The sequence below is a fragment of the Afipia sp. GW821-FHT04G03 genome (genome assembly GCF_059419985.1).
The window spans coordinates 112,032-167,989 of record NZ_JBWKSV010000001.1; the positions used below are offsets into that span (position 1 = coordinate 112,032).

55 protein-coding genes and 1 tRNA gene (2 of these 56 cut by a window edge) are annotated in these 55,958 nt (G+C 61.0%); 37 read left to right on the forward strand and 19 right to left on the reverse strand.

What is annotated here, in order from left to right; translation table 11 throughout:
* Together AC07UB_RS00570 and AC07UB_RS00575 are read left to right on the forward strand one after the other, a co-directional pair.
* Positions 1 to 1,375, forward strand: the 3' portion of a protein-coding gene (locus tag AC07UB_RS00570) for a sodium-translocating pyrophosphatase (RefSeq protein WP_492789616.1). The gene continues 749 nt to the left of window position 1, outside the view; the window shows 1,375 of its 2,124 coding nt (coding positions 750-2,124); its start codon lies off the left edge, out of view; it ends in the stop codon at positions 1,373 to 1,375.
* Positions 1,376 to 1,562: 187 nt separating this feature from the next.
* A complete protein-coding gene (locus tag AC07UB_RS00575) occupies positions 1,563 to 1,715 on the forward strand; it encodes a hypothetical protein (protein WP_492789615.1) in 153 nt (50 codons plus the stop codon).
* 76 nt (positions 1,716 to 1,791) lie between these two features.
* Here the strand turns inward: AC07UB_RS00575 and AC07UB_RS00580 are convergent, their stop codons facing one another.
* On the reverse strand, positions 1,792 to 2,793 hold the full coding sequence (locus tag AC07UB_RS00580) for a Bug family tripartite tricarboxylate transporter substrate binding protein (RefSeq protein ID WP_494652547.1): 1,002 nt from the start codon (positions 2,791 to 2,793) through the stop codon (positions 1,792 to 1,794).
* 135 nt (positions 2,794 to 2,928) lie between these two features.
* The gene (locus AC07UB_RS00585) at positions 2,929 to 3,399 is read right to left on the reverse strand and encodes an outer membrane protein assembly factor BamE (protein WP_492789611.1); all 471 of its coding nucleotides are present in this window, start codon (positions 3,397 to 3,399) and stop codon (positions 2,929 to 2,931) included.
* 151 nt (positions 3,400 to 3,550) lie between these two features.
* On the opposite strand from AC07UB_RS00585, the gene AC07UB_RS00590 reads away from it, so the two are divergent.
* The 9 genes from AC07UB_RS00590 (at position 3,551) to AC07UB_RS00630 (ending at position 9,375) form a co-directional block, all read left to right on the forward strand.
* Positions 3,551 to 4,105: a ubiquinol-cytochrome C chaperone family protein gene (locus tag AC07UB_RS00590; protein ID WP_494652545.1), complete on the forward strand. Its 555-nt coding sequence runs from the start codon at positions 3,551 to 3,553 to the stop codon at positions 4,103 to 4,105.
* Positions 4,102 to 4,701: a YceD family protein gene (locus AC07UB_RS00595; protein ID WP_494652543.1), complete on the forward strand. Its 600-nt coding sequence runs from the start codon at positions 4,102 to 4,104 to the stop codon at positions 4,699 to 4,701. Before AC07UB_RS00590 ends, AC07UB_RS00595 begins: the two co-directional genes overlap by 4 nt.
* A 199-nt stretch (positions 4,702 to 4,900) precedes the next feature.
* On the forward strand, positions 4,901 to 5,962 hold the full coding sequence (plsX, locus tag AC07UB_RS00600; RefSeq protein WP_492792636.1) for a phosphate acyltransferase PlsX: 1,062 nt from the start codon (positions 4,901 to 4,903) through the stop codon (positions 5,960 to 5,962).
* The gene (locus tag AC07UB_RS00605; protein WP_492789605.1) at positions 5,959 to 6,936 is read left to right on the forward strand and encodes a beta-ketoacyl-ACP synthase III; all 978 of its coding nucleotides are present in this window, start codon (positions 5,959 to 5,961) and stop codon (positions 6,934 to 6,936) included. The genes plsX and AC07UB_RS00605 overlap by 4 nt, the downstream gene beginning before the upstream one ends.
* 132 nt (positions 6,937 to 7,068) lie before the next feature.
* Positions 7,069 to 7,404, forward strand: a complete 336-nt coding sequence (locus AC07UB_RS00610) for an integration host factor subunit alpha (protein ID WP_492792635.1) — start codon at positions 7,069 to 7,071, stop codon at positions 7,402 to 7,404.
* Between the two features lie 38 nt (positions 7,405 to 7,442).
* Complete coding sequence (locus AC07UB_RS00615) at positions 7,443 to 8,099, forward strand: MerR family transcriptional regulator (protein WP_492789604.1); 657 nt, start codon at positions 7,443 to 7,445, stop codon at positions 8,097 to 8,099.
* Positions 8,100 to 8,297: 198 nt separating this feature from the next.
* The gene (locus AC07UB_RS00620) at positions 8,298 to 8,537 is read left to right on the forward strand and encodes a hypothetical protein (protein ID WP_492789603.1); all 240 of its coding nucleotides are present in this window, start codon (positions 8,298 to 8,300) and stop codon (positions 8,535 to 8,537) included.
* Positions 8,538 to 8,726: 189 nt separating this feature from the next.
* Positions 8,727 to 8,804: transfer RNA gene (locus tag AC07UB_RS00625), tRNA-Pro, on the forward strand.
* A 286-nt stretch (positions 8,805 to 9,090) separates the two neighbouring features.
* Entirely contained in the window at positions 9,091 to 9,375 is a 285-nt protein-coding gene (locus AC07UB_RS00630) for a hypothetical protein (RefSeq protein WP_492789601.1), read from the forward strand.
* Between the two features lie 26 nt (positions 9,376 to 9,401).
* Here the strand turns inward: AC07UB_RS00630 and AC07UB_RS00635 are convergent, their stop codons facing one another.
* Positions 9,402 to 10,481 carry a D-TA family PLP-dependent enzyme gene (locus AC07UB_RS00635; RefSeq protein ID WP_492789599.1) on the reverse strand — a complete coding sequence of 360 codons (1,080 nt, stop codon included), beginning with the start codon at positions 10,479 to 10,481 and terminating at the stop codon, positions 9,402 to 9,404.
* Between the two features lie 306 nt (positions 10,482 to 10,787).
* Here AC07UB_RS00635 and AC07UB_RS00640 point away from each other — a divergent pair, with 306 nt between their 5' ends.
* The 3 genes from AC07UB_RS00640 to gmd all read left to right on the forward strand — a co-directional run bounded on the left by AC07UB_RS00640 (position 10,788) and on the right by gmd (position 13,813).
* Positions 10,788 to 11,285 (forward strand): hypothetical protein, encoded by a 498-nt coding sequence (locus tag AC07UB_RS00640; protein WP_492792633.1) that lies wholly within the window; start codon positions 10,788 to 10,790, stop codon positions 11,283 to 11,285.
* Positions 11,286 to 11,525: 240 nt separating this feature from the next.
* Positions 11,526 to 12,680, forward strand: coding sequence for an LPS export ABC transporter permease LptF (gene lptF, locus AC07UB_RS00645; RefSeq protein ID WP_492789597.1), 1,155 nt, complete (start codon positions 11,526 to 11,528; stop codon positions 12,678 to 12,680).
* A 50-nt stretch (positions 12,681 to 12,730) separates the two neighbouring features.
* On the forward strand, positions 12,731 to 13,813 hold the full coding sequence (gene gmd, locus AC07UB_RS00650) for a GDP-mannose 4,6-dehydratase (protein WP_492789595.1): 1,083 nt from the start codon (positions 12,731 to 12,733) through the stop codon (positions 13,811 to 13,813).
* 29 nt (positions 13,814 to 13,842) lie between these two features.
* Here the strand turns inward: gmd and AC07UB_RS00655 are convergent, their stop codons facing one another.
* Positions 13,843 to 14,376 (reverse strand): winged helix-turn-helix transcriptional regulator, encoded by a 534-nt coding sequence (locus tag AC07UB_RS00655; RefSeq protein WP_492789594.1) that lies wholly within the window; start codon positions 14,374 to 14,376, stop codon positions 13,843 to 13,845.
* A gap of 245 nt (positions 14,377 to 14,621) precedes the next feature.
* On the opposite strand from AC07UB_RS00655, the gene AC07UB_RS00660 reads away from it, so the two are divergent.
* Positions 14,622 to 15,260 (forward strand): 2-hydroxychromene-2-carboxylate isomerase, encoded by a 639-nt coding sequence (locus AC07UB_RS00660; protein ID WP_492789592.1) that lies wholly within the window; start codon positions 14,622 to 14,624, stop codon positions 15,258 to 15,260.
* 71 nt (positions 15,261 to 15,331) lie between these two features.
* Complete coding sequence (locus AC07UB_RS00665) at positions 15,332 to 16,531, forward strand: CaiB/BaiF CoA transferase family protein (RefSeq protein WP_492789590.1); 1,200 nt, start codon at positions 15,332 to 15,334, stop codon at positions 16,529 to 16,531.
* 52 nt (positions 16,532 to 16,583) lie between these two features.
* On the opposite strand, the gene AC07UB_RS00670 is transcribed toward AC07UB_RS00665, so the two are convergent.
* Together AC07UB_RS00670 and AC07UB_RS00675 are read right to left on the reverse strand one after the other, a co-directional pair.
* Positions 16,584 to 17,261 carry a glutathione S-transferase family protein gene (locus tag AC07UB_RS00670; RefSeq protein WP_492789588.1) on the reverse strand — a complete coding sequence of 226 codons (678 nt, stop codon included), beginning with the start codon at positions 17,259 to 17,261 and terminating at the stop codon, positions 16,584 to 16,586.
* Between the two features lies 1 nt (position 17,262).
* Positions 17,263 to 18,006, reverse strand: coding sequence for an SDR family NAD(P)-dependent oxidoreductase (locus tag AC07UB_RS00675; protein ID WP_494652537.1), 744 nt, complete (start codon positions 18,004 to 18,006; stop codon positions 17,263 to 17,265).
* A gap of 231 nt (positions 18,007 to 18,237) precedes the next feature.
* Between AC07UB_RS00675 and AC07UB_RS00680 the strand changes: the two genes are divergently transcribed.
* The 5 genes from AC07UB_RS00680 (at position 18,238) to AC07UB_RS00700 (ending at position 23,898) form a co-directional block, all read left to right on the forward strand.
* Positions 18,238 to 19,794 carry a class I adenylate-forming enzyme family protein gene (locus AC07UB_RS00680; RefSeq protein WP_492789584.1) on the forward strand — a complete coding sequence of 519 codons (1,557 nt, stop codon included), beginning with the start codon at positions 18,238 to 18,240 and terminating at the stop codon, positions 19,792 to 19,794.
* A 66-nt stretch (positions 19,795 to 19,860) separates the two neighbouring features.
* Complete coding sequence (locus AC07UB_RS00685; protein WP_492789582.1) at positions 19,861 to 20,604, forward strand: SDR family oxidoreductase; 744 nt, start codon at positions 19,861 to 19,863, stop codon at positions 20,602 to 20,604.
* Between the two features lie 12 nt (positions 20,605 to 20,616).
* Positions 20,617 to 21,798, forward strand: a complete 1,182-nt coding sequence (locus AC07UB_RS00690) for an acyl-CoA dehydrogenase family protein (protein WP_494652534.1) — start codon at positions 20,617 to 20,619, stop codon at positions 21,796 to 21,798.
* Between the two features lie 21 nt (positions 21,799 to 21,819).
* Entirely contained in the window at positions 21,820 to 22,950 is a 1,131-nt protein-coding gene (locus AC07UB_RS00695; RefSeq protein ID WP_494652532.1) for an acyl-CoA dehydrogenase family protein, read from the forward strand.
* Between the two features lie 198 nt (positions 22,951 to 23,148).
* Complete coding sequence (locus AC07UB_RS00700; protein WP_494652530.1) at positions 23,149 to 23,898, forward strand: hypothetical protein; 750 nt, start codon at positions 23,149 to 23,151, stop codon at positions 23,896 to 23,898.
* Between the two features lie 83 nt (positions 23,899 to 23,981).
* Here the strand turns inward: AC07UB_RS00700 and AC07UB_RS00705 are convergent, their stop codons facing one another.
* The 5 genes from AC07UB_RS00705 to AC07UB_RS00725 form a co-directional block, all read right to left on the reverse strand.
* The gene (locus AC07UB_RS00705; protein WP_492789574.1) at positions 23,982 to 24,710 is read right to left on the reverse strand and encodes a DUF1236 domain-containing protein; all 729 of its coding nucleotides are present in this window, start codon (positions 24,708 to 24,710) and stop codon (positions 23,982 to 23,984) included.
* Between the two features lie 128 nt (positions 24,711 to 24,838).
* Positions 24,839 to 26,101 (reverse strand): O-antigen ligase family protein, encoded by a 1,263-nt coding sequence (locus AC07UB_RS00710; protein ID WP_492789572.1) that lies wholly within the window; start codon positions 26,099 to 26,101, stop codon positions 24,839 to 24,841.
* A gap of 94 nt (positions 26,102 to 26,195) precedes the next feature.
* Positions 26,196 to 27,746 (reverse strand): undecaprenyl-phosphate glucose phosphotransferase, encoded by a 1,551-nt coding sequence (locus tag AC07UB_RS00715; protein WP_494652527.1) that lies wholly within the window; start codon positions 27,744 to 27,746, stop codon positions 26,196 to 26,198.
* Between the two features lie 114 nt (positions 27,747 to 27,860).
* Entirely contained in the window at positions 27,861 to 28,994 is a 1,134-nt protein-coding gene (locus tag AC07UB_RS00720) for a glycosyltransferase family 4 protein (RefSeq protein WP_492789569.1), read from the reverse strand.
* 2 nt (positions 28,995 to 28,996) lie between these two features.
* Entirely contained in the window at positions 28,997 to 29,653 is a 657-nt protein-coding gene (locus tag AC07UB_RS00725) for a polysaccharide biosynthesis/export family protein (RefSeq protein WP_492789567.1), read from the reverse strand.
* Between the two features lie 197 nt (positions 29,654 to 29,850).
* Here AC07UB_RS00725 and AC07UB_RS00730 point away from each other — a divergent pair, with 197 nt between their 5' ends.
* Positions 29,851 to 32,028 (forward strand): GumC family protein, encoded by a 2,178-nt coding sequence (locus AC07UB_RS00730; protein ID WP_492789564.1) that lies wholly within the window; start codon positions 29,851 to 29,853, stop codon positions 32,026 to 32,028.
* A 3-nt stretch (positions 32,029 to 32,031) separates the two neighbouring features.
* On the opposite strand, the gene AC07UB_RS00735 is transcribed toward AC07UB_RS00730, so the two are convergent.
* Positions 32,032 to 33,246 carry a GNAT family N-acetyltransferase gene (locus tag AC07UB_RS00735; RefSeq protein ID WP_492789562.1) on the reverse strand — a complete coding sequence of 405 codons (1,215 nt, stop codon included), beginning with the start codon at positions 33,244 to 33,246 and terminating at the stop codon, positions 32,032 to 32,034.
* Positions 33,247 to 33,435: 189 nt separating this feature from the next.
* Between AC07UB_RS00735 and AC07UB_RS00740 the strand changes: the two genes are divergently transcribed.
* Positions 33,436 to 34,440: a polysaccharide deacetylase family protein gene (locus AC07UB_RS00740; protein WP_492792632.1), complete on the forward strand. Its 1,005-nt coding sequence runs from the start codon at positions 33,436 to 33,438 to the stop codon at positions 34,438 to 34,440.
* Here AC07UB_RS00740 and AC07UB_RS00745 read toward each other — a convergent pair.
* Positions 34,431 to 34,643, reverse strand: coding sequence for a DUF2842 domain-containing protein (locus AC07UB_RS00745; protein WP_492789560.1), 213 nt, complete (start codon positions 34,641 to 34,643; stop codon positions 34,431 to 34,433). The genes AC07UB_RS00740 and AC07UB_RS00745 overlap by 10 nt on opposite strands.
* Positions 34,644 to 34,741: 98 nt before the next feature.
* On the opposite strand from AC07UB_RS00745, the gene AC07UB_RS00750 reads away from it, so the two are divergent.
* Both AC07UB_RS00750 and AC07UB_RS00755 read left to right on the forward strand, forming a co-directional pair.
* Positions 34,742 to 35,839, forward strand: coding sequence for a COX15/CtaA family protein (locus AC07UB_RS00750; protein WP_492789558.1), 1,098 nt, complete (start codon positions 34,742 to 34,744; stop codon positions 35,837 to 35,839).
* A 162-nt stretch (positions 35,840 to 36,001) separates the two neighbouring features.
* Entirely contained in the window at positions 36,002 to 36,823 is an 822-nt protein-coding gene (locus AC07UB_RS00755) for an FTR1 family iron permease (protein WP_492789556.1), read from the forward strand.
* Positions 36,824 to 36,909: 86 nt separating this feature from the next.
* Here AC07UB_RS00755 and AC07UB_RS00760 read toward each other — a convergent pair whose 3' ends face one another.
* The 3 genes from AC07UB_RS00760 to AC07UB_RS00770 form a co-directional block, all read right to left on the reverse strand.
* Complete coding sequence (locus AC07UB_RS00760) at positions 36,910 to 38,190, reverse strand: O-acetylhomoserine aminocarboxypropyltransferase (protein WP_492789554.1); 1,281 nt, start codon at positions 38,188 to 38,190, stop codon at positions 36,910 to 36,912.
* 157 nt (positions 38,191 to 38,347) lie between these two features.
* On the reverse strand, positions 38,348 to 38,932 hold the full coding sequence (locus AC07UB_RS00765; RefSeq protein ID WP_492789552.1) for a CoA-binding protein: 585 nt from the start codon (positions 38,930 to 38,932) through the stop codon (positions 38,348 to 38,350).
* 31 nt (positions 38,933 to 38,963) lie between these two features.
* Entirely contained in the window at positions 38,964 to 39,791 is an 828-nt protein-coding gene (locus AC07UB_RS00770; protein WP_494652522.1) for an enoyl-CoA hydratase, read from the reverse strand.
* 115 nt (positions 39,792 to 39,906) lie between these two features.
* On the opposite strand from AC07UB_RS00770, the gene AC07UB_RS00775 reads away from it, so the two are divergent.
* From AC07UB_RS00775 to AC07UB_RS00800, 6 genes are all read left to right on the forward strand, one after another.
* Positions 39,907 to 40,338 (forward strand): PaaI family thioesterase, encoded by a 432-nt coding sequence (locus AC07UB_RS00775; RefSeq protein WP_492789547.1) that lies wholly within the window; start codon positions 39,907 to 39,909, stop codon positions 40,336 to 40,338.
* A gap of 149 nt (positions 40,339 to 40,487) precedes the next feature.
* On the forward strand, positions 40,488 to 40,952 hold the full coding sequence (gene rplM, locus AC07UB_RS00780) for a 50S ribosomal protein L13 (protein ID WP_492789546.1): 465 nt from the start codon (positions 40,488 to 40,490) through the stop codon (positions 40,950 to 40,952).
* Complete coding sequence (rpsI, locus tag AC07UB_RS00785; protein ID WP_492789543.1) at positions 40,952 to 41,428, forward strand: 30S ribosomal protein S9; 477 nt, start codon at positions 40,952 to 40,954, stop codon at positions 41,426 to 41,428. The genes rplM and rpsI overlap by 1 nt, the downstream gene beginning before the upstream one ends.
* Positions 41,429 to 41,642: 214 nt before the next feature.
* Complete coding sequence (locus AC07UB_RS00790; protein WP_494652519.1) at positions 41,643 to 42,902, forward strand: GGDEF domain-containing protein; 1,260 nt, start codon at positions 41,643 to 41,645, stop codon at positions 42,900 to 42,902.
* A 45-nt stretch (positions 42,903 to 42,947) separates the two neighbouring features.
* Complete coding sequence (locus AC07UB_RS00795) at positions 42,948 to 43,181, forward strand: hypothetical protein (RefSeq protein WP_494652517.1); 234 nt, start codon at positions 42,948 to 42,950, stop codon at positions 43,179 to 43,181.
* A gap of 143 nt (positions 43,182 to 43,324) precedes the next feature.
* Positions 43,325 to 43,621: an antibiotic biosynthesis monooxygenase family protein gene (locus tag AC07UB_RS00800; protein WP_492789537.1), complete on the forward strand. Its 297-nt coding sequence runs from the start codon at positions 43,325 to 43,327 to the stop codon at positions 43,619 to 43,621.
* A 50-nt stretch (positions 43,622 to 43,671) separates the two neighbouring features.
* Here the strand turns inward: AC07UB_RS00800 and AC07UB_RS00805 are convergent, their stop codons facing one another.
* Positions 43,672 to 44,823, reverse strand: a complete 1,152-nt coding sequence (locus AC07UB_RS00805; RefSeq protein WP_492789535.1) for an AI-2E family transporter — start codon at positions 44,821 to 44,823, stop codon at positions 43,672 to 43,674.
* Positions 44,824 to 45,621: 798 nt separating this feature from the next.
* A complete protein-coding gene (locus tag AC07UB_RS00810; RefSeq protein ID WP_492789533.1) occupies positions 45,622 to 47,997 on the reverse strand; it encodes a xanthine dehydrogenase family protein molybdopterin-binding subunit in 2,376 nt (791 codons plus the stop codon).
* 218 nt (positions 47,998 to 48,215) lie between these two features.
* Here AC07UB_RS00810 and AC07UB_RS00815 point away from each other — a divergent pair, with 218 nt between their 5' ends.
* The 3 genes from AC07UB_RS00815 (at position 48,216) to AC07UB_RS00825 (ending at position 51,218) form a co-directional block, all read left to right on the forward strand.
* Complete coding sequence (locus tag AC07UB_RS00815) at positions 48,216 to 49,289, forward strand: Ppx/GppA phosphatase family protein (protein ID WP_492789531.1); 1,074 nt, start codon at positions 48,216 to 48,218, stop codon at positions 49,287 to 49,289.
* Positions 49,290 to 49,376: 87 nt separating this feature from the next.
* The gene (locus AC07UB_RS00820) at positions 49,377 to 50,066 is read left to right on the forward strand and encodes an RlmE family RNA methyltransferase (RefSeq protein WP_494652514.1); all 690 of its coding nucleotides are present in this window, start codon (positions 49,377 to 49,379) and stop codon (positions 50,064 to 50,066) included.
* A gap of 72 nt (positions 50,067 to 50,138) precedes the next feature.
* Positions 50,139 to 51,218: an acyltransferase family protein gene (locus AC07UB_RS00825; protein ID WP_494652512.1), complete on the forward strand. Its 1,080-nt coding sequence runs from the start codon at positions 50,139 to 50,141 to the stop codon at positions 51,216 to 51,218.
* 6 nt (positions 51,219 to 51,224) lie between these two features.
* Here AC07UB_RS00825 and AC07UB_RS00830 read toward each other — a convergent pair whose 3' ends face one another.
* On the reverse strand, positions 51,225 to 52,688 hold the full coding sequence (locus AC07UB_RS00830) for a DHA2 family efflux MFS transporter permease subunit (RefSeq protein ID WP_494652510.1): 1,464 nt from the start codon (positions 52,686 to 52,688) through the stop codon (positions 51,225 to 51,227).
* Positions 52,689 to 53,020: 332 nt separating this feature from the next.
* Between AC07UB_RS00830 and guaB the strand changes: the two genes are divergently transcribed.
* The 3 genes from guaB to curA form a co-directional block, all read left to right on the forward strand.
* Positions 53,021 to 54,520: an IMP dehydrogenase gene (gene guaB, locus AC07UB_RS00835; RefSeq protein ID WP_494652508.1), complete on the forward strand. Its 1,500-nt coding sequence runs from the start codon at positions 53,021 to 53,023 to the stop codon at positions 54,518 to 54,520.
* 186 nt (positions 54,521 to 54,706) lie between these two features.
* Positions 54,707 to 55,330 (forward strand): hypothetical protein, encoded by a 624-nt coding sequence (locus tag AC07UB_RS00840; protein WP_494652506.1) that lies wholly within the window; start codon positions 54,707 to 54,709, stop codon positions 55,328 to 55,330.
* A 141-nt stretch (positions 55,331 to 55,471) separates the two neighbouring features.
* A protein-coding gene (curA, locus tag AC07UB_RS00845; RefSeq protein ID WP_494652504.1) for an NADPH-dependent curcumin/dihydrocurcumin reductase crosses the window boundary here: on the forward strand, positions 55,472 to 55,958 show its 5' portion. It continues 548 nt past the right edge of the window; 487 of the gene's 1,035 nt are visible here — the first part of the coding sequence; its start codon is at positions 55,472 to 55,474; its stop codon lies beyond the right edge, outside the window.

Consider the following 55,958-nt stretch of genomic DNA (forward strand, 5'->3'; position numbering starts at 1 on the left):
CGCCGGTGCGCCAGCGCTTCTGCCCAACATGATGATCCTGCCGCTCGCCATCGGCGGCATCTGCATCCTGACCTCGATTGTCGGCACCTTCTTCGTGAAGCTGGGCGCCAGCCAGTCGATCATGGGCGCGCTGTACAAGGGCCTGATCGCCACCGGCGTGTTGTCGCTGTTCGGCGTTGCGTTCGTCATCCATCAGCTGATCGGCTTCGGTCCGCTCGCGGGCGTGAAGTACACCGGCCTCGCACTGTTCGAGTGCGGTGTCGTTGGTCTCGTGGTGACGGGTCTCATCATCTGGATCACCGAGTACTACACCGGCACGGATTATCGTCCGGTGAAGTCCATCGCGGCATCTTCGGTGACGGGCCACGGCACCAACGTGATCCAGGGTCTCGCGATCTCGATGGAATCGACCGCCGGTCCGGCGCTCGTCATCATCGCGGGCATCCTCGTCACCTACAGCCTCGCGGGCCTGTTCGGTATCGCGATTGCGACCACCACGATGCTGGCTCTGGCTGGCATGATTGTCGCACTCGACGCCTTCGGCCCCGTCACCGACAATGCCGGCGGCATTGCCGAAATGGCTGGTCTTCCGAAGGAAGTTCGCAAGGCGACCGACGCGCTCGACGCGGTCGGCAACACCACGAAGGCCGTCACCAAGGGCTACGCCATCGGTTCGGCCGGTCTCGGCGCACTGGTGCTGTTCGCGGCTTACAATGAAGACCTCAAGTTCTTCATCGCCAATGCCGCGAAGTATCCGTACTTCCAGGGTGTCATTCCTGACTTCTCGCTGAACAACCCTTACGTCGTGGTCGGCCTGCTGTTCGGCGGCCTGCTGCCGTACCTGTTCGGCGCGATGGGCATGACGGCTGTCGGCCGTGCTGCCGGCGCAATCGTCGAAGAGGTGCGCCGTCAGTTCCGCGAAAAGCCGGGCATCATGAAGGGCACGGATAAGCCTGACTACGGTAAGGCCGTCGATCTTCTGACCAAGGCCGCGATCAAGGAAATGATCATTCCGTCGCTGCTGCCGGTGCTGTCACCGGTCGTTGTCTACTTCGCGATCTATGCGATCGCGGGCGGCGGTGCGGCCGGCAAGTCCGCGGCGTTCTCGGCGGTCGGCGCGATGCTGCTCGGCGTGATCGTCACCGGCCTGTTCGTCGCGATCTCGATGACCTCGGGTGGTGGCGCATGGGACAACGCTAAGAAGTACATCGAGGACGGCCATCACGGTGGCAAGGGTTCGGACGCTCACAAGGCGGCCGTGACCGGCGACACCGTCGGCGACCCGTACAAGGATACGGCGGGCCCCGCCGTGAACCCGATGATCAAGATCACCAATATTGTGGCGCTGCTGTTGCTCGCGATCCTGGCTCACTGATCTTCAAGTTGAATCAATAACGAAGCCCCGCGACGTAAGTCGCGGGGCTTTTTCTTTGCGCGGATGCAACGCGCGATTGTTGCCATTTGATGACAGATCGAAGGGTTTTCCCCGCGATAATTTTCAGGTTGTCCGGAAACTCTCGGCTGGTTCCGCGTTATCTCTCGTTCACCAAGGGAGCGAGATCATGGCAGCGGATGACGGCGACCCGTTCGAGCAGGGGAAGCTCGCGCGATTCAATAACGAGCCGCACGAAAATCCCTATCCAAAAGACACCGAACAGCATCAGCGCTGGGAGGCGGGTTACAGATTTGTCGAGCAGGGACTGATGTCGGTCTGATCTGCTCATATCGAACGGAAAACGGCCGCCCAGATCGGGCGGCCGTTTTTGTTTTCACAAGCCCGCCCGCGTGACGTCAGTTGACGTCCATCTTGAGGCCTTCCTTGTTGATGATGCCGGCAAATTTCTTGATTTCGTCATTGATGAAGGTCGTGAACTGCTCGGGCGAACCATAGTCTGGCACGGCGCCCATCGCGTCGATGTTCCTCTTGATGTCAGCGCGTGCCAGCATGTTCTTGATCTCGTTGTTGTAGGCATCGAGCGCGGGGCGCGGCACGCCAGCTTGCAGGAACATTCCAAACCAGGACGACACGTCGAAGTTGGCGAGTTCCGGCGCACTCTCACGCATGGTCGGGATATTCGGCGCCTTGAAGCTGCGTTCCGGCGTCGTTACGGCCAATGCGATGAGCTTCTTTTCTTCGGTTTGCGGCAAGGATGGATAGAGGTTGTCGAACAGGATCGACACATCGCCCCCGAGCGCTCCGGTGAGCGCGGGTCCAGCACCGCGGAAGGGGATGTGCGTCATCTTCAGCCCGGTCAATTGCAGGAACCAGACAGCCGTCAGATGCGGGCTTTGTCCCACGCCCGACGTGCCGTAGTTCAATTTATCCGGGTTGGCCTTGAGATAGGCGATCAATTCCGGAATCGACTTGATGCCGCTCGACGGATGCGCCGACACGATATTGGGAATCCGGATCGCGTTGCTGACTGGCTGAAGCTGCTCGGGTTTGTAGGGTAGCGAGCGGAAGATGCTGAAGGCCACCGCGTTCGGTCCAGGGTTGCCGACTAGAATGGTGTTCCCGTCAGGCTTCTGCTGCGCGAAATACGCGGTGCCTATGGTGCCACCGCCGCCGGATTTGTTTTCGACGACGGCCGAGATTCCCCATGACTGCTGAAGATGCTGTGCAAGGTAGCGTCCGATCACGTCGGTGCTGCCGCCGGGCGCTGCCGGCACGATGATGCGGACCGTATCGGTGGGACGCCAGTCGGCGGCCTTCGCTGAGCGTGGCCATAGCGGACTTGTGGACAGTGCAGCGGCGCCGGACAGCACGGTACGGCGGGACAGTAAGCGCTTCATCGGTATCCTCCCAGCGATCATCTCTTTGCGAGATATTGTTGGGATGGAGCGTAGCGGGCGCGACCGTTGCGTCAAGCAAGAGCGATTTCGCGCAGCGAAATGTCCGTGGGCGCGATCAGTGGCTGACGCCTGAGATCAGCGCGGGCTGAGCAGCTTGAAGAGCGGCGTGAGGTAGCTCATTTCCTGACCGCTGGTCGGTGTCGTGCGGCTGATGAAGTCGAAGATCTTGCCGTCCTGCAATCCGTAGTTGGCGACACGCTGCACCGTGCGGTTCTTATCGAAGTAGATCGCGATCACGCGCTGGTCGATGACTTCTTGATGCATGAACGCGACTTTGCGTTCGGAGCGCTGGGAAATGTAGTAGAACACCTCGCCGCTCAAGGTCGCGACGGTAGACGGCGTTCCCATCACGATCAGGACCTGGTCCTGGCTCGCGCCGATGGGAATTTGCTCCAACGCGCCCGGGGGCAGGATATAGCCCTTCTGGAACTGTTCGCCGGTGCAGGCGGTCAAAGCGGCGCAAACAAGCGCGGTGGCTGCAACCACGCGCAAGCGGGTCGCGAACCGTCGCGCAAGATGAAGACCGGGCTGTCTGGAAACAGTCATCTCTTGTCGGGCCTTCCTCTTGCCTCTTGCATCAGCCGTAGCGTTGACGTACCGGGCGGGACTTCCAAATCTCAAAGACTTCCGATTTCAAATACACCGGGAGCCTTTCGGACGATCAGATATCGTCCCCGGCTTCGATGTGGAACCGAAAATGCTCTGGCCGTTCAATCGTTTCAGGAACCCCACCGCCCCGCGCGGCACCATTGAAGCCATCTATGGCATGATCGTGGCGCAAGCGCGAGAACCGGCATTTTACAGCGGCTTCCACGTGCGCGACACGGTTAATGGCCGATTCGACATGGTGATCCTGCATTTGTGGCTGGTGCTGCGCCGGCTGAAGTCCGTGGCAGGGGGAGATCGCCTGTCGCAGGCGCTTTTTGACCATTTCTGCCAGGATATGGATGACAACCTTCGCGAAATGGGAGTCGGCGACCTGACCGTGCCGAAACGTATGCAGGCGTTCGGTGAGGCGTTTTATGGCCGCTCGGCCGCCTACGATCTAGCCTTCGAGACCGGCGATGAGGAACTGGCGCTGGCACTCTCGCGCAACGTCTTCAACGGAGAACTCCCGGAGAGCGCGCGGGCGCTTGCGGCCTATGTGCGTGATGCCGCCGCTAGCCTAGCGGCATTGGACGATACGGCCCTTCGCGCGGGATCGCGGACTTTCCCCAAGCCTCTGGCTGTGCTTCAGCAGGCGGCAACATGAGCAAGATGGGCCAAATGCCGGACAGCGATCTTCCCTGGAGCTTTCCAATCGTGGTCGCTCAGGTCCCGGAGGCTGGGCTGCATCAGGTTCTGGAAGCCAGCGCCGCGCAGCGAGACCGGATCGCGGCGGCTGCCGGCGTGAATGCCGTGCTGCAGGCCACGGCCACCTTCGCGGTCGTGCCTGAGGTGGGCGGCCGGATGAATGTCACCGGCAAGATCCGTGCGCGCGTTGAACAGACCTGCGTCGTGACGCTGGATCCCGTCGAGAATGATCTCGACGAGACCATCGCGGCGGTGTTCGCACCGGCGGCGCAAATTCCAGCCAGCCCGAAATCCGTTCAGAAGGAGGAGGGCGACGAGGCCGAGATCCCGGATCTGCCCGAGCCAATCCTCAACGGCATCATCGACCTTGGCCAACTCGCCACGGAATACCTGATTTTAGGAATTGATCCCTATCCGAGAAAGCCGGGCATCGCGTTTGCCCCGCCCGAAATACCGGAAGACCCGGATGAGCACCCGTTTGCCGCCCTCAAGGCGCTCAAGGCCGGTCTGGATGAGCCTCAGGGGTCCAAAGACAAGAAACCCAAGGGAAAGTAACATCGCGCGCCGGGAACGCCTGACCGAACCCTTGGCTTCGGTCAAGCCGTTGTATCGCACCACAAAAACGCTATTGTCGCAGCTCGGCGAGGTCGCGCTGTCTTTGGCGAATACCTTCGCCTAATGCTGTCAGAACGATGGCTTTCAGCTCGCGGCCAGTCGCTTCGAGGCCGCAACGATCAGGTTTCCGGGACGCTTTATGCCGCAAAAGGTTCGGATCGCGCTTGACGCCATGGGCGGCGATTTCGGTGCATCGGTCATTGTTCCGGGCGCGGCTCTCGCGCTCAGGCGGCACACCGACGTTGAATTTCTGCTCTTTGGCGACAGCGCCCTGATTGGAGCGCAACTGGACGCACATCCGGCGCTGAAGGCCGTCTCTCGGGTCATTCATGCGGATATTGCGATCAGCATGGACGAGAAGCCGAGCCAGGCGCTGCGCCGCGGCCGCAAGTCGTCGTCCATGTGGCTGGCCATCGACGCCGTGAAGAAGGGTGAGGCTGACGTCGCTGTTTCCGCCGGCAATACCGGCGCGCTGATGGCGATGGCGCGGCTGAACTTGCGGATGATGTCCGGTATCGACCGCCCCGCGATCGCGGCAGTGTGGCCGACGGTGCGTGGCGAGTCCGTGGTGCTTGATGTCGGCGCCTCGATCGGCGGCGACGCGCGCCATCTCGCCTCGCTTGCCATTATGGGCAGCGCCATGGCGCGGGTGCTGTTCGATCTCGAGCGACCGACGGTGGGTCTGCTCAACATCGGCGTCGAGGAAGTGAAGGGCGTCGAGGAAGTTCGCGGTGCCGCGGAATTGCTCCGGGCCATGAACCTGCCGCAGCTCGACTTCATCGGATTCGTCGAGGGCGACGGGATCGGCAAGGGCGCCGCCGACGTCATCGTGACCGAAGGGTTCAGCGGCAACATCGCTCTGAAGACCGCTGAGGGAACCGCGCGGCAGATCGCGGAATATCTGCGCAGCGCGATGAGCCGGACCTGGCGCTCCAAGCTCGGGTACATTTTCGCACGCGGCGCTTTCAATGCGCTGCGGGACAAGATGGATCCCCGCAAGGTCAACGGCGGCGTCTTTCTCGGGCTTAACGGCGTGGTCATCAAGAGCCATGGCGGCACCGATGCTGAGGGCTTTGCTTCGGCGGTTGATGTTGGCTATGACATGGTTCGCTACGATCTCCTGCCCAAGATCAATCAAACACTCAATCGCGACGGCCACGCTCTTTCGATTGTGCCGAACGCGCAGGAGGCTGTCTCGTGACTGTGATGCGTTCGATTGTGCTCGGTTACGGCGCTTATCTGCCGGAGCGCATTCTGACCAATGCCGAACTGGCGAAGATGGTTGATACCTCGGACGAATGGATCGTTCAGCGTACCGGCATCAAACAACGCCACATCGCAGCGGAGGGCGAGTTCACCTCGCATCTCGGGCTCAAGGCGGCTCAGGCGGCCATTGCCAATGCAGGGATCGACGCGCAGTCGATCGACCTTATTGTCCTGGCGACCTCAACGCCGGACAACACCTTTCCCGCCAGCGCTGTCGCCATCCAGAACGGTCTCGGCATCAACCACGGTGCTGCGTTCGATCTCCAGGCGGTGTGCTCCGGGTTTATCTTTGCACTGGCGACGGCCGACAACTTCCTCAAGAGCGGTGCGTTCAAGCGGGCTCTCGTGATCGGCGCTGAGACCTTTTCGCGCATTCTGGACTGGAACGACCGCGGAACATGCGTTCTCTTTGGGGACGGCGCGGGTGCGGTGGTTCTCGAGGCCCAGCCGCAGGCCGGCACATCCAAGGATCGCGGCATTCTCACGACGCACCTGCGTTCCGACGGCCGGCACAAGGACAAGCTGTTCGTCGACGGCGGTCCCTCCAGCACCCAGACCGTGGGTCATCTGCGGATGGAAGGGCGTGAAGTGTTCAAACATGCTGTCGGCATGATCACCGATGTCATCGTCGATGCGTTCCAGGCGACGGGTACGACGGCGGACGACATCGACTGGCTGGTTCCACATCAAGCCAACAAGCGCATCATCGATGCGTCGGCGAAGAAGCTCCATATTGCGCCGCAGAAGGTGGTGCTGACCGTCGATCGCCATGGAAACACCTCCGCAGCGTCGATTCCCTTGGCGCTCGCGGCGGCGGCCGATGACGGACGCATCAAGAAGAACGATCTTCTCATGCTGGAAGCGATGGGCGGCGGCTTCACGTGGGGATCAGCGCTCTTGCGGTGGTAGGTAATTTGCTAAAGTCTAATGATATTTGAAAACACTTTCATGCGGTTGCATCGATGAGCAAGGTTGACCCTCGGTCGCTAAGCTCATAATTTCAGAACACAATATTTTTCGCCGTGGGCGGGGCAGGCGATGATGACCGGAACCGGGAAGACAGTCACACGTGTCGATCTGTGCGAAGCAGTCTACCAAAAGGTAGGACTCTCGCGCACGGAGTCGTCCGCGTTCGTTGAACTTGTACTGAAGGAGATCACCGATTGCCTGGAGAAGGGTGAGACGGTGAAGCTATCGTCGTTCGGCTCCTTCATGGTGCGCAAGAAGGGACAGCGTATCGGTCGCAATCCCAAGACCGGAACGGAGGTGCCGATTTCTCCGCGCCGCGTTATGGTGTTCAAGCCGTCAGCGATTCTCAAGCAGCGTATCAACGGTAACAGCAATGGCAGCGGCGCCCCGGCGGGCGCGGACGACTGATCATTGAGTACGGCGGCGTTCAAACGGGGGGCCTGCACTTGGACAAGGCGCCGGACGCATTTCGGACGATCAGCGAAGTCGCTGATGACCTTGATGTGCCGCAGCACGTCCTGAGGTTCTGGGAAACACGCTTCAGTCAGATCAAGCCGATGAAGCGGAGCGGGGGGCGCCGCTATTACCGCCCTGACGACGTCAATCTCCTGCGCGGAATTCGCCGGCTGCTCTACGGCGAAGGTTACACCATTCGCGGCGTGCAGCGCATTTTGCGCGAGCATGGAATCAAGTCGGTACAGGGTCTCACCGATGTATCGGCGGATCATGCCTCCGCGCTTTTCGACGAACCGTCGTTTGGAGCCGAGAAGGACGACCGCACATCGGATCGGGTCGATGTCGAGAGCGACAACGACGATGACTTCGCTGACGATGAAGCCGCGGCTGCGCGCGACGATGATTATGCCTCTCCGTTATCGCTGCGTGAGCTGGGCCCGCCGCTGGTGGACTCAACTCCGCCGAAAGCTGTTGTGCCGAAGCCCGTGCAACCGGGGCCAGCGAACGGACTGTCCGGCGCCGAGGCCTATGCTCCTCCAAGTGTCCGCAAAAGCACGAAACCAACAGACCGGGGCAAACTTCAGGCCGCGCTGGACGACCTCATCGGAGCGCGAGCGCTGATCGATCAAGCGCTGAAGGACAATTGACGGAGCCATACGCACACCCGCGAAGGACTGGCTCCCGCGATAGCATCATACGCAGAATCGATTTCGCGCCGATGAATCGGCCCTCGCAACGATTCCTCTCGTCCCTCCCTGAATAATCATTCAGGAAACTAATCTCCCTCGGACCGGAACAAGCGTCACCGGAGGGCATTGAGGTTGCGCACATTAGAGGAGGATAAAATGCGCAAACTTGTAATCGCTCTCGCGGCTATTTCCGCTTTAGGTTTTGCTATTCCGGTTTCCACGACTCAGGCTGAAGCGCAAACCATCGTTATTAAAAAGGGCGGTGGTCACCATCACGGCGGCTGGCGCCGGTCTCACAACCGCGCTGACAGAGTCGTCATCGTGAAGAAGCGCGGTCATGGCCATTATCATCACGGCCGCGGCCATGGTTACGGCCATCGTAATCACATGCATTAATTGCCCGCTGCACTTTGGAAAGGCTCCCTTGGGGGAGCCTTTCTTTCTTCTAGCCGGCGTGAGCAAATCCTCGCGCCGCGCGGCCTGTACAGCCGCGTTCGGGCGCAATCCGGAGCGACAATCGCGAGTCTGTCCTTCTTGCGCAGCGGCTTGAACGAGGCTACAGCATCGGTGCCTCTTGGCACGGTTCGGAGCGTAGCGCAGCCCGGTTAGCGCACTAGTCTGGGGGACTAGGGGTCGGAGGTTCAAATCCTCTCGCTCCGACCAAATTATCAATAAAATCAATTATTTACATTGTCTCGATGTGTGATCCATCTTGGGATATCCGCCATCGCCAGACAATGCCACCCGGCAACCAAGCGGACAGCTTCGTGCTGATTGCATCCCGTGCGATCCGCCCAGCGGTGCCGCCTGCATTTCAGGACCCGCAACCCGCGTGTGTTGCTTGCCGAATGCGGTCCCGACCAATCTCTCATTCAGTCACACAGTGTCCTGCTTATTCGCGGCGTGACCGGCGAATGATCTAGAATTCCTGCGATTCGCAGGAGCCGCCATGAACGAGACTTTGATTTCCGCCTGTCAGATGTTCCTCATTCCCGCGACGATTTTGTTCGCCGCTGTAGGCGTCGCCAACAGTCCAGGTTTGAAACTGCTGGTTTGCTTCCTGGGTGTGGCGACGACCGGGCTGTGGATTTATCGCGTGTGGTATTGGGTGAGTTTGTCGTTGATGGACCGCCGCACGGCATTGGGGTTGGCGGGTCTCTACGGGCTCGCGTGGATTTTCACGTTCCTGATTCAGCTCAAGAACATGTTCTCGCCCGGATACAATCGGCGCTGAGCTTTGCTGCGAGGTTTCTCTGAAAACTATCGCAGCTTGCCGCGCGCCGCGATTGGCAGGATGCCGACGATCTCATCGCCGCGCACCATTACCGCTTCGTCCGACATGTTCACCACAACGCACACATGGTTGGGCACGATGCGAACGACATCGCCGACCGCCGGCCGGGTGTTGCTCTTCGTGAGGTCGAGAAAGCCATGTTCCTCGGCGAACCGCGCGATCTTCGCTTCCGGGTGTTCGAGGATCAGTCCGTAGCCGTCGAGCCCGCCGGTGTCAGCGGTCAGTGTCTTTGAACCTGCGTCGAGGATGCCGCGATCGGGCGCCGCGCGGCTGACCACGGTGGAATAAACGTGCAGGGCGCAGTCGTCCCACGATGCGACTCCGGCGGCGACCTGCATCCGGTCGTTGTAAATATATGTTCCGGGCCGGTGCTCGGTCGCGCCCTTCAGTTTTCCGACATTCTTGAGGTTGGGCGATCCGCCGGTCGAGACGATGGCGGGATCGAGTCCGATCTGCCGAAGGCCTGTCAGCGTTTCATCGTAAAATCGCTGCGCATCGCCCCAGCCGGTCTCTGTTGGATACATCAGCAGCCCTGCGAACGTGAGACCCGGCGCGTCGTCGATCTGGCGCGCGAGCGCGATGGCTTCCGCGGGTGTTTCAACACCGGCACGCTTGCGGCCCGTATCGCACTCGATCACGACCGGCAGCGCACGGCCCGCTGCTGCCGCTGCCACCGGCAATCCCGAAATGACGACGGGATTATCCGCGGCAACTGTGATGCTGGTGTTTGCCAGCAGGCCCCCTAGACGGGCCATCTTTTCATCGCCGATCAGATTGTAGCTGATGAGAATGTCGTCGATGCCGGCCGCCGCCATCACCTCGGCTTCACCCAGCTTCTGACAGGTGATGCCTTTTGCGCCGGCCTTGATCTGGAGCTGTGCGAGGAGCGGGCTCTTGTGTGTCTTGATATGCGGCCGGTTGGCGACGCCGGCTGCATCGCAGATTGCCTGAACGCGGGCGATGTTGCGTTCGACGCGATCCATGTCGATGACGAGCGCAGGGGTGCCGAATTCTCGGCTGATTTTTGCGGCGAGTGGGCTCGTCAAGGAGGCTTCCTCGTTTGACGGCATGGAGAGCCGGGCATTTGTCCAGCCTCCTGCCGATGATTCCGGCTAGCATTCGCCCAAGCATTGAAGGCGGCTGTCCACTGCAATACGGCAACTTTCGGGCTTTGCGAAGGACGGAGTCGGATTCACAAGCGTTTGATTGTGAGGCGGAAACCTTGCCGTTTCAAAATTCGTCCTTATTCGAGACAGATGATCGGGAACCGTTACCGCTTCAGCAAGGTTAGCAGGCGGATCCGGGATTCAGCCGGTTTATCTCTCGATGGGGCATGTCAGATGCGAGGTATGATGTTTTCGTTTGAATCGATCGGACGGTATACGGCTGTTGCCGCTATTTTTGGATTGTCACTCGTCGCGGGCGGCGCTCTCGCCCAGTCCGCTCAGCCATTTGCCGGAATGGCGGGCGTCTGGTCGGGGAAGGGCAATATCTCGCTGGAAGGAGGGGCGCGTGAAGCGATCCGCTGCAAGGCGACGTATGCTGTCAGACAGGACGGTAACGCCCTTCAACAGACGCTGCGCTGTGCCAGCGATAGCTACAAGATCGAGCTGACCAGCAATGTCGTCTCGAACGACGGCAAGCTGACGGGGACCTGGAGTGAGGCGACGCGCAACGTCAGCGGCGACGTTAGGGGCTCGACGGCCGGCGGCCGGTTTCAGGTGGTCGTCAGTGCCGGTACTTTCTCCGCGGACCTGGTTCTGAACACGCGCGGCAACTCCCAGTCGGTCGTGATCCGTTCCGAAGGGGGCGAGTTCAAGGGCGCCAACATCACGCTGACACGTAGCTGAAAATCCAACTCAAGGGCGGGCACCATTCGGGTGCCTGCGGCGGGACAGGCGGCAGGTTTGGCCGGCGGACGGTGTCGACCGCCCTGATCTTGCCGCCGCAATCGGCTGCCGCCTCGCGGTGACGGGGATTTTCCTCCCGGTCCGATGCAATTTTAGATGAAGACAGCAGGAAATATGCGATATAGCTCAAGATGATAACTGCAATCGGCCCGCCTCCTGCGGGCCGTCGCCGGAAGCCATATGAGCGCTATCGACCGCTACATTGTCCGAACAACGTTGATGGCGTTCCTGCTGGTCCTCGTCTCGCTGACAGGGGTCATATGGATTACGCAGGCGTTGCGCGGCATCGATTTGATGACGGGGCAGGGTCAGTCGATCCTGGTTTTCCTTGGCGTCACGGGTCTGGCAATTCCGCTGCTCGCCATGATTATTGCGCCACTCGCGCTGCTGATCGCGGTGATGCACACGCTCAACCGGCTCGCGACCGATTCAGAAATCATCGTGATGAACGCGGCGGGCCTGTCACCGGGCAGGTTTCTACGGCCGTTCATGATCGCGACTTGCATCGTGAGTTTGCTGGTCGCCTTTCTTTCGATCTATCTCGCGCCGGAATGCCTGCGCGCGCTGAGGAAGTGGCAGACCGAAATCGGCGCGGACGTGCTGACAAACATCCTGCGCCCCGGTGAATTCCAGAAACTGGGTCCGCTGACCATCCGCATTCAGGGCCGGCAGCCAGGTGGGCTTCTCGTCGGAATTTTCATCGACGATCAGCGCAACCCGGCGGAGCGGATCAATATTCTCGCAGACCGCGGCACGGTTCAGAAAAACGAGCGAGGCTCTTTTCTGATTTTGCAGGAAGGCAATCTGCAGCGCTTTGAAACCGGCAAGCGTGACCCGGCGCTGGTCGCCTTCAACAGCTATGCGTTCGATCTTTCCCAATTTTCCAATGTCGTTCAGAGCGTGACATACGGCCCTCGCGAGCGATCGATGGGAGACCTGATCTCACCACCGGAGGACGATCCGGTATTCAAGCGAGTGCCGGGCGAATTCCGCAGCGAACTGCATGACCGGATTTTTGCGCCGATCTATCCCTTTGTTTTTGTCCTGATGGCGTTTGCCATTCTCGGCGCGCCGCGTACCACGCGGCAGAACCGGAATTTCGCCATTGCCCTTCTCGTCGTCGGCATTCTGGTGGTGCGCATCGCCGGATTTGGTCTCTCGACGACATCGAACTCGCAGCCTGTCGCGGTCCTGGTTCAATATCTCATGCTGGCGGCGGTGGGGGCGGGAAGCCTCTGGCTCATTCTGCGGGGCGTGATTATCGATGCGCCCGCCAATCTACTTGCGCCAGTTAACGCGTTATTCAATCGTGCGGCGGCGCTACGGCCGCGATAAACAATCTTTAATCTGTTATTTCCAATATTTTGAAGCGCCTTGGAGTGAACGTGCCTACCGAAACATCAGACAACAAGGTTGCCCTCATTACCGGCGTGACCGGACAGGACGGAGCCTATCTCGCCGAATATCTGCTGGGAAAGGGATATACGGTCCATGGCGTCAAGCGGCGCTCCTCATCGTTCAACACCGCTCGCGTCGATCATCTCTACGAAGATCCACATGTCGAGAATGTCCGCTTCCTGCTGCACTACGGCGACATGACTGACTCGACGAATCTCATTCGTCTCATGCAGCAAATTCGCCCGACCGAAATTTACAATCTCGCCGCACAAAGCCATGTGGCCGTGAGCTTCGAGAGCCCGGAATACACGGCCAACGCCGACGCAATCGGCGTGCTTCGGTTGCTGGAGGCAATCCGCATTCTCGGATTAGAAAAGATAACCCGCTTCTATCAGGCATCGACGTCCGAGCTCTACGGGCTGGTTCAAGAGGTTCCTCAGAAGGAAACGACGCCGTTCTATCCGCGCTCGCCGTATGGCGTTGCCAAGCTTTATGGCTACTGGATCACGGTGAATTATCGCGAGGCCTACGGGATGCACGCCTCGAACGGCATCCTGTTCAATCATGAAAGTCCGATCCGTGGTGAGACGTTCGTCACGCGGAAAATTACGCGCAGTATCGCACGCATTGAAGTCGGACTCGAGGAAACGCTCTATCTCGGCAATCTCGACGCCAAACGCGATTGGGGCCACGCGCGGGATTACGTTGAGGGCATGTGGAAGATCGTGCAGGCCGATGCGCCGGATGATTATGTTTTGGCTACCGGCGAAACACGTTCGGTTCGCGAATTCGTGGAGGTCGCGCTTTCCGAGGTTGGTCGCAAGATCGATTGGCGCGGTGAGGGCGTCGATGAAGTCGGGATCGATCCCAAAACCGGCAAGATCGTGGTGCGCGTCGATCCGACGTACTTCCGTCCGACCGAAGTCGATCTCCTCATTGGCGATGCAACGAAGGCTCGTGAAAAACTGGGCTGGACGCCGACGGTCGGCTTTTCACAACTCGTGAAGGAAATGGTTCAGAGTGATCTCGCCATTGCCAGGCGCGAAGCCGCCGATGGACGCAGGACCTGACCTGATCGCCTGACCTGACCAAGCTACGATCAGGCGGCGCGACCGGCCGCCTTGCTCTTGGCTGATTTTGCTTTCGCGGTTTTGGCCGGCTTTTGAATCTCGACGACCTTCGGCCGGGCGCCCGGACCGGGGTGGACGTGGACTTCTTTCGCCAGCAGCGGTTCGTTGCATTCCGAGCAGATCATCACCGGGTTAAAGTGCTTGCCGCACTTCTGGTGTTCGTGGAGCAGGGGCCGGCCGCGCTCGTCCACCATGTGAATGTCGCCCCAGTGAACGATGGCCATCATGATCGGGTAGAGATCGAGGCCCTTCTGGGTCAGGATATACTCGTGCCGCTTCGGGGACTCCTGATAGGGCACGCGGCGCAGCACGCCGAGGCGAACCATCTTCTTGAGACGTTCGGCCAGCAGATGGCGGGTGATGCCGAGGGCCGACTGGAAGGCTTCAAACCGGCGGGTCCGCAGGAAGCATTCGCGCAGGATCAGCAGGCTCCAGCGGTCGCCAATCACGCCGATGGTGCGGGCCATGGAGCATGGCTCCTCTTCAAGTTCATCCCATCTCATGGTCAGTCTCCGATTCGTCCACAGCGCGGTTCTCAAATCATATTCATAGCCTGCTGCAGCCCCATTCTAAATAGGCACTGAGTTGGACAAAAGTCCTAATTCTCGCCAGTTTGGATCAAAATCGCATACAGAGCCGTCAGAATTGACAGTTCGATTTTAGAACTCTATGAATGACCTATCGCCCGGACAAGGGTGGCCGGTCTAAAAGCACGCTGTATAGCGAGCGTCAGAGGAGGAGAACTGCGGTGGCTAAACCCTTGAAAGTCGAGTTTCAATTCGATTTCGGCAGTCCGAACGCCTACCTGGCCGAGAAGGTTCTTCCGTCCATCGAGAAGCGCACCGGCGTCAAGTTCGAATACGTCCCGGTTCTGCTTGGCGGCATCTACAAGGCGACCAACAACATGTCGCCGTTCGACTCGCTGCGCGGCATCAAGAACAAGCCCGAGTATCAGGCGCTGGAAACCGAACGGTTCATCCGCCGACACAATATCACCGGTTTCAAGCCGAATCCCTTTTTTCCCGTCAACACGTTGATGTTGATGCGCGGCGCTGTTGCGGCCCAGTTCGAGAACGTATTCGAGCCTTACTTCCGCGCCGCCTATCATCACATGTGGGAAGAGCCGAAGAAAATGGACGACGTCGAAACCTTCCGCAAGGCGTTCATTGCCTCCGGTGTCGACATCGACAAGTTGATCGCACGCGCCCAGCAGGACGACGTAAAAAAGAAGCTGATTGAGGTTACGACCGACGCGGTGAACCGCGGCGCGTTCGGCTCGCCGACTTTCTTCGTCGGAAAGGAAATGTTCTTCGGCAAGGACCAGCTTCGCGATGTCGAGGATTCGATTGTCGCGCAGCTCGGCGGGGCAAGCGCGAAGTCAGCCTGATCGCGATATTTGTTTAAGCCTAACGGCGAGGCGGATCGCAGCCGCATTGCCAATCAACAGGGAAGAAGCAAATGCCCGGTCCCCTTCACGGTGTGCGCGTTCTTGATCTGACGGCGGTGGTGTCGGGTCCCTACGCGACGATGTTTCTGGCGGATCAGGGCGCGGATGTGCTGAAGGTCGAGCCGACTGGCGGCGACGGCACCCGCCGAAGCCGGAACTTGATCGACGCGGCCGGAGAGTTCTCCGCGCTGTTTGTGTCATGCAATCGCGGCAAGCGCTCGCTTTCGATTGATATCAAGAGCGAAGCAGGCCGCGAGGTGTTGGCCAAACTCGCGGCGCAGGCAGACGTGTTGGTGCAGAACTTCCGTCCCGGCACAATGGAGCGCCTCGGACTCGGTCATGATGAGTTGCGGAAGAAGTACCCGCGGTTGATCTATGTTTCGATCAGCGGGGTCGGTGACAGTGGTCCTTACGTCAAGAAGCGGGTCTACGACCCAATCGTCCAGGCGCTGTCGGGCTTTGCCGACATCCAGTCGCAGCCGGTGACGAACCGGCCGCAAATGATCCGCACCATCGTCTGCGACAAGACAACTTCGGTGTTCACGGCACAGGCTGTCTCCTCGGCGCTTTATGCACGCGAGAAGACCGGTAAGGGCGATTATATCCAGGTCGCCATGCTGGACACCATGATCTCTTATCTGTGGCCGGAAGGCATGATGCAGTACACGGTCGTGGGCAAGGAGACGGCGGTTGGCGATCCGAACGATCGGCCCGATCTCGTGTTCCAGACGCTGGACGGATACATCACCGCTGGCACCATTTCGGATTCCGAATGGCAGGGCTTCTGCAAGGCGTCGGGCGATCCGGAGCTTGTCAAAGACGAGCGGTTTGCGACGCCGAGCGCGCGTTTTATCAACGCTACCGCGCGCATCAACAAGATGCAGGAATACATTTCCCAACGCACCACCGCTGAATGGCTGGAACGTTTGGATGCAGCGGATGTGCCGTGTTCGCCAATTTTGCGCCGTGGCGAAATCATCGGCAACGATCAGGTGGTGGCGCGCGGTCTTATCGAGGAATTCGACCAGCCGACGGTGGGCCGCGTGCGTCAGCCGAAGCCGGCAGCGATCTTTGAAGTCAACGCCGCGTCCATTGGCGGACCCGCGCCGCGTGTCGGCGAGCATTCCCGCGACGTGTTGCGCGGTCTCGGCTACAGCGACAGCGCCATCGACGCCATGGTCGCCGACAAAGCTGTCAGGGTGGCAGTCTGACGAGATCTGCTAGGCTGCAGAAGTTGTCTGCGGTCCTTAACAGACCAGAAAATCACGCGGGACGGACAACCGGTTCGCCGGGAGCGGGCGGAGTATTCGCGATATTCGCACGCTGATAGCCCGGCCGCTGCTGAATGCGCTTGAGATAGGGCTGGGCGTTGTCACAGATGCCGACGCCGTAAGCGATGGCCCAGTCGAGGCATGTCGTCAGCAGAATATCCGCGCTCGTAAACTGATCGCCCATCAGAAACGTGCGGCCATCGTCCAACGCGACTTCGACGTGACGCAACTGCTCGCGGAAATATTCGCCCGCCTTGGCGGTCACTTCCGGCGCGACGCCGTAGATATGGCCAAGCGCATCGGCGCCGTGCCTGCGCATGACGTACAGGCTGGTGGAATCGAGTTCGGTGACGATAAAGAAGCACCACTCCAGCCACTTCGCGTAGGCCTGCTTGTCCTCCGGAATCAGGGATTTGTCCGGACTGCCATACGTTCGCGAGAGGTAAGCGACAATGGCCGCGCTTTCGCCGATGCAGAAATCTCCGTCCTGGAGCAGGGGGACTTTCTGCCGCGGATTGAGCTTGGTGTAGGCCTCGGTCTTGGTCTCGCCGGTGCGAGGACCGATGGCGCGGGTTTCGTACGTCAGCCCGAGTTCGGCCAGCGCCCAGTGCGGCCGGATCGTTCGGCTGGTCCCGACGCCCCATAAGACGAGATGCGGAGCGGCGGCCATCTCACCAAGTCTCCACGGAGGGACGCAGATCGAGTTCGTGCGTCCAGCCATCGCGCGCCTGTTGATGCGCGAACCAGTAAGCGTCGGCGATGGACGAAGTTTTGGTCAGGCTATCCGGCGGAATATCGCTCGCTTCGATTCCCTTTGCGGCCTTCATGCGCAGATGGATCGCTTCACTGTCGACAGCGGCGTCGATCAGCAGATGAACGACATGAATGTTCCTCGGTCCGAGTTCGCGGGCCATCGATTGCGCGACCGCGCGAAGGCCGAACTTGGCCGACGAGAATGCCGCGAAACCTTTGCCGCCGCGTACGCTTGCGGTGGCGCCGGTGAACAGGATGGTGCCGTGGCCGCGTTGCGTCATATAGCGCGCAGCTTCGCGTCCGACGAGAAACCCCCCATAGCAGGCAAGTTCCCATGCCTTGAAGAACAGCTTCTCGGTGGTTTCCAACAGCGGCTTGTTGACGTTGGATCCGGCATTGTAGAGGCAGACCTCGATCGGCCCGATCTCTTTTTCAATCCGGGCGAACATGGCCTGCACGTCGGCCTCCTGACGGGCATCGACGCTGATGGCGTGGACGTCGCAACCTTCCGCCTTCAATTCATCGACGAGTCCCTGGGATTTGGCGGCATCGCGGCGGGCCACGCAGACCTTGTATCCGCCCCTGGCGAAGCGTCTGGCGACCGCTGCCCCGATGGCATCACCCGCACCCACCAACACGGCCACGCCTTTGGTTCCAGCCAAGGTATCCTCCCATATAGTTCTTATTTAGTACTTTCATTCATAGCGACCGTGAGCGATGTTGTAAACCGGCGCCGTCGCTGCAATGCCGCTGAACACCTTGCATTTAACAGCGCGCACATCAGATTTGTGCCGCGTTGCATCAAATGCGATTGACTAGTTCCAAAAAAGAACGTTAGTTTGCGTTGTCGAAGGTCGCCCCTGAAGCGGCCGGACATTGCCGGGGAGGTTGAATTGGCAAGCGCAGCACAGACCATAGACGTCGCTGACATTCTTGAAGACATGCCGGAACGTTTGCATCAGGCAATGGATCGGGCGCTTGCCGTGAAACCAGGTCATCCAGCGCTCGTCGATGGCTCTGTCACATGGTCGTACCGGCAGCTTTCCGAATCGGTTCAGCAAATTGCGGCTGCGCTGCGAACGCTTGGCGTCCGGCCCGGCGATCGGCTGATGATCGTCAGCGAGAACTCCATTGCGCTGGCGGGCCTGCTGCTCGCCGCCAGCCGGATCGAGGCGTGGGCGATCGTCGCCAACCCCCGGCTGTCGCCGCGTGAGCTCGATCAGATTCGCGATCACAGTGGCTCGCGGCTAATGTTTTTTACGGTGGATGCTTCCAAGGAAGCTGCAACCCACGCCGAACGGGTTGGTGCGACCATTGGCAATGTTGGTCCTTTGGAAAATATCGGCATCGGTCCGCTTAATGAAACGACGTCCGCCGAACCGGTGCAGGCCGATCCCGCAAAGCAGGTCGCGGTTCTGATCTACACGTCTGGAACGACCGGGACGCCCAAGGGCGTGATGCTGACCCATGAAAATCTTCTGTTCAGCGCAAAAGCCATCGCGATGTTCCGGAAGATGGACGAGCGGGACAAGGTTTATGTGGTGCTGCCGATCTCTCACATCGTCGGCATTTCGCTTCTTCTCCAGACGCTGATGGTCGGCGGCACGGTTCAACTCGTCAGCAAATACGATCCCGCCGCGACTGCAAAGGCGATAGCCGAGGATGGCGTCACCATTCTCAATGGCGTGCCCGCGACCTTCCAGCGGTTGCTGGAGTACAAGACGTTGCAAGGCATCGACAAGATAAACACAGGCGCGCTGCGCATGATCACCGTCGCCGGCGCACCGCTCGACCTCGATCTCAAGCACCGCGCCGAGAAGGAATTCGGTCTGTCGCTGCTGAATGGCTACGGCATCACCGAATGCTCGCCCGGCATCTCGGGCGTTCGGCTGGATTCGCCGCGGCCGGATCAGGCGGTCGGCAAGCTGATGTCCGGCGTCGAGGCTCGCATCGTCGGCCGTGACGGCGCGATCATCACCGACGGAACGGTGGGCGAGCTTCATGTGCGCGGACGCAACGTCATGCTCGGGTACTATCGGTCGCCCGATCTGACCGCGAAAGCGATCGACAAGGACGGTTGGTTTAACACCGGAGATCTGGCGCATTTCGACGGCGATTGTCTCTTCATCGTCGGCCGGACCAAGGAAATGATTATCCGGTCCGGCTTCAACGTCTATCCGGCGGAAGTGGAGGCGGTGCTCAATTCCCATGATGCTGTGGTTCAGTCGGCCGTGGTGGGCCGCACGGTGGACAGCAACGAAGAAGTGGTGGCTTTCGTTCAACTGATGACCGGATCGAAGGTCACGCCCTCCGAACTGATGGCATATGTCAGTCCGCAGCTCACGTCCTACAAGCGGCCGTCCCAGATAGTAGTGCTGGACGCGTTGCCGGCGACATCGACCGGCAAAATTCTCAAACACAAACTCGCTGAGTCGCTGCGAGACGCGTGACGTCGCGACGCGGGTCCTTAGGATTCGTGATGAATTTCAAACCTAACTCTTGCCGGGAGAAAGATCTTGCAGAAACGAAACGCGACAGTGGCTGTGATCGGAGCCGGAGATTTCATCGGCGGCGAGATCGCCAAGAAATTCGCGGCTGAGGGATTCACCGTGTTCGTCGGCCGGCGTCAGGGCGAGAAGCTTGCGCCGCTGGTGAAGGAGATCGAAGCGGCGGGCGGCACGGTATTCGCGCGTTCTCTGGACGCCCGGAAGGAAGATGAAATCACCGCTTTCATCTCCGATGCCGACAAGCATGCTCCGCTGGAGGTCTGTATTTTTAATATCGGCGCCAATGTCAATTTTCCGATTCTCGAGACCACCGAGCGTGTATTCCGCAAGGTCTGGGAGATGGCGTGTTACTCGGGCTTTCTCGCCGGTCGCGAGGCAGCGCGCGTGATGTTGCCACGCGGCAAGGGAGCGATCTTTTTCACGGGTGCGACCGCAAGCCTGCGGGGCGGTTCGGGTTTCGCCGCCTTTGCCAGCGCCAAGTTCGGCTTGCGCGCCGTGGCTCAATCGATCGCACGCGAACTGGGTCCGAAGAACATCCACGTCGCTCATCTCATCATCGACTCGAGTGTTGATACCGAGTGGGTTCGGCAACTGATAGCCAATCGCGAGGGCAAGGACGCGATCGCTAATCTCGATCCGAACCGTCTAATGCGCCCGGCGGCGGTCGCTGAAACCTATTGGCAGCTTTATCAGCAGCCGCGCGATGCCTGGACATTCGAGACGGAAATCCGCCCGTTCGGCGAGAAGTGGTAACGGAGCCGTCCGATGGAGCTGAAGCTTTCCAGCGAAGACGCCGCATTCCGCGATGAGGTGAGGGCATTCATCGCAGAGAACTATCCGTCGGAAATGCGGGTGCCCAATCCGGAAACGGATTTGACCAAGGAGCAGTCGATGCTCTGGCACAAGATCCTTCACAAGAAGGGCTGGATCGCGCCGCTGTGGCCGAAGGAACACGGCGGACCCGGCTGGTCGATCACACAACGCTTTATCTGGGAGCAGGAAACGACCCGCGCCGGGACGCTTCCGCCATTGGCGTTCAGCGTGACCATGGTTGGACCCGTCATCTATACCTACGGCAACGAGGCGCAGAAAAAGAGGTTCCTGCCGCGGATTTTGTCCGGTGAAGACTGGTGGTGTCAGGGCTATTCCGAGCCGGGCTCCGGCTCCGATCTCGCGTCGGTCCGCACCAAGGCGGTGCGCGAGGGTGACCATTACGTCGTCAACGGCCACAAGACCTGGACCACGCTCGCCCAGCACGCCGACTGGATCTTCTGTCTGGTGCGAACCGACCCGGCCGCCAAGGCGCAGGCCGGCATTTCCTTCCTGCTGATCGACATGAAGACACCCGGCGTCACTGTGCGTCCGATCATCACCATCGACGGCTCGCACGAAGTCAACGATGTGTTTCTCGAGAACGTCCGCGTTCCGGCCGAAAACCTGATCGGCGAGGAGAACAAGGGCTGGACCTATGCGAAATTCCTGCTCGGCAATGAGCGGACCAGCATGGCGGGCATCGGGCGTTCGACCCGCTATCTCAACAAGCTGAAGAAGATCGTGAAGACGGAGATCGGCGAGGACGATCCGGCGTTCGGCGAATTCACCAAGGATATCGCGCGCGTCGAGCTTGACGTGCTGACGCTCGAAGCCACCGAGCTTCGTGTGGTGGCACAGATGTCGCGCGGCATCGATCCGGGACCGGCAGCGTCGCTGTTCAAGATCAGGGGCACTGAAATCTTCCAGCGCATCACCGATCTGACGCATCGGGCCATCGGCAATTATGGTCTCGCGCTTCGGGAACACCCGGTCAGTGCAAACATCTTCATGCCGGGGCCTGCCGACGGCCATACCGCGCCTGAAAAATACCTGAACGCGCGCAAGCTCAGCATTTACGGCGGATCCAACGAGATCCAGCGCAACATCATCGCGAAAGCGGTGCTTGGACTTTAACAGCGTCGCACGAGGCATCCGGTGGATATTCAGTTTACGGAAGAACAGGAACTCCTGCGCAGTAGCGTCCAGCGGTTGCTGCGCGATCAGTACAGTTTCGAGACGCGCCGTAAGATCGTCGCGACCGAGGAGGGCTGGAGCACGAAGCATTGGCGCGCGTTCGCCGAGCTTGGCTTGCTGGCCGCGCCGTTTTCGGAGGCCTCTGGCGGCCTCGGCGGCGGTCCGTTGGCGACCATGATCGTGATGCAGGAATTCGGCCGCCATCTCGTGGTCGAGCCGTATTTCGAGACTGTCGTGCTGGCCGGCGGTCTGATTGAGAACAACGGCACGGAGGCGCAGCGCGCGGACCTGTTGCCGCCGATCATGGCGGGCGAGGCGGTATGGGCGCTGGCATGGGCTGAAGGCAAGTCGCGTTACGATCTCAACAACGTCGGCACGATCGCGAAACGCGACGGCGACAACTACGTTCTTGCCGGGGCGAAGGCCGCGGTGATCGGCGCGCCGTGGGCCGACAAGCTGATCGTCTCCGCGCGAACCTCAGGCAGCCAGCGTGACAGCGCCGGCGTCAGTCTGTTCATCGTGGACCGCCAGTCGGCCGGGCTTCATCTGCAGAGCTTCAAGACCATCGATGGGCGGCGCGCGGCAGAAATATCGCTTCAGAACGTCAAGGTTCCGGCAAGCCGCCTGCTTGGCGCTGAAGGCGAGGGTGTCGCGGCCCTCGAAGCCTGCCGGGACCGCGCAATTGCGGCGCTCTGCGCAGAAGCGACCGGCGCAATGGATGTGCTGAACGCTGCGACGCTGGATTACACCAAGACCCGCAAGCAATTCGGTGTGGCGCTCGGGACTTTCCAGGTCTTGCAACACCGAATGGTCGATATGTTCATCGCACTGGAAGAAGCGACGTCGCTGTCTCAGCATCTGAACCTGACCGTGGCCGAAGGCGATCCGCAGGGTTCGAAGCTTGCATCCGGCGCAAAGTCGAGGATCGGCGAGGCCGCGCGCTTCGTCGGCGAACAGGCGATCCAGCTTCACGGCGGCATGGGCATGAGTGACGAACTCAACGTCGGTCATTATCTCAAACGCATCGCGTCCATCAACATTCAGTTCGGCGATCCCACATACCATCTCCTGCGCTACGCGCGGGCTGGCTGAAGCCGCTCATGGGGTTGTGAATCCGGTAGTCTCCCTGACTTGGCCCGGCCGTCGAACGGCGCCGGGCTTTTTGTTTTAGGTACCGGGCTCCGGGCGGGCCGGAATCAACTTTCGTGCGGACAGAACAAAACGCCTGTTGATGCGTTGTAAAGTGTCGGCCAGCATTGGAGTCGATACTGATAACCATTGGGTGCGGTCTTGTTGCGACGCAAAAGCATTGCCTTTGCCTTCGGAACAGTCGTCGTATTTTCCGGCGGTTTGGCCTCCGGTCAAACCAGTCAAACGGCCGCTCCGACTGCTCAAAATTCTCAAATCGATGAGACAAAAACCCAGTCGACCGGGACAATTCCGGCGCGACCGGAAGCCATTCCCGCAACCCCGACGCAACCGGCAGAACCAGCCGCAGTCCCGCCAGCCGCGGTGCCGCTGACCCCGGCCGAGCAGAAAGCTGCCGACAACAAGGCCGCGCTGGATGCGCTGCTCGCTGAAGCGAGCGCGCTGAGAGCCAATTATGAAAACAGCCGGCGAGGCAGGAATAAAACGCCGGTTTCACTGTCCGCTTTCCGGAGCATGGAATTACGTCTCCAGATGGCGGCCGCAGCTGATCCCGCGAACACGCAAGCCAGCGATATGGCTAACGCCATGCGTATGGCTCAATACGAAATCCTCCAGCCGTCCGTGCAAATCGCCGCCATCGCTAACCGCGAGCTTTATGTCCACGAGATGGCCAAGCAGATGCACGACGGCGGGATGAGGGTTACGGCGTCCGGTCGCGGAAACAGCACGGTGCGCTTTGTGTCACCCCAGATGACGAAGCAGATGGCCCTGCAACTGGTGGAGACCGCGAAGATTCCCGAGCAGGCAAGAGCATTGCAGTTCAGGCGCGTGGTATTCAGCAGCGGCAGGCGGTCATGGACCTACGATGTCGCGCGGGGACGGCTTCGCTAAAAGCTTCATGAAGGCGGACGTCGGTTAAAAATAAGGGCCGGTTAATCAGACCGGCCCTTCTGCTTGTATCGTGTCCGCGATGCTTACGCGTCGAGAACCGCGACGATTTCGAGCGTCCGGGGGTTCACGACGACGATCTCACTTCCAACAAGGAAGAATTCATAGCCGCGCCAATCCGGATAGATCGTGATGATCTCGGTCGGAAGGGGGTGGAATCCGATGTTTCTCGGAACCCGCGTGCCGACGGAGATCGAGAAGTTGACGTTGGTCACAGGCTTGATGTTCTGCTTGGTGATCGACGTGCGAATGGTCGTGCGCTGTTCGGTTGTCAGCTTCGCGCTCGCACCGGCCTGTCCCGTGGTCGTTCCGGACTTGCCTTCGGCGGCGTTCTTTTGATCGCTCTTCATGCCATCCTTTTCGGCGGCATTTTTCTGACTGTTCTTCATGCCGTCCCTTTCGGCAGCATTCTTCTGATCAGCCTTCATGCCATCCTTCGTCGTCTCGGATGCGGCCTTGCCACCCTTTTGGTCTTGGGTGGTTTCAGCGCCCTTGGACTTCATGCCATCCTTGGCGTTGTCCTGTGCGCGCTGGGCATTGCCGCCTTCGCGCTGACCGCCCTTCATGCCATCGCTATCGCCACGGTTCATCGGCGCGGCCCTGTCGGCGGCCCCACCACCGGGGCTTGCGGAAGGCGCGGATTGCGACGCTGCAGGGGCATTCTGCTGCCCACCACCGGGTGTTTGCGCCGAGGCAATTCCAGCCGTGCCGATCAGCAAGGCCATAGCGGTCGTCATCAAATAGCTTCTCTTCATAGTGTCCTCCTCGTTATGTCTACCCCGCACCTTCAACGAGAAGCGGCCCCCTCTGTTCCAGAGGAATACGCCTGTATTGCGTGAATGGGCATTCATTGAGGAACCAACGGAAACCTGTGCGCGAAGAACTACTGCGCCAGCGCCGGTTGCTTGCTGGTCTGATAGTTATGAGCATGAGCGGCTGCGAACATCGCCCACATGATGCCCAGCATCATCCAGAAATGACGCCAGTGATCGACGTCGATGATGAAGGCCTCGAAGAACGTGCCGAGAAATGCGGAGAAGACGGCGAGATAAGCCCGCTGCCAGGGCACGCGAACGAAGATGAGCTTGAAGCCCATGATGACGGTGATGAACGTCAGGGCCGGATAGCAGATACCCGAGATCCAGCCGCCCGACATGAATGCATTCAGGAATGAGTTGTGGGTGTCCTCGGGAAAAAATTTCGTGAACTGAAGGGGGCCGATTCCCATCGGGAGTTCGAGCGCCATCTGGAAGCCGAGCGCATGTCGTCCGAAGCGCCCGAACCGGCCGCCGTCGTAGCTCTGATTGAAGCTCGCGCGCTGCTTGAAAAGATCGTTGACGGAGTCGAACGAGAGAAGCACTGCGAGGAGCAGGATCACGCAAATGACGGCCGCCGCCGTTACCGTCACGATCTGCCTTCGCTGGGCCCGTGAAGGTGTCGTGAGATACATCAGCGTCAGCATGAACGCGGAGCAGAGTACGAGTTGACCCCACGAGGCTCGCGAAAACGCCAGCAGCACGGCAAGGCCGACAATGCCGAGACCCATGGCGCTGCGGAGCGATTTCCAGAACGACTGTGTCACCACGGTTTGCAGCAGGAAGAGCGCGGGCAAAATCAAATAGGCGCCGAGGACGTTCGGATCCTTGAACGTGCCGCGCGCGCGGCCATAAAGCGTGAACAATTCGTGCAGACCGCCGGGCACGAGACGAAAGTATCCCGCGATGCCGGCTAGAGATGCGATCAGGGCGCCGGCGATCAGGCCGCGGCGGAGAAACTCAAGCCGGCTTTCGGTGTTCTCGGACAGCACCATCGCGAAAAACAGGCAGGTGATGGTCATGTACCAGGACGTGAGAATCCAGTTCACGATCTCCGACTTATCCATCAAGGATGAGGAGCTGATGGTGTAACCGATGTTCAGTACGAACAGCAGGATCAGCAGCGGTATGAAGACCGGACGCATGCGCAGACCGGTCGCAAAGAAAAAGATGACCGAAGCCAGTGTCGCAAGTTCGTAGGGACTGGGTTCGATTAGGACAATCGCGCCGCCCGCGCCGACGGCCCACATCAAAGCCCCCTGGACCGCCGCGATGCCGGGCGGCGTCGCAGTCGCAGGAAGCGTGTAGTCTGCTGCTGCGATTGAAGCCATGCGAAGCAAAATCTCCACGCGCGGCCCGCGCGTCAGTCCAATGATGTGAGCATGATGTTGTCGAAAACCGCGGCGCGCTTTCCGGCGTCAGGCTCTAGTAAGCGTTTTCACCCTTGATGAGGGCAAACGGCGTCTTGAAGAGAATGTACAGGTCGAACAGCACCGACCAGTTCTCGATATAATACAGGTCGAACTCGACGCGTTTCTGGATTTTCTCTTCGCTGTCGACTTCGCCGCGCCAGCCGTTGATCTGCGCCCAGCCGGTGATCCCGGGCTTTACGCGATGACGCGCGAAATATCCGTCGACGGCCTCGTCGAACAGGCGGCTTTGCAACTTGCCCTGAACCGCATGTGGACGCGGACCGACCAGCGAGAGGTTACCCTTGAAGACAACATTGAAAAGTTGCGGCAGCTCGTCGAGGCTTGTTTTGCGGATGAATCGCCCGACCCGGGTGACGCGTGTGTCGCCCTTGGTCACGACCTTCGCGGCCAACGGATCGGCCTGATCGTGGAACAGCGAACGGAATTTGAAGACGTCGATACGCTCGTTGTTGAAGCCGTAGCGCTTCTGCATGAACAGCACAGGGCCGGGGCTGTCGAGCTTGATCGCAAGCGCGACCAGCGCCATCACCGGTGCGAGTAAAATAAGGGCGATCATACCGACCGCGCGATCGAACGCCGCCTTCAGCACCATATCCCAGTCGGTGATCGGCTGTTCGAAAACATCGAGAGTGGGGACTTCGCCGAGATAGGAATAAGAGCGCGGCCGAAAGCGCAGTTTGTTGGTGTGCGCCGATAGCCGAATATCGACTGGCAGCACCCACAGCTTTTTCAGCATTTCGAGAATGCGCGTTTCCGCAGAGATCGGCAGGGCAAAGAGCACGAGATCGATCCGGGTGCGCCGGGCAAACTCGACGATGTCGTCTATTTTCCCGAGTTTCGGTTCGCCCGCGCAGGTATCGAGAGCGCGGGAGTCGTTGCGGTCGTCGAAGACGCCGAGAATCTGGATGTCGGAATCTTCCTGCGCCTTGAGCGCGCGGATCAGGTTTTCGCCGTTTTCGTCGGAACCCACGATGATCGTCCGGCGGTCGAGCCGGCCCTCGCGTGCCCAGCGGCGGACGAGCGCGCGCAGCACCAGCCGTTCCGCAAACAGCGCGGATAATCCTGCGAAGAAAAATCCGGAGAGCCAGACGCGCGAGATCGTGCCGCCCAGTTTCGCGAAGAACGACGCGCCTATGAACAACAGAAAAACGAAAGCCCATGATGACGCCATGCGCGTCATCTGTCGCAACTGCCCCCGGAAGATCTGGACGTCGTAGATTTCCGCGGCCTGAAAACTGACGACCGCGCAGGCGGCGACCGCGAAGACGGCTCCGGTGTATTGCCAGGAGAAGCCATCGAGGGGCATCACGTAAGCCAGATAGAGCACGAGGCCGACCGTGCTCAACAGCGCGAAATCCACGATCCGGACGATGCCGCTGATGACAACCGTCGAGTAAGCTTTTCTGACCTTCTCGTTGGCGACCGCCAGCGCGGCCGGCGACAACCGCTTGCGGCGTTCCTGTTTCGGCGCGCCTTCGGCAGCGTCCATCGTGGCTGCCCCGGCGGCAGCGCTCATCATCGTTCGGACGTCGATCGGTTCCACTGCAAATGTTCCGTTGCTGGCCGTCATGTGGGGAGAGGCCAAGAGGAACCAACGGTTCCCAGCCTCTTGCCTAGCCAACAAATCGGAAGAATTAGTTATCTCGATAAAGCAAGGTTAACGCGCGTTGAACGCGTCCCGATATCCGTTGAGAACACCTTCAACCATCGCCTTCTGGGAGAAGTTGACGAAGATGCGTTCACGCAGGCTTTTGGCGCGCTCGCGCGTGGCGTCCATGTCGCCGAGCGCCGTCTCGATCGCGTCCGCCATGGCGCCGACACTGTTTGCCACGAAAAGTCCGTCCGTGTGAGGTCCGAGGATTTCGGGAATACCGCCGACGCTGGCGGCGATCATCGGGATACCGGCGGCGGCCGCCTCGATCACGACATACGGCATCGAGTCGCCACGCGAAGGCACGACCAGCACCTTGCCTTTCGAGAAACCGTAACGTGCCCTGACATGACCGATGAAGCGCACGGCATCCGCGACATTCAGCCGCTTGATGAGATCCTTGAGCGCTTCTGTCTCTTCGCCATCGCCGGCCAGTGTCAGCGTGACGGGTTTGCCGTCTGCCCGCAGCCGCGCGACTGCCTGGATCAGCAGGTCGGCACCCTTGATCTCCCGGAATTCGCCGACATAGACGAGGTCGGTCGCATCGTCCGCCACCGTCACCGGATCGAACTCCGATGCGGTCACGCCGTTGAACACGCAGCGCACCAGACCCGCAGGCCTGCCGATTACGCGCTGATAGGTATCGCGCGCGAACGCGCTTTCGAACAGAAACAGCTCTGTGCGGTTCATGAGCGCGCGTTCCATCCGCGCATAAACCTTGCCCTTCAAGGTGCCCGGCGGATAGTGCAGGGAGCCACCATGTGGCGTGTAGACCCGGATCGCTTTTTTCGATTTGCCTTTCAGGCGCACGAAAGCGCCTGCTTTTGCGCCGTGCCCGTGCAGGACATCCAGCTTGAGCGACCGCGCGAGGCGAAGGAAATGCAGGGACGCCACGGTATCGATGGGGTGCGGCTCGCGGCGGATGGCGAGACGGTAGACCCCGAGTTTGAGCTTCGGGCTGATTTCCTTGAGTGCGGTATCGGCGCGTTCGCCACCGGTGAGGCTGTCAGCGAGAATTCCGACGTGATGTCCGCGCTCGGCCTGTCCGACCGCAAGATCGAGGATGTGACGGAAGATACCACCGACCGGCGCGCGGACCGCGTGCAGGATACGAAGGGGCGAACTGGAAGTCTCAGGCATCGTCAGAACCACCGCTCGGCGACAACGACCGTGTCCCCGGGTTTCAGGAGCGTACCAGGCGGTACGACAGCCTGAGCGGTACCACTTTCGCCCATGCGGGTTAATTTGATGCTGCCACGTTGCGCGCGTGGTGTGAAACCGCCGGCAATGGCGACAGCGCTCTCCACCGTCATGTTCGGCACATAGGGATACTGTCCGGGAGCCGCCACTTCGCCGAGAATGAAGAAGGGGCGGTATGTCTCGACCTCGGCCGCGACATAGGGTTCACGCAGGTAGCCCGATTTCAATCGCGACGTCACGGCAGCGGCCAGCCCGGCTGGCGTCAGCCCGCGTGCCCGAACCGCGCCGATCAGTGGCATGGTGATCGCGCCACCGGCATCCACGGTGTAGGTGTTGGTAAGGCCTTCCTGGCCGTACACGACGATGCGCAGCCGATCGCCGGCGTCGAGACGGTAGGGTTCATCCAGGGCCGCGTATGCGGAGACAGGCGAAACCGCAGTTGCCGGGACGCTCACGGCGCGCACCGGTTGGACCGTGCCGTAGGCAATCGCATCGAGGCCGCCGGGGTCCATGACGGCCACCGGCGCAGCCGTCCGCATGCAGCCCGATACCGCGAGCGCAAGCATGAAGCAGGTGAGGCGCGCGCAACTGCGCTGCATGGGGAAATCCGGGATAAGTATCGATTCTGATTAAGGACTTTCATGGTTAATAAAGTGTGACATGGCGGCCGCCCCGCGCCTCTGAAGGGGGGGGGGCGCAGCGTGATTAACCCAGCAGCAACCTTAATAGATTGTAATCGGTCGGGAGAAGTTCAGCCTTCGCGTCAGTGCAGTAGCGTCCGGGTGGAGAGTGTTCGATGCGTTTTTCGTTCTCGCGTGACTGGATGGGCAAGCTGCCGTCATGGGGCAAAGCGAAGGTCAAGGCCATCGCTGCTCCTGTCGTTGCGTCGCCGCCTGTCGCGCCTCCTGCACCGGTCTTATTGGCCGCAAGTCCAGAACTTGGCGACGTCGATCTTCGCGCAATCTGGCACGCGCTGGTTCGCAAGCGGATGTGGGTCATCGTGCCGACTGCGCTTGCGTTCGGGTTGTCGCTGCTCGCCGTCAACATGATTACGCCGCGCTACAAGTCCGAGGCGCGCATTCTGATCGACGGCCGCGAAAACGTTTTCCTGCGTCCCAATGGTGAGCGCTCTGAAGAACGCGGCAGCCTCGACGCAGAGGCCGTGACCAGCCAGGTGCAGTTGCTGCTGTCGCGCGATCTCGCCCGCGAAGTCATCAAGGCGAACAAGCTCGCCGAGCTTCCCGAATTCGATCCGGTCCTGCGCGGCATATCACCGCTGCGGACGTTGCTTGCGTTGTTCGGCGTCGGCCGTGACCCGTTCAAGATGACGCCCGAGGAGCGGGTGCTTGAGGCCTATTATGAGCGGCTGACGGCCTATGCGGTCGACAAGTCGCGCGTGATGGTGATCGAATTTCAGTCGCGCGATCCCGGACTGGCGGAGCGTGTCACCAATTCCATCGCCGACGGTTATCTGGTGCTCCAGCAGGCGGCCCGGCAGAATCAGGCGAAGTCAGCCTCGCAGTGGCTGCTTGTCGAGATCGAAAGCCTGCGCAAGAAGGTCGCAGACGCGGAGGCTCGGGTCGAGGAATTCCGCTCGAAGTCCAATCTTTTCGTCGGCACCAACAACACTACGCTGTCGAACCAGCAGCTTGGCGAACTGAATACGCAGCTCAACAATGCGCGTGCGCTGAAATCCGATGCTGAATCCAAGGCGCGCCTGATCCGCGAAATGCTTCAGAGCGGCAAGCCGATCGAGGCGTCGGAAGTTCTCAATTCCGAACTGGTGCGGCGTCTGTCCGAGCAGCGCGTGACGCTGCGCGCGCAACTGGCCGAGCAATCGTCCACGCTGCTTGGCGGACATCCGCGTATCAAGGAATTGAAGGCGCAAATTCTGGACATCGACCGCCAGATTCGGGAGGAGGCGAACAAGATTTCCCGCTCGCTGGAGAATGACGCCAGGATCGCAAGCGCGAGGTCGGACGGGTTGAACGGCAGTCTGGACCAGTTGAAGCGCCAGGCGACCTCGAACAACGGTCAGGACGTTCAGCTCCGGGCCTATGAGCGCGAAGCCAAGGCGCAGCGCGATCTGCTGGAATCCTACCTCGCCAAATATCGAGAAGCCACCACGCGCGAAAACATCGATGCGGCGCCTGGCGATGGCCGGATTATCTCCCGCGCGATTGTATCGAATACGCCGGCCTTCCCGAAGAAGCTCCCGACCGTCCTGATCGCGACAATGGCGATGCTGATGCTGACGGCGGGTTACATCGCCACCGAAGAATTGTTGCGGATGACCGCGCCGCGTTCCTTGGCCGCTGTCCGTGTGCCGGTTGCACCGCTGCGCGATAAGCATCCGCAGATGCCGGCCGGGATCATGGAGATCGAGCGGCTTGCCGAAATGCTGCGCGAGGGCGGGGATTCGACCCGCAAGATCACCGTCATCGGAGCGCATCAGGAGGAGAGCGTTACGCTAACGGCGCTGACGCTCGCTCGGCTGCTTGCGCGAAACGCCAAAGTCGTGCTGGTCGATCTGGCGATGGCATCGCCGACGCTGACAGCTGTGTCCACCGACGCGTCTGCGCCGGGATTGACCGAACTGATGCAGGGCATGGCTTCGTTCGGCGAGATCATTACCAAGGATCGGCTGTCCGGCGTGCATATCGTCGGTGCAGGACAAGACCTCGCCCAGCGGCAGCTTTTGCAGTTGCCGCGGATCAATCTGGCGATCGACGCGCTGTCCCGGGCCTACGACTATGTGGTGCTGGATGCGGGCACGGCGTCGGATCTTTCGGCGAACGTCATTGCGGCACAGGCCCATGCCGTCATCATCCCCGATCCGGCGATTACCGCAAACGCCCGCGATATGATGAAGAGCCAGCTTCTCGAGTCTGGTTTCGTCGGCGTGACCATTCTGAGTGCGTCGCCGAAGGCTTCGGATATCGGCGTCGCGGATCAACGGGTCGTGGCGGCCTGACCGTCAGTCTGCAGGCTGCTGCTTGCGCGAGAAAGTATTGCGCAAGAGTTGCGCCATATGCATCAGCGCCGGGTTGTGCTTGACCAGACGCTTGGCATGGGTGAGTGACGACATGCCGAGAGCCGCGAATTTTCCCCGCGCGGTCAGCGGAATGAACGCGTCGAAAATCGGTTCGTCGTCCTTGCAGAACGTCCGCTTGTAATCGTCCGAGCCGACGCCGAAATCAACCGAACCGTATCCGCGCTCGCCGAAGTGGTCGATCATGTAGCGCAGCAGGATCAGGCCTGGGCTGTAACGCGCGTTCTCGGAGGTGGTGTAGGTGTTGAACATGGTCGAGAACCGCTCACCATCGGCAACGCAGGCGAAGATCGAGATCAGTTCGCTGTCGCATTCGAGCGCATGAATCTCGATGGCGCGTGCTCCATTCGGAAGTTTCGCCAGGCACGCGTTGCGGACAAAGCGCTTGGTGGCCTCATCGGAAAATACGTCCGGGAGCTTTGAGAGCGCCATTCGCAGCGGCTTGATGATGAAAAAGCTGTCGAGAAGGCGATTGATGTCGGCGTCGGTGGTCGCGACGACATAGCGATAGCCGGGGAGACCTTGCAGCTTGCGCTCCTTGTTGCGCAAGCGCCTGCGTGTCGAATTGCTGACGCGGTCTTCCGGCTTGCAGCCGGGGACCATCGACATCATGGGGCAGGGATTGGTCGATGGTTGTGCCGCCAGCGACGCCAGCGGATTTGCGACATTGTGCCAGCGCTGCGGCTGTTGCGTGAAAGCCAGCACATCGACGCCATCCGCCTGTGCGCGAACAGCGGCAACGAGTGCGTCGAGCTCGGTCTTTGTGACAGTTTCCGCAAAATCGCGGCGCCACAGCGCCATATTAAATGTCGGGTGCTTGCCGCCCATAAAGCGCGCAATCTTCGCGCCATTCTCGCGGCTGATGACGAGCGGCAGCAACAGCAGTGGCCGGTCGTTCGCGTCGGAGACGATGACGATGAAGGGCAATGCGCCTTCATGCTTGCCGATGGTCTGCTGCCAGGTGTTGAGAAGCTCGAAGCGCTGATAGGGCGTAAAGAGAAAGTCGGGCCCCTCGAACGCGCGCCAGCGGGGTTCGGCCTCGGTCATATCCCGGATAACGTCGACGCGCGCGACGCGGCTTGAACCGGAGTTTGCCTGCGAATGCGCGCCGGGGCCGTGAAGTGCTTCAGCCATGGTCATCGGAAGACCTGAATTCCTGGGCATTTTGAGATTTACGGCTTTGGCGGGACCTTATTCAAAGAAATGTCAACAAAGAGTAATGACAATGCCGGAGCGGGGCCGGTGTTGCCGCGCGCGAGAGGCGACGACGTGCTGTTTCGGAGAGGCATCTTGGCGGATGTGGCGCTGGAATTCGCGTATTTCAGCGGCATGACCCATATCTTCGAGCGACGGACCGGCGGATCTGGCGTCATCCTCAAATTCGCGCATGTCCGGCCCCGGCGTGGCGATCCGTTTCAGCCGTTGCGATGGCAGAACGTCACTCCCGAATTTCTCGACAATGCGATTTCCGCGCTGAAGCGCTGGAATCTCGATTTTCTCTCCATCGGTGACGTAGCCGAACGCGTGCAGCAGGCGTCTGTCGCGCGCCGCTTCGTCTGCCTGACATTCGATGGCGGCCACCGCGATTTCATGACGTTCGCCTATCCCGTACTGTCGCGTCACCGCGTGCCGTTCGCGCTGTACGTTCCGACCGGCTTTGTCGACGGCATCGGCAAGGCGTGGTGGCTGGCGCTGGAGCAGGTCATCGCGCGCAACGACCGCATCGGCCTCGTGATGAACCGTGCCGAAACGCATTTCTTTGCCGCAAGTGTCGCCGAGAAATATGAACTTTACGATGTGCTTCATGCATGGATGATGACGCTGCCGCCGGCCGACGTCGCTGCCGCAATCGGCGACCTGTGCACGCGTTATGGCGTTGACCTCGGCGCAGTCTCGCGGGACATCACCATGAGCTGGCAGGACCTCGCCAAGCTGGCGCGAGATCCGCAAGCGACAATCGGAAGCGCGACCGTCAATTATCCAAACCTTGCGCACGCCAAGGGCACCAGCGCGTTGCGGGAAATGACCATGGGACGGACGGTGATGGAGACAGCACTGGATGGTCCGTGCCGCCACTTCGCTTATCCATTTGGCGAACGGGGCACCTTTGGACCCCGCGAAATGCTGTTGGCGCGGGAGGCGGGATTTTACAGCGCGGTATCCGCCACCGCCGGCGTGGTCAGGTCCGACGGCTCGTCCGATCCGATGGCGCTGCCACGCATTGTTTGGGACGGACGACGGCAATCGATGCGCGCGCTGCGTGTGATTATTTCCGGTCTCACGGTCCGGAAAGAGAAGCGTCGCGAGACGGAACCCGCCGTGAATTACGGCTGAGGATCGGGCCGCGACATCCATGCGATGATCGGCATCGCGGGCAATACCCAGCCGAGGCCCGCCACCACGTAGAATATCGCCTGGGCGAGCTTCGACCCCGCGAGCAGAGGCGTTTGGGCAAGCGCCATGCCTGTGAGCGACCAGACTATGACGAGCGCCAGAAGGCCGAGCGTCCCGATGAATTTTCGTGTGCGGATATTCATAACAGAATTGTGCTGATGGCCATGGCAGCGCGGCTTGCGCGGAAAAGTGCGGGGACTATAAGGACCGCGCGAATTCATTCAAGGCTGCATTTCGGATCATGACGCCCGTTGCGACCGACCAATCGACATACGCCGCAGGGATGCGGAGCGTCCGCGCGTGGCTGATCGTCGTCGCGGCTCTCGTTGTCTGCACGCTGATCGTCGGCGGCGCGACACGTTTGACCGAATCCGGACTTTCCATCGTCGAGTGGAAGCCGGTTACCGGCACCATCCCGCCGCTGACGGAGGCTGCGTGGGCAAAGCAGTTCGAAGCCTACAAGGCCATCCCACAATATCGCGAAATGAATCGCGGCATGAGCTTGTCCGAGTTCAAGACCATCTTCTGGTGGGAATGGGCTCATCGGTTGCTCGGCCGGTTGATCGGCGCGGTGTTTCTGCTGCCGTTCTTGTGGTTCCTGTGGCGCGGATTTCTGTCGCCCGAACTCAAGCGCAGATTGTGGATCATCTTCATGCTTGGCGGCGCGCAGGGCGCGGTGGGGTGGTGGATGGTGACGTCCGGTCTCACTGAGCGGGTGTCGGTCTCACAATACCGGCTCGCCATCCATTTCATGCTGGCGCTGGTTATCTTTTCGACGATTGTCTGGACCCTGCGGCGTCTTCAGCATGCTCCGCCATCTGCCGCCTCGTTGCGCGTGAAAATCACGGGCCGGGTTATGCTGGCGGTGGTGTTCCTGCAACTCTATTTCGGGGCGCTGGTCGCCGGGTTGCGCGCGGGCCGCGTGTTCAACACCTGGCCGATGATCGACGGCGCGTTCTTTCCCACCGCCGCACGGCTGTTTTTCGAAGAGCCCTGGTGGCGGAATTTCTTCGACAACACGCTGACGGTTCAGTTCAGCCACCGGATGATCGCCTACACCCTCGTGGTTCTGGCAGTCGTCCACGCCATCGACGCAATTCGTTCCCGGGCCAATCCAGCGGTCGTCTCGGGAGCGGTCTGGATCGTGGCCGTAATGGTCGTACAGGTCGCCATCGGCATCCTGACGTTGCTGAATCAAGTCCCGATCGACCTCGGGCTGGCTCATCAGGCGGTTGCGATTGTCCTACTCATGCTGACGCTATTTCAGGTCGAGCGGCTGGGCCGGTCACTTCCGGAAACGACGCCCGCCAAGCTCCGTCTCGTCGGCGAAGGCGGCTGAATCGAACTATTCTAAAATGGCTTGAGTACAAGTAAGTGCCGATTATGAGGCATTTCCTCGATCTTCATGCCTGATCACGTTTTGGTGCAGGCCAGGTGCACTTTAACTTCGATTTGCGCCGCGATAGAACGAAGCCCTCCAAGGTTTGTCACAAGGTCCTCCATGTCCAACGCATTCGTCCAGGCCGCCGTCATTCTGCTGCGCGAAGGACTGGAAGCCATGCTCGTGATCGCGGCGCTCGCGGGCTATCTCCGGAAAGTCGGAGGTGCGCATCGCGTGACCGCGCTTTATGCCGGCGCGCTAGCGGCGATCGGCGCCAGCATTATCGCGGCGTGGCTGTTCGCGGTTCTCAATTCAGGCAAGCATAATGATATCTTCGAAGGCGTCGTCATCCTCTTTGCGGCGGCTCTGATGCTCTACGTCAGCGGCTGGCTCATGGTGAAGCAGGACCCGCGGGGCTGGCAGGACTATCTGGCAAACAAAGCCGACAATGCGCTCGCGCAGGAGACGGCATGGGCCGTGGGCGCGCTGGCCTTCTTCGCGGTGTTTCGCGAAGGCGCTGAGACCGTACTTTTCATCAACGCGCTGGCCGTGACCGAAGGTGGCTGGAGTCTCGGACTGTTCGCGGGTCTGGCCGCGGCAACAGTGGGCCTCGCGGTACTGTTCTATTTCATCAATCTGATCGCGCGGAAGATTCCGCTGCGCCCGCTGTTCATCATCACCTCGGCGTTCCTGTTCGCGATGGGCATCAAGTTCATCGGCGAAGCGATGCAGGAATTTCAGGAACAGAACCTTGTGTCTTTCACGGAGTTAAAGAGTTTCGGCTGGCTGCATTCCCTCGGGCTCAACTCAACGCTTGAGGCGCTGTCAGCGCAGTTTCTGGTGATCCTGTTCGCGCTTGCGACGTTCTCGATCGTCCAGCGCAATGCCCGGCTGGTCCGCGAAGACAAGGCGAAAGCCGCCATGGAGACAGCAAAGACCTGAATTTTTAAAAAGTATTTTGCTCTCTCTAAAATTTAAGAACGCGGCGCCATGCCCGGCGCCGCGTTCTGTATTTCAGAGGCTAATAATTACTCCTTCAGAGCCTGATCGAGATCAGCGATCAGGTCTTCCTTGTCTTCAAGACCGACCGACAAGCGCACCACATCGACACCGGCGCCGGCCAGCGCCTTCTGCGCGTCGTCGAGCTGGCTGTGCGTGGTCGAGGCTGGATGGATGATCAGCGAGCGCGTGTCGCCGACATTGGCTAGATGCGAGAACAGCTTCACATTCGAGACAAGGCTGATGCCTGCGTCGTATCCGCCCTTGAGGCCGAACGTGAACACTGCGCCCGCGCCCTTCGGCGAGTATTTGCGCGCGAGGTTGTGATAACGGTCACCGGGCAATCCGGCATAGTTCACCCACGCCACGGCAGGATTGGCGGATAGCCACTCCGCCACCGCCTTGGCGTTGTCCGAATGCTTTTGCACGCGAAGCCCGAGGGTTTCGATTCCGGTCAGGATCAGGAATGCATTGAACGGCGACAGCGCGGGACCGAGATCGCGCAGGCCAAGGACACGCGCGGCGATGGCGAACGCGAAGTTGCCGAAGGTCTCCTGTAGTTTGATGCCGTGATATTCCGGGCGCGGTTCACTGAGTACCGGATAACGCCCGCTTTTCGACCAGTCGAACGTGCCGGCATCGACGATGATGCCGCCGATGGAATTGCCGTGGCCGCCGAGAAATTTCGTCAGCGAGTGAACGACGATGTCCGCGCCGTGGTCGATCGGCTTGATGAGGTAAGGCGAGGCCAGCGTGTTATCGACGATCAGCGGAACACCCGCCTTGCGCGCGATAGCCGCGATGGCTTCGATGTCGGTAATGGTCCCGCCCGGATTTGCAATGGACTCGATGAAGATTGCCTTGGTCTTCGGCGTCACCGCTTTCTCGAAAGTCGAAACGTCGTCGGAGTCGGCCCAGACCACGTTCCAGCCGAAGCTCTTGAAGGCATGGTTGAACTGGTTGATCGAGCCGCCATAGAGCCTGCGAGCCGCGATGAACTCGTCGCCCGGTTGCAGCAGGGCCTGGAACACGACCACCTGCGCCGCGTGCCCTGATGCGACGGCAACCGCCGCGGTGCCGCCTTCAAGCGCAGCGACGCGCTCCTCAAGTACGGCATTCGTCGGGTTGCCGATGCGGGTGTAGATGTTGCCGAACGCCTGCAGGCCGAACAGCGAGGCGGCATGATCGGCGTCGTTGAAGACGAACGAGGTGGTCTGATAGATCGGCGTTGCGCGCGCCCCCGTCGTCGGGTCCGGCTGCGCACCGGCGTGAATGGAGAGCGTGGCGAAGCCGGGCAGTCTTTCCGTCATGAGATGTCCTTTTGAGAGCCGCGAACGGGCGTGAGAAAGAATATGCTGCGGGCGGATGCTGTCGCCGTCAAGGCGCCAGCGGCTAACGGCGAAAACTGGCAACGAACCTGACGCATTACGTCGCCAGTTTGAACGATCGTTCTGCCGCGCGCCGTATTTAGGGCAGGTCGTTCTTGTCCTTCGCGGCCCGGTCGGCCGCCGCTGTTGCACCGCCTCCGACGCTGCTGCGATTCAATGACAGCCGCATGTTGCTTGTGGGGATCGGCGCGCGCTTGGAACTGAGCGTGCGCGAGTTGACGCCCAGCCATTGAATTTCCGACGTCAGCCTCGCGTATTCGATTTTCGGGCAGCGGTTCATCACCACCTTGATCCCGGCGGCTTCGGCTTTTGCTGCCGCTGCGTCGTGACGGACGCCTAACTGCATCCAGATCACTTTCGGCAGCACGGGCAGGGCGAGCGCTTCATCGACGATCGCCATCGCGCGATCAGAATTGCGGAACACATCCACCATATCAAAGGGACGTCCGATGTCCTTGAGGGAGCCGACGAACGGCTTGCCGACGAGGCTTTTGCCGACCTGACCCGGATTGATCGGGATCATGTCATAGCCGCGCTCGGCGAGATATTTGAAAGCAAAGTAGCTCGGCCGCACATTGACCGGCGATGCGCCGACCATGGCGATCGATTTCACGCTGGTCAGGATGCCGCGAATATAGCTGTCGTCATAGGCGTCGTGGTTCATTGTGATTGTTTCTGTATCCTGAGCCGGTGCGTTACCGGTCTTCCCATTTTGGGGCGCGTTTTTCAATGAAGGCGCCGATGCCTTCCTGCGCGTCGCGCGCCATCATGTTCTCGGTCATGACTTGCGCGGCATAGGTATAGGCATCCGCGAGCTTCATTTCGGCCTGCCGGTAGAACGCTTCCTTGCCGATCTTCAGCGTGTAGGCCGATTTTAGCGCGATCTGCTTCGCGAGACCGATGGCGGCGCTTCGCTCCGTTCCCGCCGGAACCACGCTGTTGACAAGGCCGAGTTCGCGCGCGCGATCAGCGGAGATATGGTCGCCGGTGAGCAGCATATGCATGGCGTGTTTGCGCGGAACGTTGCGCGACAGTGCGACCATTGGCGTGGAACAGAACAGGCCGATATCGATGCCCGGCGTGCCGAAGGTCGCTTTGTCCGACGCGACCGCAAGATCGCAGGTCGCGACCAGTTGGCATCCAGCGGCCGTCGCAACGCCTTGCACGGCGGCGACAACGGGCTTCGGCAAATGCACAATGGCCTGCATCATGTTGCTGCAGGACGTCATCATATGCGCGAAGTAGGCGCGGCCCTTGTCAGCGTCGGCGCGCCGCGCGGTCAATTCCTTTAGATCGTGACCGGACGAATAGGCGGGTCCGTTTGCCGCGATGACGACCGCGCGAACGGATTTGTCGTTCCGAACCGAATCGAGCGCTTCGTGGAGCGCTACGATCATCGATTCCGACAGCGCGTTGCGTGTCGCGGGTGAATCGAGCGTGAGCACGGCGATGCCGTCAATCGTCTCGCGCAAGAGCGGCGATGGTGTTTGTGGGGCAGAAGAACGAGATGTTTGAGGTGTCATGCGTTTCCGAAGGCTCAGATACGAGTTTCCAAATAGAGCTTCGTTGGGCTCGTTATTGTCCTCACCCTAGGATACAAAACCGTCATATACGAGGGCAGGGCAGGACATAGGTTTCATGAATAAGCCGAAGATGACCGTGGCAGAACTCGAGGCCTTTCTCCATCGGGAGTTTCCGCAGGCCTTCGCCAGCGGAGAAATCCTCATCGAGAGCGCCGACGGTGCGACCTGCCTGCTGCGTCAGCCCTACAGCGAGCGGATGCTGCGTCCCGGCGGAACAGTCTCCGGGCCGACGCTGATGGCTTTGGCGGACTTCGCGATGTACGTGGTGCTGCTCTCGGCCATCGGTCCTGTCGGGCTCTCGGTCACCGCGAGCCTGAACATCAATTTTCTGCGCAAGGGACAGCCGGGTCAGGATGTCTTGGCGGCGGCCAAGCTTTTGAAACTCGGCAAGCGGCTCGCCGTGGGTGAAGTGAACCTGTTATCAGGGACTTCGCCCGATCCGATTGCCCACGTGACCTCGACTTACTCCATTCCGGACATTCGCTAATTTCTATGGTATTAAAATACCATATTTGTAAGTCGTTGTTATGGCTTCGATATTTTGTGCTATTTAGCATTGACGCGCGCGGGCCGGTTATCTAGAACCGCGCCAGTTTGGCGATTGCGCCGAACGTACAATTTCACGGATTCCCTCACATGAAGACGTTTTCGGCAAAGCCAGCCGAGGTCAACAAGAAGTGGATACTGATCGACGCCAAGGGTCTGGTCGTCGGTCGTCTTGCCACCTTGGTCGCCATGCGTTTGCGCGGCAAGCACCTCCCGACCTACACCCCCCACGTCGATTGCGGTGACAACGTCATCATCATCAACGCGGCTCAGGTTGTTCTCACCGGACGCAAGCGTGAGAACAAGGTTTACTACAACCACACCGGTTTCATCGGCGGCATCAAGGAACGCACTGCGAAGTCGATCCTCGAAGGTCGTTTTCCGGAGCGCGTCGTCGAGAAGGCTATCGAGCGCATGATCCCGCGCGGTCCGCTTGGCCGCGTTCAAATGGGCAACCTCCGCGTTTATGGCGGCGCCGAGCATCCGCATGAAGCGCAGCAGCCGGAAACCCTGGATGTCGCATCGATGAATCGCAAGAACATGAGGGCCGCATAATGTCGGATACCATGCAGTCCCTCGATCAGCTCGCGTCGCTGAAGACCGCGGCGCCGGACGCTCCGAAGTACGAGAAGAAGGTCGACAAGCAGGGCCGCGCCTATGCCACCGGCAAGCGCAAGGACGCGGTTGCCCGCGTCTGGATCAAGCCCGGCTCCGGCAAGGTCACCGTCAACACCCGTGAAGTCGAAGTGTACTTCGCGCGTCCTGTGCTGCGCATGATGATCCAGCAGCCGATCGTCGCTGCCGCCCGTCAGGGCCAGTACGATGTGGTGTGCACGGTCGCTGGCGGTGGACTTTCGGGTCAGGCCGGCGCGGTGCGTCACGGCATCTCGAAGGCGCTGACCAACTTCGAACCGGATCTGCGCGGCGTTCTGAAGAAGGGTGGCTTCCTGACTCGCGACTCGCGCGTCGTCGAGCGCAAGAAGTACGGCAAGGCAAAAGCCCGTCGGTCCTTCCAGTTCTCGAAGCGTTAAGCGCTTCGTTCAAATTGTCCGCAGTTGCCGGACTTGCGATCAAAAGGGCGCCTTCGGGCGCCCTTTTTTGTTGTTCCATATTGCCGTCAAATTGCAGCGATTTTTCCCGAAAATTTTGTGACCGCCGCAAACGGAGTGCCAAGACACCGCTGCTAGCCTTCACGGTGGCTGAGGGGGCTATTCCGGCTCCGTCTATTTAAGCGCTGCATAGAAAATGCCCGCTGGCACACATTTGTCTTTGGACGTTTCCACGCTTTACCTCGTGGCGACGCTGGCGGCGGCGCTGCTCGGCGCGATGCTGCTGTTCTTCTGGCGTCATGAGAAGATCGCAGCGCTCGGCTGGTGGGGCGCGGCCTATATTCTTGGCGCTGCCTCGGTGGCGCTGTGGACCGTCGGCGGGCCCGAACTGGGCTGGGAGTTGTCACTTGCCGTAAATGCGGTCGGATTTATCGCCTGCGGCCTGGTCTGGGACGCGGCGCGGGTGTTTCACGGCCGCGCGGCCAACTGGATCGGCGTAATCGTCGGACCTGCGCTCTGGATCGCGGCTGTGATCTGGTTCGACCCGATCGATCCCGAAATGCGGATGCTGCTCGGCGCGGCCATCGTCGCGGCCTATGCGGCACTGACCGCCGGCGAGCTTTGGCGCGAACGGCGCAAGAGCCTGCGCGCAAGATGGCCGGCCATCTTCGTGCCGCTGATGCATGGCGCCGTGCTCATGCTGCCCATCGTGCTCGGAGACATGTTCCGCTCCGGTAATGCAGCGAGCATGGGGCAGATCTGGATCGCGGCGTTCGCCGCCGAACTCGTGCTCTACGCCATCGGCACAGTGTTCATCATCTTCATGCTGGTCTCCGAGCGGACGGTGAGCGCACACAAGACAGCGGCCTCGGTCGATCCGCTAACAGGGCTGTTGAACCGGCGCGGCTTTAGCGAGGCCACGTCGCGCATGATCGAGCGCGAGGCCAAGGCGGGGCGTCCCATTACCGTGATGATTTTCGACATCGATCACTTCAAGTCGGTCAACGACCGCTTCGGCCATGCCGCCGGCGACGACGTCCTGCAAGTCTTCTCCAATATCGTCGTCAGTTCCCTGCGCATCACCGACCTTATCGGGCGGGTCGGCGGCGAGGAGTTCGCGGCGCTGCTGCCTTGTTCGGTGGAGGAAGCGGTACTCGCGGCCGAGCGCGTGCGCGAGGCGTTCGAGGCGTCGGGCGTTGCGGTCGACGATGCGCCGCTGGAAACCACCGTTAGCATCGGCGTTGCCGGCGGTCCGGCGAAAACAGAGCTCGAAGTGCTGATGGCGTCGGCCGACACCGCGCTCTATCAGGCCAAGCGCGCGGGCCGCAACCGCGTGGAAGTCGCGGTGGAGCAGCCGCTGTCGCTCGCGAGCAGCCGCCGTAATCAGGTTGGCGGCAACGCGCCGCAACCGGACGTGACGTCCGCGATGCGCGCACCTGAAGAGGCGCACGCCTGAACGCGCGCTAACCATCTGTTTACCATGCGCGTCCTACCATGCGGCATGATCACCGCACGCAGCCCCGATTCACAATCCGATCTCACAGCACTTGAGGCCGACGTCGTCTCCGCGCGCACGGGCTTTGCCTGCATGTTCTCGACCTCCGACGAATATGAGCACGCCTTGATCGCCGCGCGCCGTGCCGAAGGCCGTTACGGTTCGCCGTTCGACTGGCAGCCGGTCGTTCTCGCGGGCTGCGCGCTTGGGCTATTGGGCGTATTTCTGGCGGCGATCTGAGAAGCGCGCCGGTTCGCGTTCGACCGAAGGGTGCCGCAAGGCGCCCTTTTTCTTTTCCGGCTGTTGTTTTTGCGCTAGAGCCCTTTGGCACGAACGAAAGAGCGCATGACCGGATCATGCGCCGGAAAAAGGGGCATAACGCCATGATTACCGAAATTGCACAGATCGAAATCAAGCCGGGCAGCGAAAAGGACTTCGAGGCGGCGATCGCCAAGGCGCAGCCTATCTTCAAGCGCTGCAAGGGCTGGAAGAGTTTTGAACTGCATCGCTCGATCGAGAAGCCGTCGCGCTACCGGCTGCATATCAAATGGGAGACGCTGGAAAATCACACCGTCGATTTTCGCGAATCCGCCAACTTCACGGAATGGCGCGCGCTGGTGGGGCCGCATTTTGCGTCGCCGCCGGAGGTGGAACACACCAACACGGTGACGAACTTCTGAGGTCACCGCGACGGATGAAAAGGCGCCTGAGACGGCGCCTTTTTTGTATCTCACGCCATCTTGAATTCCGGCTCGCGTTCCTCGCCGTCTTCGCGCAGATACGTGATGACGACCTTGACGATGGCCATCAGCGGCAGCGCCAGCGCCAGTCCCCACAGCCCGAACACGACGCCGAGCAGGATCTGGAACGCGAACAGCGTCGCGGGCGGAATATCCAGCGCCTGACGCTGGATGATCGGCGTCAGGATGTAGCTTTCGAGCGCGTGGACGCCGAGGAACAGCACGAACGCACTGGCCGCAGCGACCCATCCGGAGGCGAGACTCGCCAGCACGATGATCAGCCCGCCCATCAGCGCGCCGACCGTCGGAATGAAGGCCAGCAATCCGGCCTGAATGCCGAGGATGAACGAACTGTCGATGCCGATGATCGAAAGACCAATCCAGGTCACGAGGAACACCGCGGCCATCGTGATCATCTGCGCAATCAGCCAGCGCTCCAGCGTATCGCTGATGCGGTCGACCACGACGGTGACGCTGGCGCGGTGACGCTTCGGCGCCAGCGCGAGCAGGCCCTTGCGGTAGACGCTGGGCTGCGCCGCGAATGACAGGCCGAGGAACAGCACGATGAAGAAGTTGCCGACGGCGCTGACGGTGCCGAGCAGCAGCTTCAGGGTCTGGCTGACGATGGCGCCGCCGCCGGAGGCGAGCGCGCCGGCGCTGGGCAGGTTCTTCGGCAAGCCCGGAGGGGTCGGCGCTGTCGTTGCCGGCGCGTCGGTGGAGGCGGCCGGAGTTACCGTCGCGGGACTGCCGAGTTCGAGATAGCTGGTGTCGACGCCATGTTGCTCGAGAAAGGTCTTCACGGTCACGATCTGCGACTTGAGGGTATTGCTCAGGACCGTCGCCTGCCGCGCGATGGTCGCGCCGCCGAGAAACACGACACCCGACAGGAGCCCCGCGAGCACCACGCAAACCAGCGCAAGGCGGAGCGCGTGCGGGCCGCCCATGACTTTTTCCAGAAGATGCGTCATCGCGGTGAGGGCGACGCCGAGCAGAATGCCCGCGAACACCAGGAACAGCGTGGCCGCGTAATACCATGCGAACAGCACGAAGATGGCGAATGTGACAATGCCGATGCCGCCCACCGCGATCGACCATGCGAGATCGCCGCGGCTTTGAACTCTGGTCTCGATGGGGCCTGTCACGTCTGTCCTCCGAAGCGGGTTGCAACACTCTTTCCCGAAACGCGGCGGCGGATCAAGCCAAGAACCCATGAAGAACCCATGACGCCGTCATCCCGCGCGCCAATGGCGCAGGGTGTGCTTTTTCGTTTCTCGCCCCGCAGCGAGGGGCATGGAGCGCCGTAAGGCGCACCTTTGTCTTGTTTCGCTCCCGGCATCGCTTGCGACACGATGTGGTCCGGAAGCGCATCGCCTCACGGCGCTCCACTGCGGCGATTTTGGGCGAGAGGACCGTACTTCCGGGACAGGACGGACGCGGTGCGTTCTGATCCGGCGGGATTTCCCCGCCTTCATCCTGTCCGCGTCCAGCCGCGAACGGCAGAGCCCCATAGTGAGCCCGGACGGTGACCCCGCAGGCAGCTTGCGCCGGCTGCGTTTATCGCGCCTCCCGAGCGTGTGTTTGCGAAATACACGTGCAGGCGCCGCATCCTGCTCCGCTTCAAAGCGCCCTCGAGAAGCGCCCCTCACGAACAGGACGTGCCGAACATAAAAGAGGTTCAGGGCGCGGGGATTTGTGTCCCCATCACGAAATGTTTCGGGCTCATTCAGAGTCTCTCCACGTCGTCCCCGCGAAAGCGGGGACCCATACTCCCTGAGTTCTCGATTGAGGGAGATGCTGGAGCGGTCGTCTTGCCATCACCACGGCGCTCGGTGGTTATGGGTCCCCGCTTTCGCGGGGACGACATCGAGTGTGTGGCACTGTCATTCCGGGTCTGCGCCAAGAGCGCATCCCGGAATGACGGGTGAGAAATCGCTCGCGCTCTACGCCGACTTTGCCTTGCGGCCGTCCTGGATCGCGCGCCAGACTTTCTCCGACGTGAGCGGCATGTCGATCTGCGTCACGCCTTCATCGGACAACGCATCCAGCACCGCGTTGACGATGCTGGCGAGGCTGCCGGCGCAGCCCGCTTCGCCGCAGCCCTTGGTGCCGAGCGGGTTCGAGGTCGCAGGCGAGGGGTGATCGCCGATGGTCATCGGCGGAACATCGCCCGCACGCGGCATGGCGTAATCCATGAACGATCCCGTCACCGGCTGGCCGTTGTCGTCATAGGTGACGCATTCCATCAACGCCTGGCCGATGCCCTGCGCGACGCCGCCGTGAATCTGTCCGGCGACGATCATCGGATTGACCACGGTGCCGAAATCGTTGACGCCGGTATAGCGCACGATATGCACGACGCCGGTGTCCGGATCGATTTCAACCTCGGCGACGTGGCAGCCGTTCGGAAAGGTCGAGGGGATGTTCTGCGCAGTGTGATCGACATCGAGCGAGGACGGTGTGCCTTCGGGCATCTTCGAATCTCGCAGCTTTGCGGCAAGCTCCATGATGCCGATGCTGCGGTCGGTGCCGGTGATGGTGAAGCGTCCGTTCGCGAACTCGATATCGCCAACCGAGGCTTCGAGCGCATGAGCCGCGGCCTGTTTGCCCTTTTCGATCACGAGCTTGGAGGCTTCCACAATCGCGGTGCCGCTCGCAGTGATCGAGCGGGAGCCGCCGGTGCCGTTGCCGGTGTGGACGACATCGCTGTCGCCCTGCGTCAGCTTGATGGCGTCGAACGGCACGCCGAGTTGTGCCGCAAGCACCTGTGCGTAAGGCGTCGCGTGGCCCTGGCCGTAATCCAGCGTGCCGGTGATGAGTCGCACCGTCCCGTCGGCTTCGAACACGATCTTGCCGAGTTCGGCGCTGGGAGGTGCCGTGATTTCGAGATAGGAGCCGACGGCGATGCCGCGCAGCTTGCCGTGCTTGCGGCTCTCCTTCTTTCGTTTGGCGAAGCCTGCGAGATCGGCCTGTTCCAGCGCCTTGTTGAACACGCCGGGAAAGTCGCCGCTGTCATAGGTGAAGCCGTTCGCGGCGGCGTAGGGGATGTGCGACGGCTTGATGAAGTTGCGCTTGCGCATCGCCAGCCGGTCGATGCCCATTTCATCGGCGGCGCGGTCGATCAGCCGCTCCATGAAGTAGTTGGCCTCGGGCCGTCCCGCGCCGCGATAGGCGCCCATCAGCGTGGTGTTGGTCAGCACGCACTTGATATCGACGCCGATCAGCGGCATCCGGTAGACGCTGTTGATGTTCTTGGCGATGTTGAGCGACAGCGGCAGCGGAGCGACGCCGGTGATGTAGGCGCCGAGGTTGCCGGTGCCCTTGACGCGCACGCCGAGGAATGCGCCGTCGGAGGCAAGCGCGAGCTCGCATTCGACATTCTGCGCGCGTCCGTGGCTGTCCGACAGAAAGCTCGTGGAGCGCTCGTCGGTCCATTTCACCGGGCGGCCGAGTTCTCTGGCCGCGTGCAGGATGCAGATATATTCGGGATAGTTGGTGTTCTTCATGCCGAACGATCCGCCGACATGATGCGTCAGAAGGTGAACCTTGTCGTTCGGCACGTTGAGCGTTTTCGCGAGCGATAGGCGATTGCCCGCAACGCCCTGCGTCGGAACCTCGATGGTGAAGCGCTGTGTTTTTTTGTCGTAGCTCGCAAGCGCCGCGCGCGGCTCCATCGCGACCACGGCAAGGCGAGTGTTGACGATGTCGAGGCGTGTGACATGCGCCGCCCTCGCGAACGCGGCATCGAGTGCTGCGTCGTCGCCGGAATGATAATCCAGCGCGACATTATTCGGGATGCTGTCATAGAGTTGCGGCGCGCCGGGCTTCACGGCGTCGTCCGCGCTGGTGACTGACGGCAGCGGCGCGATATCGACGGCGACGGCTTCGCCGGCTTCGCGCGCCTGCGCCAATGTTTCGGCCACCACGAAGGCCACCGGATCGCCGACGAAGCGCACCTTGTCGGTCATCAGCGGCATGCGGTTGGTTTGCAGCAGCGGAGAGCCGTCGCGGCTTTTCATCGGCAGGCCGCAGGTGAAAGGATTGTAGCCGGCGGCGGCGAGTTCCTTCCCGGTCCAGACGCCGAGTACGCCCGGCATCGCCCGTGCGGCTTCTACATCGATGCCCTTGATGACGCCGTGGGCGTGGCTGCTGCGCACGATCCAGGCATACGCCTGACCCGGAAGGTTGATGTCGTCGGTGTAGGTTCCCTTGCCCCGCACCAGCGTGTCGTCTTCCTTGCGCCGGACCGGCTGTCCGACGCCGAATTTTTGCAGTGCGACATCGCTTTCGGAGGCAAGCCGGGAGGGGTGATTGAGCATGAAAAATCCGCTGAAATCGGGGTCCGGCGGCGGAAAATCGCCTCGGACACGCGCGATCGGCCGCGCGTATGGGGTGGTGTTAAACTTAAGGTGGCTGAATCGGGGCCACAAGGCGCGATTGGGTATGCTTCGGTTGCGCCGCGCACGCACGCTGTTAGACTTTATTGAACAGGAATTGCCGTGGTGCGGGAATATGCGCCACAGGGATGGAATTTTGCATGAACGAGAATGTGCGGCTGCAAGACGGCCCTGAGCCGTATGTCAGCCCGCCAGCATCGGCCACGGGAGAGGCGCTTGGCCGCGGCGAAAGCCGTGTCCACGGGCTGCCCGCTGCCTATGCCGCTCTCGATCTCGGAACCAATAACTGCCGCCTCCTGATCGCCCGCGTGTCCAACGACGGGTTCCGCGTGATCGACTCGTTCTCACGCATCATCCGGCTGGGTGAGGGCATCTCGACCACCGGCCGCATCAGCGATGCCGCGATTTCGCGCGCGGTGGGCGCTCTCAGCGTGTGCGGCGACAAGATCCGCGCCAAGGGCGCGAAGCGTCTGCGCACCATCGCGACCGAGGCGTGCCGCGCTGCGGACAACGCGGACGCCTTTCTCGACCTGATCGCGCGTGAGACCGGCATCAATCTCGAAATCATCGATCGCGAAACCGAATCGTCGCTGGCGGTGATCGGTTGTTCGCCGCTGCTCGATCCACGCGCCAAGGGCGCGATCCTGTTCGACATCGGGGGCGGATCCACCGAAGTCGTGCGGATCGAACGTCCGGCCGGCTGTCCGGATGCGCCGCCGGTGAAAGGGCCGTGGACGTCGCTGCCGCTCGGCGTGGTCACGCTGGCTGAGCGTTTCGGCGGCGCCCATGTGACGCGCGAGTCCTATGGCGCGATGGTCGATGAGGTCGCAGGCCATCTCGCGCCGTTCGCAGCACAGAACGGTCACGACCTCTCGGACATGCATCTGCTCGGAACCTCGGGGACCGTGACGACCGTGGCCGGCATCCATCTCGGCCTCGCGCATTACGACCGGCGCAAGGTGGACGGCCTCTGGATGAACGATGCCGAAATGGATCGCGCCATCGCACGGCTGCTCGACATGACCTATGAAGAGCGTGCGCGGAATGCCTGCATCGGTGTCGAGCGGGCCGATCTTGTCCTCGCCGGTTGCGCCATTCTCGACGCCATTCGCGCGGCGTTCCCGTTGCCGCGTCTGAGGGTCGCGGACCGCGGCCTGCGCGAGGGCATGCTGGTCGAGATGATGCGCGCCGACGGCGCGATTCAGGCCTGCTGAACCTCATCTGATGCCGTGACGGCGCGGCGGAAACGTCGTAAGGGGTGCGTGAGCGCGCTCCTTTGCTGGCGCTATTGAAAGATTGGGATGGCGAAAGACACCACCGGCCGGCTGCATGTCACAGTGAAGAGTGGCGGCAAGCGCAAGCTGTCGTCGAAACTCTGGCTGGAACGTCAGTTGAACGACCCTTACGTCGTGCAGGCCAAGCGCGACGGCTTCCGCTCGCGTGCGGCTTACAAGCTGCGTGAGATCGACGACAAGCAGCGCTTCCTCAAGCAGGGACAGGTCGTGGTCGATCTCGGCGCGGCGCCCGGTGGATGGAGTCAGATCGCGGCCAAGCGCGTCGGCTCGGTCGAGGGCAGGGGCAAGGTCGTCGCTATCGATCTGCTGGAAATGCCGGAACTGCCGGGCGTGACGTTTGCGCAGATGGATTTTCTCGACGACCGCGCCCCGGACAAGTTGCGCGCCATGATCGGCGGCGGCGCGGACGTCGTGATGTCGGACATGGCGGCGAATACCACCGGTCACCGCAAGACGGATCAGTTGCGGATCATCGGCCTGGTCGAGAGCGCCGCCGCGTTCGCCTGCGAAATTCTCAATCCGGGCGGCACATTTCTGGCGAAGGTTTTCCAGAGCGGCGCGGAAGCGGAATTGCTGACGCAGCTCAAGCGTGACTTTGCAACCGTGAAGCACGTCAAGCCCGCCGCCAGCAGGCAGGATTCGTCGGAGCGCTATGTTCTGGCACTCGGGTTTCGTGGTGGCAGCGACAGAGCGTGAGCAGACGGCCATGGTTTGCTATCTGCTGTCCGGGACAAGTGGTAAATTCCGCTCGGGAATCAGGCGGGGCGGATGCCGAACCTCGAACGGCGAATAGTTTCGGTCGATGCTCTGCGCGGGGTTGCGGCGCTCGCAGTCGTATTCTGGCACTGGCAGCATTTCTGGCCGCGCGGCGCCGTCACGGATGATCTGCTTCCGGCTTTTTCGCTGTTCTGGCCGTTCTACAAATACGGCTACCTTGGCGTCGATCTGTTCTTTTGCATCAGCGGATTCGTGTTTTTCACGATCTACGCGGACCAGGTGGCGTCCGGATCGGTGTCGGCAATCAGGTTCGCAATTCTGCGATTTTCGAGGCTTTATCCGCTTCACTTCGTGACGCTGATTGCGGTCGCGGTTCTTCAATCCGTTTATTATTCAAGCCAGTCGCATTTTTTCGTCTACACCGAGAACACCCCGACATATTTTTTGCTTCAGCTTTTTCTGGCCTCGAACTGGTTCTCGTCAACGGGTTCGTTTAACGGGCCGATCTGGTCCGTTTCGATCGAGGTCCTGCTTTATGTATCTTTCTTCTGTGTCGCGAAGTTTCGCCTGACGCATCCCTTCTTTCTGGCCGCTCTTTCTATCGCTGGGTTCCTTCTGATGGATTTCAACGGCTTCCTGGGCCGCGGCCTGTTTTCCTTTTATCTCGGATGTCTTTGCGCAATCACCGTCCGGCAATTATCGACTGGGCGTCCATTGTCGCTGGTCGTTTTTGTCGCGCTTGCTGCCGTGCCTTGTTTTGCATTGCTGTGGGACAGGCAGGCGCTTGCTTCGGCATCGGTCGATGCACTGATGGTCGTCGTTGTCTTTCCGGTACTGGTCATCGTGCTCGCGCTCTCCGACGACGCATTGACGCCGGTTACGCGCCCGCTGCGCTGGCTCGGCGATATTTCCTATTCGTCGTATTTACTTCACTTTCCCTTGCAGATTTTTGTGGTCACATGGCTCGCATTGACGGGGATGGCGATCGACTTTCGCTCGCCGCTGACCCTGGCGGTGTTCTTTGTTGCGTTGATTCTGCTTTCGCTGCTTGGCTATCGCTATTTCGAGCGTCCTGCCATGCAATGGCTCCGGGCGAAGCTGCAGCGGCCGGCGGTCACACAAGCGGCATAAGCGGCGTTAGCCCAGCTTCTGGTCGCGCGCGTCGTGGGTGGACTCGGCTGCGGCGGCTTCAGCGGCCTGCGGGGTTTCCAACTCCGGAATTCTGTGGCCGGAAATCTCGTGACCTGCGTCATCCGGCAATTTCCAGAACGACCAGGCCGACAGCGCCGACAGCACGGCGACGATCACGAACGCCGGCCAGAAATCACCTGCGCCGAGTTCCGTGGCGTGGCGCGTGGCCATGGTGGCTTCGACGGCGAATGCGCCGACCGCGACACCCGCTGAAATTGCCAGTTGCTGGTTGACGCTGACGAGGGTGGTGGCGCGGCTCATTTCGGCAGTCGCGACTTCCGCATACGCCATGGTGTTGATCGCCGTGAATTGCAGCGAGCGGAAGAAGCCGCCGACGATCAGGATGATCATGATGAGCAGCAGCGGCGTCGACGGCGTGAACAGCGCGCAGGCTGCGAGGAAGATCGAACTCACCACCGCGTTGATGATCAGGATGTTGCGGAAGCCGAAGGTGCGGATGATCCGCGCGGCCAGCGTTTTCATGCCCAGCGCGCCGACCGCCGAGGCGAACGTCACCATGCCGGACTGGAACGGCGAAAGGCCGAAGCCGACCTGCATCAGCAGCGGCAGCAGGAACGGCAGCGCGCCGATGCCGAGACGGTACATGAAGCCGCCGGTCAGGCTGGCGCGCAACGTCGCATGCTTCAGCAATGAGAAGTCCAGCACGGGCGACGCGGTCTGTTTGGCGTGGCGCAGATAAAATCCCATCGCGATGCCGCCGCCGATGATCAGCGATGTCACGATCTGCCACGACAGAAGTCCGAGCCCCGCGACCGACAGGCCGAAGGCGAGGCCCGCGACGCCCAGTCCCGCGAGGATCAGTCCGACCACATCGAACCGTTCGGGATTTTCGCTCTTGATCGGATCGATATATTTCAGCGCCATCCAGATGCCGATCAGTCCGATCGGAATGTTGATGAGAAAGATCCAGTGCCACGAAAAATACGTGGTGATGAAACCGCCGAGCGGCGGTCCGATCACCGGCCCGATCAGGGCGGGGACGGTGACCCACGCCATGGCGTTGACCAGCGCGCTCTTGTCGATGGAGCGCAGCAGCACGAGCCGGCCCACCGGCGTCATCATCGCGCCGCCGATGCCCTGGACGATGCGTGCGATCACGAAATGGGTCACCGATGTCGATAAGGCGCAGCCGATGGAGCCGACCATGAACACGGCGATGGCGACGCTGAACACAGTGCGTGCGCCAAAGCGATCCGCCGTCCAGCCGCTCGCCGGAATGAACACCGCGAGCGACAGCAGGTAGGACGTGATTGCGAGCTTCAGCGTCAGCGGACTGGTGCCGATGTCGGCGGCGATGGCCGGCAGCGAGGTCGCGATCACCGTCGAGTCCATGTTTTCCATAAACAGGGCGCAGGCGACGATCAGCGGTATCAGGCGTTCCTTCTGCATCGTCTCGGCTTTGTGGAAGGATTTGGGAAGGGGGCGGGCAGGAGAGAAATGGCCGCTCCAGATAGGCCCATCTTAGGCGGCGCGGTCAATAAACTCGTCGTGAGCCGACCCGTTCCGGGAAGGCCTGCGGTTAGGGGGGCTTTTGCAGGCGTCCCATGCGCAAAAACCTCTGATTTTCGAGCGAAATGCTTTGAAACGTCATCCCTTCATGCTATCGACCACCGCCAACCCCACCGATGGGCTTCGATTCGAGCGACGCGTCAGCGGTCGCCAAATCCCGCACATCCTGAGGTTATGTCGCAGCGACCGCGCTGTGTGAAACGGAGTTGGCAATGGTAATCAGGCAGTTGGGTCAGGGTATCCGCGAAGCATTCACATTTGACGATGTGCTGCTGAAACCCGGTCTGTCCGACATTATGCCGTCCGATGCCGATGTTCGCACCCATCTGACGCGGGCCATCCCGCTCAATATCCCGATTATCGCGTCGGCAATGGACACGGTCACGGAAGCCAGCATGGCGATCGCGATGGCGCAAGCCGGCGGCATCGGCGTGATCCATCGCAATTTCGAAGGCGACGGTCAGGCCGCGCAGGTGCGTCAGGTCAAGAAATTCGAATCCGGCATGGTGGTGAATCCGCTCACCATTGGTCCAGAGGCCAAACTTGTCGACGCACTGACGCTGATGAAGGATCACGGCATCTCCGGCGTACCGGTGGTGACCGGGGCAGGTCCGGGCAAGCCCGGCAAGCTGGTCGGCATCCTCACCAACCGCGATGTGCGCTTCGCCACCGATCCGGAGCAAAAGGTCTCCGAATTGATGACGCATGAAAACCTCATCACCGTGAGGGAGGGCGTCAGCCAGATCGAAGCCAAGCGCCTGCTGCATCAGAACCGCATCGAGAAGCTGCTGGTCGTTGACGAGCAGTATCGCTGCGTCGGCCTCATCACTGTGAAGGACATGGAAAAGGCGGTCGCCTATCCGCTGGCCTCGAAGGATGCGCAGGGCCGTCTGCGTGTCGCTGCCGCCACGACGGTTGGAGACGCGGGCTTTGCGCGCACCGAGCGCCTGATCGAGGCCGGAGCGGATGTCATCGTCGTCGATACCGCGCACGGTCATTCGTCGCGTGTGCTTGAAGCGGTCAATCGCATCAAGCGGCTGTCGAACGCGGTGCAGGTCATCGCGGGCAACGTCGCAACCACCGAGGGCACCCAGGCGCTGATCGATTCCGGCGCGGACGCGATCAAGGTCGGCATCGGTCCGGGTTCGATCTGCACCACGCGCATCGTCGCGGGTGTCGGTGTGCCGCAGCTCACTGCGATCATGGATGCGGTCGAGGCCGCGAAGAAGGCGAACATTCCGGTGATCGCCGACGGCGGCATCAAGTATTCCGGCGATCTCGCCAAGGCGCTCGCGGCCGGTGCAGACGTCGCGATGGTCGGCTCGCTGCTCGCGGGCACCGACGAGACACCGGGCGAAGTGTTCCTGTGGCAGGGCCGCTCCTACAAGGCCTATCGCGGCATGGGTTCGGTCGGCGCGATGGCGCGCGGCTCGGCCGACCGTTACTTCCAGCAGGACATCAAGGACACGCTCAAGCTCGTGCCGGAAGGTATCGAGGGGCAGGTGCCCTACAAGGGACCGGTCGCCAATGTGCTGCATCAGCTCGCCGGCGGTCTTCGCGCCGCAATGGGCTATGTCGGCGCGAAGGACATTCAGGCATTTCACGAAAAGGCGGAATTCGTGCGGATCACCGGTGCGGGCCTGCGCGAAAGCCATGTCCACGACGTCACGATTACGCGCGAAAGCCCGAACTATCCCGGCGGCGGCGGTTAAGCATAACCGTCCAATTTCGGCCCCAACGGTCCTCCAAAATGCGCTACAATTGCGCAGCCGTTGATTGCTGTTTCATTTTCCGCCGGCGCGCCGCCCCCGCGCGTCTTAAAGGCACGTTTCCTCGTTCATTGGTCCGGCCGCCATTCCGGCCGCAATCTCCCCAACACCTCAGAGAAGAAAAACATCATGGTTGACTGGACAGACGACAGGATTGCCGCGCTCTCGGATCAGGATCTGAAAAACCTGCTGGTCAACGCCGAGCGGAAGTCGGTCGCGGATATCGTTGAGAAGTGCCAGACCGAGCTTGAGAAGCGCAATGCCGCCAAGCCGCGCAAGGCGTCGAAGCCGCGCTCCGAACTGAAGGAGTTCGAGCACGAGGTATCCGCGCAGCTCGCCGAAATCGGCAAGGACGTCGCAGGCAAGTACGATCTGTCCGAAGAAACCGCGAAGGCGAACTCGGTGGGCGTGAAGGGTTTCAAGGCGCACCGGCTGCTGGATTCCAAGGGCTATGCCAAGCTCGGCGGAATGCAGCGCGACGGCTCCGTCGCCATGGAGCGTTACATCTCGTACCGCCGTGGCGACAGCACGGTCTATCTCGGCGTGTTCCTGCTGAAGGACGCGCCCGCCGAGGATCACGAATTTCACGTCATCGCGCCAAAGGCGTTGCTCGAAGGCGGCAAGCCCGTCGCGGAAATCCGCCCCACGGCGACGGACAAGCAGAAGCAGGCCGCCGACAGCGGGCTGTCCTTCAAGGATTTGCCGAGTGCTGCTGTGGCGTTCGACAAGGCGCTGGCGAAACTCGCGGGCTGATCGCGCCAATTCGGACTATTCTGTTTTAAACGGGAGGGCGGCATGGATGTCATGCCGCCGCGGTTGCGTTGCGCCGCATGGCAATGCCACCCGCTCTCGGCTAAATAACGCTCACGTCCATCAAGAAACCGAGGAAACGCCATGTCCCAGTCTGCCAAGCGTATCGTTCTCGCATCCCGTCCCGTCGGCGAACCGAAGCCGAGCGACTTTCGCCTTGAGGACTATCCGGTGCCGACGCCGGGTGACGGACAACTCCTGCTGCGCACCATCTGGCTGTCGCTCGATCCGTACATGCGCGGGCGCATGAGCGACGGGCCGTCATATTCCGCGCCGGTGCCGATCGACGGCGTGATGGAAGGCGGCACTGTCGCCGAGGTTGTCGCCTCGAACAATCCTGGCTTTGCGAAGGGCGACATCGTGCTCGCGCATTCGGGCTGGCAGCAATACGCGCTGTCTGACGGCAAGGGATTGCGCAAGGTCGACCCGAAGATCGCGCCGATCTCGACGGCGGTGGGTGTGCTCGGAATGCCCGGTATGACGGCCTACATGGGCCTGCTCGAAATCGGCAAGCCCAAGGCCGGCGAGACGGTGGTGGTCGCGGCCGCGTCGGGGGCGGTGGGCTCTGCGG

Excerpts from the sequence above, each read along its gene's own strand:
- AC07UB_RS00585 (WP_492789611.1), bottom strand. The coding sequence starts at position 3,399 with ATGACTGTTTCCAGACAGCCCGGTCTTCATCTTGCGCGACGGTTCGCG.
- AC07UB_RS00630 (WP_492789601.1), top strand. The coding sequence starts at position 9,091 with ATGAACGAGACTTTGATTTCCGCCTGTCAGATGTTCCTCATTCCCGCG.
- plsX (WP_492792636.1), top strand. The coding sequence starts at position 4,901 with ATGCCGCAAAAGGTTCGGATCGCGCTTGACGCCATGGGCGGCGATTTC.
- AC07UB_RS00665 (WP_492789590.1), top strand. The coding sequence starts at position 15,332 with ATGCCCGGTCCCCTTCACGGTGTGCGCGTTCTTGATCTGACGGCGGTG.
- AC07UB_RS00810 (WP_492789533.1), bottom strand. The coding sequence starts at position 47,997 with ATGCTCAATCACCCCTCCCGGCTTGCCTCCGAAAGCGATGTCGCACTG.
- AC07UB_RS00580 (WP_494652547.1), bottom strand. The coding sequence starts at position 2,793 with ATGAAGCGCTTACTGTCCCGCCGTACCGTGCTGTCCGGCGCCGCTGCA.
- AC07UB_RS00790 (WP_494652519.1), top strand. The coding sequence starts at position 41,643 with ATGCCCGCTGGCACACATTTGTCTTTGGACGTTTCCACGCTTTACCTC.
- AC07UB_RS00800 (WP_492789537.1), top strand. The coding sequence starts at position 43,325 with ATGATTACCGAAATTGCACAGATCGAAATCAAGCCGGGCAGCGAAAAG.
- AC07UB_RS00590 (WP_494652545.1), top strand. The coding sequence starts at position 3,551 with ATGCTCTGGCCGTTCAATCGTTTCAGGAACCCCACCGCCCCGCGCGGC.
- AC07UB_RS00705 (WP_492789574.1), bottom strand. The coding sequence starts at position 24,710 with ATGAAGAGAAGCTATTTGATGACGACCGCTATGGCCTTGCTGATCGGC.
- AC07UB_RS00655 (WP_492789594.1), bottom strand. The coding sequence starts at position 14,376 with ATGAGATGGGATGAACTTGAAGAGGAGCCATGCTCCATGGCCCGCACC.
- AC07UB_RS00840 (WP_494652506.1), top strand. The coding sequence starts at position 54,707 with ATGGTTGACTGGACAGACGACAGGATTGCCGCGCTCTCGGATCAGGAT.
- AC07UB_RS00760 (WP_492789554.1), bottom strand. The coding sequence starts at position 38,190 with ATGACGGAAAGACTGCCCGGCTTCGCCACGCTCTCCATTCACGCCGGT.
- lptF (WP_492789597.1), top strand. The coding sequence starts at position 11,526 with ATGAGCGCTATCGACCGCTACATTGTCCGAACAACGTTGATGGCGTTC.
- rplM (WP_492789546.1), top strand. The coding sequence starts at position 40,488 with ATGAAGACGTTTTCGGCAAAGCCAGCCGAGGTCAACAAGAAGTGGATA.
- AC07UB_RS00745 (WP_492789560.1), bottom strand. The coding sequence starts at position 34,643 with ATGAATATCCGCACACGAAAATTCATCGGGACGCTCGGCCTTCTGGCG.
- AC07UB_RS00720 (WP_492789569.1), bottom strand. The coding sequence starts at position 28,994 with ATGCCTGAGACTTCCAGTTCGCCCCTTCGTATCCTGCACGCGGTCCGC.
- AC07UB_RS00620 (WP_492789603.1), top strand. The coding sequence starts at position 8,298 with ATGCGCAAACTTGTAATCGCTCTCGCGGCTATTTCCGCTTTAGGTTTT.
- AC07UB_RS00640 (WP_492792633.1), top strand. The coding sequence starts at position 10,788 with ATGTTTTCGTTTGAATCGATCGGACGGTATACGGCTGTTGCCGCTATT.
- AC07UB_RS00610 (WP_492792635.1), top strand. The coding sequence starts at position 7,069 with ATGACCGGAACCGGGAAGACAGTCACACGTGTCGATCTGTGCGAAGCA.
- guaB (WP_494652508.1), top strand. The coding sequence starts at position 53,021 with ATGGTAATCAGGCAGTTGGGTCAGGGTATCCGCGAAGCATTCACATTT.
- AC07UB_RS00815 (WP_492789531.1), top strand. The coding sequence starts at position 48,216 with ATGAACGAGAATGTGCGGCTGCAAGACGGCCCTGAGCCGTATGTCAGC.
- AC07UB_RS00750 (WP_492789558.1), top strand. The coding sequence starts at position 34,742 with ATGACGCCCGTTGCGACCGACCAATCGACATACGCCGCAGGGATGCGG.
- AC07UB_RS00830 (WP_494652510.1), bottom strand. The coding sequence starts at position 52,688 with ATGCAGAAGGAACGCCTGATACCGCTGATCGTCGCCTGCGCCCTGTTT.
- AC07UB_RS00595 (WP_494652543.1), top strand. The coding sequence starts at position 4,102 with ATGAGCAAGATGGGCCAAATGCCGGACAGCGATCTTCCCTGGAGCTTT.
- AC07UB_RS00710 (WP_492789572.1), bottom strand. The coding sequence starts at position 26,101 with ATGGCTTCAATCGCAGCAGCAGACTACACGCTTCCTGCGACTGCGACG.
- rpsI (WP_492789543.1), top strand. The coding sequence starts at position 40,952 with ATGTCGGATACCATGCAGTCCCTCGATCAGCTCGCGTCGCTGAAGACC.
- AC07UB_RS00765 (WP_492789552.1), bottom strand. The coding sequence starts at position 38,932 with ATGAACCACGACGCCTATGACGACAGCTATATTCGCGGCATCCTGACC.
- AC07UB_RS00670 (WP_492789588.1), bottom strand. The coding sequence starts at position 17,261 with ATGGCCGCCGCTCCGCATCTCGTCTTATGGGGCGTCGGGACCAGCCGA.
- AC07UB_RS00730 (WP_492789564.1), top strand. The coding sequence starts at position 29,851 with ATGCGTTTTTCGTTCTCGCGTGACTGGATGGGCAAGCTGCCGTCATGG.
- AC07UB_RS00775 (WP_492789547.1), top strand. The coding sequence starts at position 39,907 with ATGAATAAGCCGAAGATGACCGTGGCAGAACTCGAGGCCTTTCTCCAT.
- AC07UB_RS00735 (WP_492789562.1), bottom strand. The coding sequence starts at position 33,246 with ATGACCATGGCTGAAGCACTTCACGGCCCCGGCGCGCATTCGCAGGCA.
- AC07UB_RS00795 (WP_494652517.1), top strand. The coding sequence starts at position 42,948 with ATGATCACCGCACGCAGCCCCGATTCACAATCCGATCTCACAGCACTT.
- AC07UB_RS00755 (WP_492789556.1), top strand. The coding sequence starts at position 36,002 with ATGTCCAACGCATTCGTCCAGGCCGCCGTCATTCTGCTGCGCGAAGGA.
- AC07UB_RS00825 (WP_494652512.1), top strand. The coding sequence starts at position 50,139 with ATGCCGAACCTCGAACGGCGAATAGTTTCGGTCGATGCTCTGCGCGGG.
- AC07UB_RS00725 (WP_492789567.1), bottom strand. The coding sequence starts at position 29,653 with ATGCAGCGCAGTTGCGCGCGCCTCACCTGCTTCATGCTTGCGCTCGCG.
- AC07UB_RS00575 (WP_492789615.1), top strand. The coding sequence starts at position 1,563 with ATGGCAGCGGATGACGGCGACCCGTTCGAGCAGGGGAAGCTCGCGCGA.
- AC07UB_RS00820 (WP_494652514.1), top strand. The coding sequence starts at position 49,377 with ATGGCGAAAGACACCACCGGCCGGCTGCATGTCACAGTGAAGAGTGGC.
- AC07UB_RS00690 (WP_494652534.1), top strand. The coding sequence starts at position 20,617 with ATGGAGCTGAAGCTTTCCAGCGAAGACGCCGCATTCCGCGATGAGGTG.
- AC07UB_RS00770 (WP_494652522.1), bottom strand. The coding sequence starts at position 39,791 with ATGACACCTCAAACATCTCGTTCTTCTGCCCCACAAACACCATCGCCG.
- AC07UB_RS00740 (WP_492792632.1), top strand. The coding sequence starts at position 33,436 with ATGACCCATATCTTCGAGCGACGGACCGGCGGATCTGGCGTCATCCTC.